55 protein-coding genes and 1 riboswitch (1 of these 56 cut by a window edge) are annotated in these 55,123 nt (G+C 71.2%); of the genes, 34 read left to right on the top strand and 21 right to left on the bottom strand.

The annotated features are described in order from the left end of the window. Positions 1–350 carry the 3' portion of a hypothetical protein gene (locus tag AB0D31_RS23460; RefSeq protein WP_362726355.1) on the top strand. 229 nt of this gene lie to the left of the window's left edge, so the window shows 350 of its 579 coding nt (coding positions 230–579); its start codon lies beyond the left edge, outside the window; it ends in the stop codon at positions 348–350. 195 nt (positions 351–545) lie between these two features. After that, positions 546–1,127, top strand: coding sequence for a phospholipase domain-containing protein (locus AB0D31_RS23455; RefSeq protein ID WP_362726352.1), 582 nt, complete (start codon positions 546–548; stop codon positions 1,125–1,127). A gap of 44 nt (positions 1,128–1,171) precedes the next feature. Here AB0D31_RS23455 and AB0D31_RS23450 read toward each other — a convergent pair whose 3' ends face one another. The 5 genes from AB0D31_RS23450 to AB0D31_RS23430 form a co-directional block, all read right to left on the bottom strand. After that, positions 1,172–1,645, bottom strand: coding sequence for a DUF3574 domain-containing protein (locus AB0D31_RS23450; RefSeq protein WP_362726349.1), 474 nt, complete (start codon positions 1,643–1,645; stop codon positions 1,172–1,174). 55 nt (positions 1,646–1,700) lie between these two features. After that, on the bottom strand, positions 1,701–2,663 hold the full coding sequence (locus tag AB0D31_RS23445) for a DNA-binding protein (protein WP_362726346.1): 963 nt from the start codon (positions 2,661–2,663) through the stop codon (positions 1,701–1,703). Further along, on the bottom strand, positions 2,660–3,874 hold the full coding sequence (locus AB0D31_RS23440; RefSeq protein ID WP_362726343.1) for an MAB_1171c family putative transporter: 1,215 nt from the start codon (positions 3,872–3,874) through the stop codon (positions 2,660–2,662). The genes AB0D31_RS23445 and AB0D31_RS23440 overlap by 4 nt, the downstream gene beginning before the upstream one ends. Beyond that, positions 3,871–4,341 carry a hypothetical protein gene (locus tag AB0D31_RS23435; RefSeq protein ID WP_362726340.1) on the bottom strand — a complete coding sequence of 157 codons (471 nt, stop codon included), beginning with the start codon at positions 4,339–4,341 and terminating at the stop codon, positions 3,871–3,873. Before AB0D31_RS23435 ends, AB0D31_RS23440 begins: the two co-directional genes overlap by 4 nt. A 260-nt stretch (positions 4,342–4,601) precedes the next feature. Then, positions 4,602–5,024 (bottom strand): secondary thiamine-phosphate synthase enzyme YjbQ, encoded by a 423-nt coding sequence (locus tag AB0D31_RS23430; protein WP_362726337.1) that lies wholly within the window; start codon positions 5,022–5,024, stop codon positions 4,602–4,604. 638 nt (positions 5,025–5,662) lie between these two features. On the opposite strand from AB0D31_RS23430, the gene AB0D31_RS23425 reads away from it, so the two are divergent. Genes AB0D31_RS23425 through AB0D31_RS23405 form a run of 5 tightly spaced genes read left to right on the top strand, consistent with a single transcriptional unit; the run spans position 5,663 to position 10,813 of the window. Next, on the top strand, positions 5,663–6,616 hold the full coding sequence (locus AB0D31_RS23425; RefSeq protein ID WP_362726334.1) for an ABC transporter permease: 954 nt from the start codon (positions 5,663–5,665) through the stop codon (positions 6,614–6,616). After that, positions 6,589–7,410: an ABC transporter ATP-binding protein gene (locus AB0D31_RS23420; protein ID WP_362726331.1), complete on the top strand. Its 822-nt coding sequence runs from the start codon at positions 6,589–6,591 to the stop codon at positions 7,408–7,410. The genes AB0D31_RS23425 and AB0D31_RS23420 overlap by 28 nt, the downstream gene beginning before the upstream one ends. A gap of 21 nt (positions 7,411–7,431) precedes the next feature. Beyond that, complete coding sequence (locus tag AB0D31_RS23415) at positions 7,432–8,463, top strand: ABC transporter substrate-binding protein (protein WP_362726328.1); 1,032 nt, start codon at positions 7,432–7,434, stop codon at positions 8,461–8,463. Beyond that, positions 8,463–9,671: an LLM class flavin-dependent oxidoreductase gene (locus tag AB0D31_RS23410; RefSeq protein ID WP_362726326.1), complete on the top strand. Its 1,209-nt coding sequence runs from the start codon at positions 8,463–8,465 to the stop codon at positions 9,669–9,671. The genes AB0D31_RS23415 and AB0D31_RS23410 overlap by 1 nt, the downstream gene beginning before the upstream one ends. 59 nt (positions 9,672–9,730) lie before the next feature. After that, positions 9,731–10,813 carry an NAD(P)-binding domain-containing protein gene (locus tag AB0D31_RS23405; protein ID WP_362726323.1) on the top strand — a complete coding sequence of 361 codons (1,083 nt, stop codon included), beginning with the start codon at positions 9,731–9,733 and terminating at the stop codon, positions 10,811–10,813. Positions 10,814–10,963: 150 nt separating this feature from the next. On the opposite strand, the gene mltG is transcribed toward AB0D31_RS23405, so the two are convergent. Further along, on the bottom strand, positions 10,964–11,794 hold the full coding sequence (mltG, locus tag AB0D31_RS23400; RefSeq protein ID WP_362726321.1) for an endolytic transglycosylase MltG: 831 nt from the start codon (positions 11,792–11,794) through the stop codon (positions 10,964–10,966). Between the two features lie 420 nt (positions 11,795–12,214). Then, positions 12,215–14,026, bottom strand: a complete 1,812-nt coding sequence (locus tag AB0D31_RS23395; protein ID WP_362726319.1) for an ABC transporter ATP-binding protein — start codon at positions 14,024–14,026, stop codon at positions 12,215–12,217. Positions 14,027–14,188: 162 nt separating this feature from the next. Between AB0D31_RS23395 and AB0D31_RS23390 the strand changes: the two genes are divergently transcribed. Beyond that, on the top strand, positions 14,189–14,647 hold the full coding sequence (locus AB0D31_RS23390; protein WP_362726317.1) for a MarR family transcriptional regulator: 459 nt from the start codon (positions 14,189–14,191) through the stop codon (positions 14,645–14,647). Between the two features lie 340 nt (positions 14,648–14,987). Continuing rightward, on the top strand, positions 14,988–16,385 hold the full coding sequence (locus AB0D31_RS23385) for a Gfo/Idh/MocA family oxidoreductase (protein WP_362726314.1): 1,398 nt from the start codon (positions 14,988–14,990) through the stop codon (positions 16,383–16,385). Between the two features lie 148 nt (positions 16,386–16,533). On the opposite strand, the gene AB0D31_RS23380 is transcribed toward AB0D31_RS23385, so the two are convergent. After that, on the bottom strand, positions 16,534–18,156 hold the full coding sequence (locus AB0D31_RS23380) for a peptide-N4-asparagine amidase (RefSeq protein ID WP_362726311.1): 1,623 nt from the start codon (positions 18,154–18,156) through the stop codon (positions 16,534–16,536). Between the two features lie 161 nt (positions 18,157–18,317). Here AB0D31_RS23380 and AB0D31_RS23375 point away from each other — a divergent pair, with 161 nt between their 5' ends. Then, a complete protein-coding gene (locus tag AB0D31_RS23375) occupies positions 18,318–20,255 on the top strand; it encodes an ABC transporter ATP-binding protein (RefSeq protein ID WP_362726309.1) in 1,938 nt (645 codons plus the stop codon). A 5-nt stretch (positions 20,256–20,260) separates the two neighbouring features. Next, a complete protein-coding gene (locus tag AB0D31_RS23370; protein WP_362726386.1) occupies positions 20,261–22,042 on the top strand; it encodes an ABC transporter ATP-binding protein in 1,782 nt (593 codons plus the stop codon). Between the two features lie 273 nt (positions 22,043–22,315). Here the strand turns inward: AB0D31_RS23370 and AB0D31_RS23365 are convergent, their stop codons facing one another. Continuing rightward, a complete protein-coding gene (locus AB0D31_RS23365) occupies positions 22,316–23,107 on the bottom strand; it encodes a metal-dependent hydrolase (RefSeq protein ID WP_362726306.1) in 792 nt (263 codons plus the stop codon). 143 nt (positions 23,108–23,250) lie between these two features. Here AB0D31_RS23365 and AB0D31_RS23360 point away from each other — a divergent pair, with 143 nt between their 5' ends. The 3 genes from AB0D31_RS23360 to AB0D31_RS23350 are packed head-to-tail and all read left to right on the top strand — an operon-like array spanning position 23,251 to position 27,231. After that, on the top strand, positions 23,251–25,764 hold the full coding sequence (locus AB0D31_RS23360) for a DUF3516 domain-containing protein (protein ID WP_362726303.1): 2,514 nt from the start codon (positions 23,251–23,253) through the stop codon (positions 25,762–25,764). 44 nt (positions 25,765–25,808) lie between these two features. Next, positions 25,809–26,693 carry an acyl-CoA thioesterase II gene (locus tag AB0D31_RS23355; protein ID WP_362726300.1) on the top strand — a complete coding sequence of 295 codons (885 nt, stop codon included), beginning with the start codon at positions 25,809–25,811 and terminating at the stop codon, positions 26,691–26,693. Positions 26,694–26,742: 49 nt separating this feature from the next. Then, positions 26,743–27,231, top strand: coding sequence for a glutathione peroxidase (locus tag AB0D31_RS23350; RefSeq protein WP_362726298.1), 489 nt, complete (start codon positions 26,743–26,745; stop codon positions 27,229–27,231). 110 nt (positions 27,232–27,341) lie between these two features. On the opposite strand, the gene AB0D31_RS23345 is transcribed toward AB0D31_RS23350, so the two are convergent. Then, complete coding sequence (locus AB0D31_RS23345; protein ID WP_362726296.1) at positions 27,342–28,571, bottom strand: acyl-CoA dehydrogenase family protein; 1,230 nt, start codon at positions 28,569–28,571, stop codon at positions 27,342–27,344. Between the two features lie 176 nt (positions 28,572–28,747). Here AB0D31_RS23345 and AB0D31_RS23340 point away from each other — a divergent pair, with 176 nt between their 5' ends. Next, entirely contained in the window at positions 28,748–29,401 is a 654-nt protein-coding gene (locus AB0D31_RS23340) for a TetR family transcriptional regulator (RefSeq protein WP_362726293.1), read from the top strand. A gap of 52 nt (positions 29,402–29,453) precedes the next feature. Here the strand turns inward: AB0D31_RS23340 and def are convergent, their stop codons facing one another. Continuing rightward, positions 29,454–29,990: a peptide deformylase gene (gene def / locus AB0D31_RS23335; protein WP_362726290.1), complete on the bottom strand. Its 537-nt coding sequence runs from the start codon at positions 29,988–29,990 to the stop codon at positions 29,454–29,456. A 117-nt stretch (positions 29,991–30,107) separates the two neighbouring features. Between def and AB0D31_RS23330 the strand changes: the two genes are divergently transcribed. The 8 genes from AB0D31_RS23330 (at position 30,108) to AB0D31_RS23295 (ending at position 37,041) form a co-directional block, all read left to right on the top strand. Then, the gene (locus AB0D31_RS23330) at positions 30,108–31,355 is read left to right on the top strand and encodes a MurT ligase domain-containing protein (protein WP_362726287.1); all 1,248 of its coding nucleotides are present in this window, start codon (positions 30,108–30,110) and stop codon (positions 31,353–31,355) included. Positions 31,356–31,380: 25 nt separating this feature from the next. After that, positions 31,381–32,109 (top strand): glutamine amidotransferase, encoded by a 729-nt coding sequence (locus AB0D31_RS23325; protein WP_267054444.1) that lies wholly within the window; start codon positions 31,381–31,383, stop codon positions 32,107–32,109. Positions 32,110–32,264: 155 nt separating this feature from the next. After that, positions 32,265–33,290 carry a 6-phosphofructokinase gene (locus AB0D31_RS23320; RefSeq protein ID WP_362726284.1) on the top strand — a complete coding sequence of 342 codons (1,026 nt, stop codon included), beginning with the start codon at positions 32,265–32,267 and terminating at the stop codon, positions 33,288–33,290. 169 nt (positions 33,291–33,459) lie between these two features. Beyond that, positions 33,460–34,419 carry a cytochrome c oxidase assembly protein gene (locus tag AB0D31_RS23315; RefSeq protein ID WP_362726281.1) on the top strand — a complete coding sequence of 320 codons (960 nt, stop codon included), beginning with the start codon at positions 33,460–33,462 and terminating at the stop codon, positions 34,417–34,419. Between the two features lie 64 nt (positions 34,420–34,483). Continuing rightward, complete coding sequence (locus AB0D31_RS23310) at positions 34,484–34,645, top strand: hypothetical protein (protein WP_162952649.1); 162 nt, start codon at positions 34,484–34,486, stop codon at positions 34,643–34,645. Between the two features lie 87 nt (positions 34,646–34,732). Next, positions 34,733–35,065, top strand: a complete 333-nt coding sequence (locus tag AB0D31_RS23305; RefSeq protein WP_362726279.1) for a hypothetical protein — start codon at positions 34,733–34,735, stop codon at positions 35,063–35,065. 125 nt (positions 35,066–35,190) lie between these two features. Continuing rightward, complete coding sequence (locus AB0D31_RS23300; protein WP_362726276.1) at positions 35,191–35,892, top strand: lysophospholipid acyltransferase family protein; 702 nt, start codon at positions 35,191–35,193, stop codon at positions 35,890–35,892. Between the two features lie 123 nt (positions 35,893–36,015). Then, on the top strand, positions 36,016–37,041 hold the full coding sequence (locus AB0D31_RS23295; RefSeq protein WP_362726273.1) for an NAD-dependent epimerase/dehydratase family protein: 1,026 nt from the start codon (positions 36,016–36,018) through the stop codon (positions 37,039–37,041). Between the two features lie 145 nt (positions 37,042–37,186). On the opposite strand, the gene AB0D31_RS23290 is transcribed toward AB0D31_RS23295, so the two are convergent. From AB0D31_RS23290 to AB0D31_RS23255, 8 genes are all read right to left on the bottom strand, one after another. Beyond that, entirely contained in the window at positions 37,187–38,713 is a 1,527-nt protein-coding gene (locus AB0D31_RS23290; protein WP_362726383.1) for an alpha/beta hydrolase, read from the bottom strand. A gap of 205 nt (positions 38,714–38,918) precedes the next feature. Then, positions 38,919–39,689, bottom strand: coding sequence for an urease accessory protein UreD (locus AB0D31_RS23285; RefSeq protein ID WP_362726271.1), 771 nt, complete (start codon positions 39,687–39,689; stop codon positions 38,919–38,921). After that, a complete protein-coding gene (gene ureG, locus AB0D31_RS23280; protein WP_362726268.1) occupies positions 39,677–40,354 on the bottom strand; it encodes an urease accessory protein UreG in 678 nt (225 codons plus the stop codon). The genes AB0D31_RS23285 and ureG overlap by 13 nt, the downstream gene beginning before the upstream one ends. Before the next feature lie 449 nt (positions 40,355–40,803). Continuing rightward, on the bottom strand, positions 40,804–41,478 hold the full coding sequence (locus AB0D31_RS23275) for an urease accessory UreF family protein (RefSeq protein ID WP_362726266.1): 675 nt from the start codon (positions 41,476–41,478) through the stop codon (positions 40,804–40,806). Positions 41,479–41,492: 14 nt separating this feature from the next. After that, positions 41,493–43,214 (bottom strand): urease subunit alpha, encoded by a 1,722-nt coding sequence (locus AB0D31_RS23270; protein ID WP_362726264.1) that lies wholly within the window; start codon positions 43,212–43,214, stop codon positions 41,493–41,495. Then, the gene (locus tag AB0D31_RS23265; protein ID WP_362726262.1) at positions 43,207–43,518 is read right to left on the bottom strand and encodes an urease subunit beta; all 312 of its coding nucleotides are present in this window, start codon (positions 43,516–43,518) and stop codon (positions 43,207–43,209) included. Before AB0D31_RS23265 ends, AB0D31_RS23270 begins: the two co-directional genes overlap by 8 nt. 13 nt (positions 43,519–43,531) lie before the next feature. Beyond that, a complete protein-coding gene (locus AB0D31_RS23260; RefSeq protein WP_362726259.1) occupies positions 43,532–43,834 on the bottom strand; it encodes an urease subunit gamma in 303 nt (100 codons plus the stop codon). A 477-nt stretch (positions 43,835–44,311) separates the two neighbouring features. Beyond that, positions 44,312–44,596 carry a type II toxin-antitoxin system Phd/YefM family antitoxin gene (locus tag AB0D31_RS23255; RefSeq protein ID WP_362726256.1) on the bottom strand — a complete coding sequence of 95 codons (285 nt, stop codon included), beginning with the start codon at positions 44,594–44,596 and terminating at the stop codon, positions 44,312–44,314. A gap of 255 nt (positions 44,597–44,851) precedes the next feature. Between AB0D31_RS23255 and AB0D31_RS23250 the strand changes: the two genes are divergently transcribed. The 3 genes from AB0D31_RS23250 (at position 44,852) to AB0D31_RS23240 (ending at position 46,793) form a co-directional block, all read left to right on the top strand. After that, positions 44,852–45,481 (top strand): ATP-dependent Clp protease proteolytic subunit, encoded by a 630-nt coding sequence (locus AB0D31_RS23250; RefSeq protein WP_362726253.1) that lies wholly within the window; start codon positions 44,852–44,854, stop codon positions 45,479–45,481. Positions 45,482–45,487: 6 nt separating this feature from the next. After that, positions 45,488–45,796, top strand: a complete 309-nt coding sequence (locus AB0D31_RS23245) for a hypothetical protein (RefSeq protein WP_362726250.1) — start codon at positions 45,488–45,490, stop codon at positions 45,794–45,796. 338 nt (positions 45,797–46,134) lie between these two features. Next, a riboswitch (cyclic di-AMP (ydaO/yuaA leader) is annotated at positions 46,135–46,318 on the top strand. Between the two features lie 4 nt (positions 46,319–46,322). Next, positions 46,323–46,793, top strand: coding sequence for a C40 family peptidase (locus AB0D31_RS23240; RefSeq protein ID WP_362726247.1), 471 nt, complete (start codon positions 46,323–46,325; stop codon positions 46,791–46,793). Positions 46,794–46,862: 69 nt separating this feature from the next. On the opposite strand, the gene AB0D31_RS23235 is transcribed toward AB0D31_RS23240, so the two are convergent. Continuing rightward, the gene (locus tag AB0D31_RS23235) at positions 46,863–47,306 is read right to left on the bottom strand and encodes an ATP-binding protein (RefSeq protein WP_362726244.1); all 444 of its coding nucleotides are present in this window, start codon (positions 47,304–47,306) and stop codon (positions 46,863–46,865) included. A 234-nt stretch (positions 47,307–47,540) separates the two neighbouring features. Between AB0D31_RS23235 and AB0D31_RS23230 the strand changes: the two genes are divergently transcribed. Both AB0D31_RS23230 and AB0D31_RS23225 read left to right on the top strand, forming a co-directional pair. Then, on the top strand, positions 47,541–48,395 hold the full coding sequence (locus AB0D31_RS23230; RefSeq protein WP_362726241.1) for a helix-turn-helix transcriptional regulator: 855 nt from the start codon (positions 47,541–47,543) through the stop codon (positions 48,393–48,395). A gap of 32 nt (positions 48,396–48,427) precedes the next feature. Next, on the top strand, positions 48,428–48,649 hold the full coding sequence (locus tag AB0D31_RS23225) for a DUF397 domain-containing protein (RefSeq protein WP_362726239.1): 222 nt from the start codon (positions 48,428–48,430) through the stop codon (positions 48,647–48,649). 106 nt (positions 48,650–48,755) lie between these two features. On the opposite strand, the gene AB0D31_RS23220 is transcribed toward AB0D31_RS23225, so the two are convergent. Next, entirely contained in the window at positions 48,756–49,898 is a 1,143-nt protein-coding gene (locus AB0D31_RS23220) for an 8-amino-7-oxononanoate synthase (RefSeq protein WP_362726237.1), read from the bottom strand. 144 nt (positions 49,899–50,042) lie between these two features. On the opposite strand from AB0D31_RS23220, the gene bioB reads away from it, so the two are divergent. From bioB to AB0D31_RS23190, 6 genes are all read left to right on the top strand, one after another. Next, complete coding sequence (gene bioB, locus AB0D31_RS23215; RefSeq protein ID WP_362726234.1) at positions 50,043–51,335, top strand: biotin synthase BioB; 1,293 nt, start codon at positions 50,043–50,045, stop codon at positions 51,333–51,335. Continuing rightward, complete coding sequence (locus AB0D31_RS23210; protein ID WP_362726231.1) at positions 51,328–52,617, top strand: adenosylmethionine--8-amino-7-oxononanoate transaminase; 1,290 nt, start codon at positions 51,328–51,330, stop codon at positions 52,615–52,617. Before bioB ends, AB0D31_RS23210 begins: the two co-directional genes overlap by 8 nt. A 1-nt stretch (position 52,618) precedes the next feature. Then, positions 52,619–53,311 carry a dethiobiotin synthase gene (bioD, locus tag AB0D31_RS23205; protein WP_362726228.1) on the top strand — a complete coding sequence of 231 codons (693 nt, stop codon included), beginning with the start codon at positions 52,619–52,621 and terminating at the stop codon, positions 53,309–53,311. Then, on the top strand, positions 53,311–53,673 hold the full coding sequence (locus AB0D31_RS23200; RefSeq protein WP_362726225.1) for a VOC family protein: 363 nt from the start codon (positions 53,311–53,313) through the stop codon (positions 53,671–53,673). Before bioD ends, AB0D31_RS23200 begins: the two co-directional genes overlap by 1 nt. A gap of 155 nt (positions 53,674–53,828) precedes the next feature. Next, complete coding sequence (locus AB0D31_RS23195) at positions 53,829–54,509, top strand: class I SAM-dependent methyltransferase (RefSeq protein ID WP_362726223.1); 681 nt, start codon at positions 53,829–53,831, stop codon at positions 54,507–54,509. Positions 54,510–54,748: 239 nt separating this feature from the next. Beyond that, positions 54,749–55,123, top strand: a 375-nt coding sequence (locus tag AB0D31_RS23190) for a GNAT family N-acetyltransferase (RefSeq protein ID WP_362726220.1), incomplete at its 3' end; no start/stop codon positions are given.

Below are 55,123 nucleotides of genomic sequence, written 5' to 3'. Positions count from 1 at the left end.
TGGAGTTCAGCCGCGACGCCTACGGCTATTCGTGGCTGGTCTCGCGCCGGGGACCGGACGACCTGACCTCGCTCGTGGGCGATCTGCACGCCGTGAACAGCGCGCTCGAAGGGGCGGGCTTCGGCCCCCAACTCCTGTGCTCCCTCGTCGGGTTCGAGGACGGCGAGGGACACACGTGCGCGCTGGTGTACCTCTACAAGCGGGGTTCGTTCTACCCGTTCGCGCCGCTCACCGCGGACCGGCGGGACAACGCGCTCGAACTGCGGATCAGGGCGGTCCTCGCGGACGATCTGCGCATCGAGGAGGACCTTTCGCGCTGGTTCCCGGTGTGGGGCGCGCCGGGGCTGTGACACTGGTTCCCGGACTGGGGGGCACCGGGTCCGGTGAGACTGGTTTTCGGTCCGGGGCGCCCCGGGCCCTGTGAGGCCCGTATCCCGAGCGTCCCCAACGGGCTTGCCCTCAGGCCGTGTTGAACGTGACGCGCCCTTCGCGCGTACTGAGGCGTGTCCCCGCCGCCGCCCCTCCCTCAGCCCGAAGGGCCCCTCGTGAGGCACGTATCGCAGTACGGCACGGCCCGCCGGGCCCTCGGGCTCGCGGCCGTGAGCACCCTCCTGTGTACTGGCGCGGCGCTGCCCGCCCGGGGGCCCGCGCCCTCGGTCGCCGCGGTGGACGACTGCGCTGGCGGCGGTGTGGACGTCACCGCGGGCAACGCGGGCGACGCGCCGTTCCGTTTCCGGCTTGCGGGGGTCGCGGTCACCGTCGAGCCGGGCGGGGCGAGGACCATCACGGTGCCGGTCGGGCCGGGCCAGAGCTACCGCTTCACCGTCCTCGGCCCGGACGGCTTCCGCGAGGACGTCGCCGGTGTCCTGCGGTGCGGGGCGCCCACGCCGTCGGCCACCCCGGCCGGGGACCCGGCGGCCAATGCCGGGACGGCGGCCGCCACGGTTCCGCCGGCCGGCGCCGGGACGGCGGCCGCCACGCCCCGCGCCGTGGCCGTGGCCACCGGCGCGGGCGAGCGGCGGCAGGTGATCGCCGGGGTCACCGACCTCGACGGGCTGATCATGGGAGCGGTTCTGGTGCTGCTCGGCTCGATGGTCTTCGTCATCCGCCGGCTCACGCTCCCGTAGACCGTACGGCTACGCGGTCGCAGGCGGCGCAGGAGCCGGGCGGGTCAGAAGTCGGCCTCGGCCTTGACGTCGGCGCGGCCCACGGATTCCAGGCCGTACATCGAGCAGTACAGGTTGCGGATGTACTCGATGTCGGGGTCGTGGGTGCGGGCCTCCTGCGCGGGATAGAGCACCGTCAGCTCGTAGGAGTTCTCACGGTTGATGCTGCCCGTCTTGTCGCGCCACTGCCCGCGGCCCGCCTGTATGGTCAGCCCGGCCGGGAAGCGCGGCGTGATCACGTCGGCGACGAACTTCATGAACTCGTCGTCGGTGATGGGCGGTTGGCCGTTGTGGCGGCCCGTACCGAAGTAGAGGTGGGTCGATACGTACGGGCTGCCGTGCGTGGTGGTCTGCGCCTCGGTCGCCGACGTCATGGCGGTGCCGTAGGCGACATCGGAGACGGGGCCTCCGGTGGCGAAGAGGAGAACGACCGCCACGAAAGCGGCGGCCGCGGGCGTGGACACCCGGATGTGCAGCATGTTGTCCCTGTCTGTCGGCTTGGGTGGTGGTGGTGCTCGCGGAGCGCGGCGGGCCCTAGCGGGAAGGCTGGTCCTTGCCCTCGTGATGAGGGGGGACGGACTCCAGCAGGAAGGCCGCCGCGTCCCGCAGGTTCACGGGCGCCGCCGCGCTGTCGCGCAGATGGGCGGCGGTACGGGCGAGAGACTGGGTCGTCCGTACGGAGCCGATGCCCGGGGCGCGCGGGGCGAGGTCGGCGATGAGCCGTTCGGCATCGCTCCACGCGCCGGCCCCGGTCAGGGCGGCGAGGAGTTCCGCGGTGAAGAGGTGGCGGTAGGAGGGGCCAGGGGTGGTGGCGGCCTCGTACAGCAGGGGGATGGCGCGGTCCCAGTCGTGCAGTCTGGCCAGAACCCAGCCGTGGTGGCCGGTGAGTTCGGGTTGGTCGATCCACCAGGCCCAGGGCGGGTCGAGGTGCGAGGCGCCGTCGAGGAACCGGCTGCAGGCGCGGGACATGAGCGCGCCGGCGTCCCGGTGGCCGCCCAGGAGCGCGATCGCGTGGGCGCGTCGGATCAGGACGAGCGTGGCGACCAGGTTGGGCAGCGGCCGGGGTCCGGCCACCTTGGCCACGCTGTTCAGTGCGGCCACCGGGCGGCCCCGGTGGGTGTGGAGCATGCCGTGGTTGAGCAGGACCAGGCGGGCGATCGCGCGGTCGCCGCAGCGTTCGGCGAGGGCGAGGGCCCGCAGGTTCATACGGTGTGCCCGGTGGTCGAGGCCCGCGTCGAAAAGGATCCAGCCGATCACTTCGCACAGTTCGGCGAGCGCGGCGAGCAGGTCGCCGTCCGCGCCGCGCACCGTGGCCGGGTCGGCCGACAACTGCGGTAGGGCAGCCAGGAGTTGACGTACGACCGGGACGGCAGCGGTCGCGCCGTGTGCCGCGTCGAGTGTCACCAGCCGGCCGGCCGCCTCCAGCGCTGCGGCGGCCGAAAGACCGTGCTCCGGGTCGTCGCATACCGCGACGGGTGGGTGGGAGGTCCGGGTCATGACGCGATTCTGGCGGGGGCGCGTACGGCGCGGCCCTGGGTGAGGGCGGTGAACGAGGACGCCACCTGGGTCAACCACTCCACCTCGTCGCGGAAGTCGTCGTACGGCGGCCGGGCGGGGATGTCCGCGGCGTCGGCCTGTTCGTCCCGTTCCTCCGCCGGCCGGTTCAGGACGGCCCGCACCTGGAGCGCCTCCCCCAGCGGCGAGGTGGGGTCCTCGGGGAGTCCGAGCGAGCGGGCCACCCGCGAGAAGTCGGCGAGCGAGAGCGAGGTGCGCAGCATCAGCTGTCCGTCGCGTATCTCGATGACCCGCCGGTAGAGGCTGTAGTGCGGGTCTCGCGGCGGGACCAGGTCGCGCGCCCAGGAGCGGGGCGGGTCGAGCGCGATGTCCGGGGACGCCTGGTAGAGCGCCCACCACAGGGGCCGCAGCCGGAGGTAGGAGCGGTAGCTGCCCAGCCAGCCGGCGGCGCGGGTGAGATGGATGCCCCACGACGGGATGGTCCAGCCGGTGATCTGGAGCAGCGCGCCGATGGTGCCGCACGACCACTGGATGGGGTCGAGGGCGGAGGCGTCGTAGTGCAGCCGGGTGCCGGCGATCTGGATGCTGCGGGTGACGCAGTACACCAGGATCAGGCTCGCGCCGACGGTGACCGTGCGCATGCCGACCTTGAGCCACTGCCGGTTGGCCATCTTGGTGAAGCGCAGCGAGAGCCGGACCGTCTCGAACTGCCCGATCCCGCAGATGACCAGGTAGAACGACATGTACAGCGCGTACCGGCCGTCCTGGATGCTGAGCAGGATGGTGGAGGTGGCCGTCTTGGCGCTGGCGACGGGGCTGACCGCGAGGGAGGCCGCCACCAGGACGCACAGCGCGGCGCCGAAGAACAGCACCCGTCGCTTCGCCCGGCCGCGGGCCTCTTCGGGCGGCGACGACCAGTACACGAGGACGACCTGCTGGGCGGCGGTGAGGACGACGACGGCGACCTGGACGATGAGCGACGTGATGTTGGGCAGCCCGAACAGGGCGGAGATGTGCACCCGCAGCGCGTCGAGATCGACCAGGAAGCTGACGCCCGAGCAGAGGAAGTAGACGCAGAGCGCCCACAGGGCGACATCGTGCTTTCTGCGCAGCAGATCCGGCAGCCGGTAGCCGAAGGCGGCGATGCCGCCGAGCGCGCAGACCCAGGTGAGGACCGTGTTGACGGCGTTCATGACGCGTCCGGGTGGCCGACGCCGTTCTCGATGCGGGCGACGATCTCCGCGGCCTCGTCGGGAACGCCCCAGGCGGGTTCGAGCCAGCGCTTGGTGGCACGGGCCAGGATCAGTGAGGCCATCGTCTCGGCCTCCTGCTCCTCGTCGTCGCTGTAGCGGGACCGCATCAACATGCTCTGCACCACCGCCGGTTCGACGTCCGTGAACAGGCGGCTGGTATCGCTGTGGTCGAATTCCACGGAACCGCGGTGGGCGAAGGCGATATGGGACAACTCATGGGCGATGATGTGTTCTTTGTGTGACGGGGAGGCGGCCTTCTCGTAAGCGATGATGTCGAAGTCATCGAGTTTCAGCCAGAGGCCGAAGAGATGACGTTCCGGGAAGGGCATCGGAATCAGATGGATCGGCCGCCGGTTCTGCGTGCTGAGATAGCGGTGCAGTTCATCAATGCCGCACCCGTGCTCCATGCCCCACTCCGCGAGCCGCGCCTCACAGTTTTGACGAACCTTTTTGAGACGGCGCCTGAGCCGACGGTCCTCCGGCGACGGTAACGCAGAGCCAGACACCTTCATCCTTAGCCTTCCACGCCTTCCACGCTGGAGAAGCAGGCCGTTGCAATGCCGATTTCAGCGGCTCGGGGGATTCAGGCCGCGCACCCCCGGGCGCACAACGCGGCCATGATGCCACACCCTCAACTCACCGGCTGTTGAAGCTGCATTCGCCCGGCTCAGCCGAGAAAACTGAGCCGTACCTGGCGGTTGGGATTGTCCTTGTTCGTGTCCACGAGGCACACGGACTGCCAGGTGCCGAGGGCGAGCCGGCCGTCGACGACGGGCAGCGTGGCGTGCGGGGCGACGAGCGCGGGCAGGACGTGGTCGCGGCCGTGGCCCGGGCTGCCGTGCCGGTGCTGCCAGCGGTCGTCGGCAGGGAGGAGGGTGTGCAGCGCGGCGAGTAGATCGTCGTCGCTGCCCGCACCGGTCTCCATGATGGCGATGCCGGCGGTGGCGTGCGGCACGAAGAGGTTCAACAGGCCGTCGCGGCCGGCCGCGTGCCGGCGCAGGAACTCCTCGCAGTCCCCGGTCAGATCGGTGACCTTCTCCCGTGAGCCGGTCGTGATGTTCAGGACATGGGTGGTGAAAGCGTCGGACATGGATCCCATCTTCCCGGCCGCGTGCGCGGTACGCGCTCTGCCGCACCGAAGCCTTCGCCCGATGGGCAAGATGAGGCGTCCGAGGGGCGAGACATCGTTGACCTCGCACGGAACGGGTCGCTACGTTCACGCCATGTCACGTTCAGCTCTGCTCACCACGCGCGGTCACATCGACCTGCTGCGGGTGGCGTCCGCCGCCTGTTGTCGCGGCTGCTGACAGTCCGGTTGTCGGGGCTGTCGACGGTCCGGTTGTCGCGGCTGCTGACGGTCCGGCGCGTCCCGTCCGGCTGTTGAGGTCTTCCCCCTCCTCGGCCCTTCGCGACCGCTGACCTTTCCTACAGCGCCCTTCACGGCCGGCCGGACCCCTCTCCCGGCGCCTTTACGCGGATCCCTTCGCTGAGCTTTCCCGGCCTGCTCGACCTGCCCCTGCCCGGGCTCTTCCCGTGCCTGCCCCTCGCCCACCGGCGTCCGTCGGTGTGGGGTGGCGGGGCGTGAGGTCGTGCTCCGCGCCAGTTCCTCGCTCCCCCCGCCCCGTGAGGGCGTGCCTTCGCGACCGTCCACGTCGGTGCGCGCCGACCTGGCCTGCCCGGGGCCGCCCTCCCCACTCTCCTTCCACCCCTTGGACCCACGGAGTCCCCATGACCGTCGACCATGCCCCGCCGGACGCAGCCGCCCCACCCGAACGGGCCACCCCGCCCCAACGGGCCACCCCGGCCGAAGGGGCCTCCCCGCCCGAAAGGGCCATCCCGCACGATGGGGTCGCGACTCGGTCCCCCGGCCCCGTTCTCGAACCCGTCGTTCCCGTAACCACTCGTCGTGGCGGGCTGCGCTCCGTGCCGCGCTGGGTGCGCCGCACCGTGGGACCGCTCACCTTGCTCGTCCTGTGGCAAGTCCTCAGCGCCACCGGGGTGTTGAGCCCCGACACCCTCGCCTCGCCCGGCACGGTGGCCCGCGCCGGAGCCGGTCTGATCGGCGACGGCACACTGCCGTCGGCGATGAGCATCTCACTCCAGCGCGTGGCATTGGGGCTGCTCATCGGCGGCGCCGCCGGCATCGCCCTGGCCCTGCTCTCCGGGCTCTCACGGCTCGGCGAGGACCTGATCGATGCCACCGTACAGATGCTGCGCACCGTGCCCTGGGTGGGTCTGATCCCGCTATTCATCATCTGGCTCGGCATCGGCGAAGCCCCCAAGGTCGCCCTCATCGCGCTCGGTGTGGCCTTCCATCTCTATCTGAACGTGTACGCCGGCATTCGGGGCGTGGACGCCCAACTCGTCGAGGCGGGACAGGCGTTGGGACTCGGCCGCTGGGGTCTGGTGCGCCATGTGGTGCTGCCTGGCGCCCTGCCCGGCGCGATGACCGGGCTGCGGTACTCCCTCGCCACGGCCTGGCTCGCCCTGGTCTTCGGCGAGTCGGTCAACGCGGACGACGGCATCGGCTTCCTGATGAACCAGGCCCGCGAGTTCTTCCGCACGGACGTGATCGTCGTGTGCCTGGTCGTGTACGCCTTCCTCGGCCTGCTCGCCGACGTGGCCGTCCGCACTCTCGAAAGGCTGCTCCTGCAATGGCGACCGACCTTCACGGGCCAGTGACCATGACCCCGGCCACCGCCGACACCGCACCGGACGCGGTACGCGGCGCCGCACCGGACGCCGTACGGGTCGAGAAACTCACCCGCGCGTTCGGCGGGCGCCCCGTCATCGACGGGCTCGATCTCACCCTGCGAGCCGGTGAGTTCACCGCACTGCTCGGGCGCAGCGGCTGCGGCAAGTCGACGCTGCTGCGTGTGCTCGCCGGGCTCGACCGGGAGATCGAGGGCACGGTGCTGGTCCCCCGGCGGCGGGCCGTGGCCTTCCAGGCGCCGCGTCTCATGCCGTGGAAGCGGGTGTGGCGCAACGTCCTGCTCGGACTGCCCGGCAAGCCCCAACGGGCGCTCGCAGAGGCAGCGTTGGAGGAAGTGGGTCTCGCTCACCGGTCCGACGCCTGGCCCAAGACGCTCTCCGGTGGGGAAGCCCAGCGCGCCTCGCTCGCCCGGGCGCTGGTGCGCGAGCCCGACCTGCTGCTGCTCGACGAACCGTTCGGCGCGCTGGACGCGCTGACGCGCATCAAGGCACAGCAGCTGGTGGCCGAGTTGTGGCAGCGGCGCGGCTGCGCGGTCCTCCTGGTGACACACGACGTGGACGAGGCCCTGTTGCTCGCCGACCGGGTCCTGGTCATGCGGGACGGAGCCATCGCCCACGACACAGCGGTCGGTCTCGACCGGCCCCGCTCAGTCGGCTCCCCCGGATTCGCCGCACTGCGCTCCCGCCTCCTCGGCGAACTGGGTGTGCGACAGCCCGCCTTCACCGCCGGCTCCCCCGACCGGCCTTCAGACCCTCCCCAGTGATCCAGAAAGAAGCACGTACTGATGCGACGCCACGCCCTGCCCGTTCTTTTGCTGCCGCTCGCCCTTCTCATCGCGGCCTGCGGCGGGAATCCCGCGGCCGACTCCAAGACCGGGCCCGGCTCTGGGGCCGGCTCCCTCACGCTCAACGTCGGTGACCAGAAAGGCGGTTCGCAGTCCCTCCTGAAGGCGGCCGGCGAACTCGACCACCTCGACTACAAAATCAAGTGGTCCACGTTCACCTCGGGGCCGCCGCTGCTCGAAGCGGTGAACGCCAAAGCCGTCGACATCGGCGCAGTCGGCAACACGCCCCCCGTCTTCGCCGCCGGAGCCAACTCCAAGATCAAGGTCGTGGCGGCGAGCCACGGCTCCTCCGCGGGCGAGACCATCCTCGTCCCCCAGGACTCCCCGCTGAAGGCGCCCTCGGACCTCAAGGGCAAGTCGATCGCGGTGGCCCAGGGCAGCTCCGCGCACTACCAGTTGCTGGCCACCCTGAAGAAGGCCGGACTCGGCATCGGCGACGTCACGCTCAACTATCTCCAGCCGGCCGACGCGCTGGCCGCCTTCAACCGGGGCAAGGTCGACGCCTGGGCCGTGTGGGACCCGTACACCTCGCAGGTACTCGGCGCCAAGAAGGGTCGGGTCCTGGCGACGGGGACGGGCCTGACCAACGGCCTCGGGTTCCAGGTCGCCTCGCCCGCCTCGCTCGGCGACCCGGCGAAGGCGAAGGCCATCGGCGACTACCTCACCCGGCTGAACCGCGCCCAGGACTGGGTCTTCAAGCACCCCGAGGAATGGGCCAAGGTCTGGTCGAAGGAGACCGGGCTCCCCTACTCCGTGGCGCTCGACTCGGTGCGGCGCAGCAACGGGACCCGGGTCGCGGTGGCCTTGGACGACGCCGCGGTCTCCTCCGAACAGCAGATCGCCGACACCTTCGCCGATCTGAAGCTGATCCCGCGCCGCTTCGCCTTCAAGGACTACGTCGACACCCGCTTCAACGGCACGCTCCCGCCGTCCACCACCGCGCCCCGCTCGTACGGAAAGGCCTCCTCCTGATGACCGTTCACCTGCACTGGTTCCTGCCGACCGGCGGTGACGGCCGCACCCTGGTCGACCGACACGCCTACACCGACGGCGGCCTCAAGCGCTCGCGGCTCTCCCCGGTGACCGGGGTGCGCGCGCCCGACATCGAGTATCTGGCCCAAATCGCCAAGGCCGCCGAGCAGTTGGGCTTCGAGGCCGTGCTGACCCCCACGGGCACGTGGTGTGAGGACGCGTGGCTGACGACGGCCGCGCTCGCCCAGCACACCGAGCGGCTGAAGTTCCTCGTCGCCTTCCGGCCCGGCGTGATCTCCCCCGTGCTCGCCGCGCAGATGGCCGCCACCTATCAGCGGATCACACGCGGGCGGCTGCTGCTCAACGTGGTGACGGGAGGCGACTCCACCGAGCAGCGCCGCTTCGGCGACCACCTCGACCACGACCGGCGCTATGCGCGGACCTCGGAGTTCCTCTCGGTCGTCCGCGGTGTGTGGCGCGGGCAGCCGTACGACTTCGACGGCGAGCACTACCAGGTGGAGGGCGGTCTGACCGCGCTGCCGCCGGACCCGCTGCCGGAGATCTTCTTCGGCGGGTCCTCGCCGGCGGCCGGCCCGGTGGCCGCCGACCACGCGGATGTCTATCTGACCTGGGGCGAGCCGCCCGCGCAGGTGAAGCAGAAGATCGACTGGATCCGGGGGCTCGCCGAGGAGCGCGGCCGCACGGTGCGGTTCGGCATCCGGCTGCACACCATTTCGCGGGACTCCTCGCGCGAGGCGTGGGCGACGGCCGACCGGCTGCTCGGCGATCTCGACGCCGAGACGATCGCCGCGGCCCAGCAGGCGCTCGGCGCGAGCGAGTCGGTGGGCCAGCAGCGGATGCTCGCCCTGCACGGCGGCTCGCGGGACTCGCTCGAAATCTCGCCGAACCTGTGGGCGGGCGTGGGTCTGGTGCGCGGCGGGGCCGGTACGGCCCTTGTCGGCAGCCATGGCGAGGTGGCCGACCGGATCGAGGAGTACCACGAGCTCGGCATCGAGCACTTCGTGCTCTCGGGATACCCGCACCTGGAGGAGGCGTACTGGTTCGGCGAGGGCGTGACGCCGCTCCTCGCAGGGCGCGGGCTCCTGTCGACGATCCCCGCCTCGCCGCTGCTCGGCGTGCCCGCGGCCAACGGGCGCCCGGCCTCCGCGCCGGGCGGAGCCCCGCTCCTTGTGGGCGGCGGTCGCTGAGGGGGGTGGTCGGGGGCCGCCCCGGGAAGATCTCCGCACCCCGCACGGTTGGTAGAACCGTGAACGATATCGGGGTGCGCGAGGTGGACGTGGTGGTCATAGGCGCCGGCCAGGCGGGCCTGTCCGGCGCCTACCACCTGCGGCGGGCCGGCCTGGAGCCCGATCGCGATTTTGCGGTCCTCGATCACGCGCCGCGACCGGGCGGGGCGTGGCAGTTCCGCTGGCCGTCCCTCACCTACGGCAAGGTGCACGGCATGCACGCCCTGCCCGGCAGGGAGCTGACCGGCGCGGCCGCGGACCGCCCGTCGTCCGAGGTGATCGGGGCGTATTTCGCGGCGTACGAGGATGCCTTCGACCTGCGGGTTCACCGGCCCGTGGACGTGCACGCCGTGCGGGAGGGCGACGGCGGCCGACTGATCGTCGAGACCTCGCGGGGCCGCTACGCGAAGCGTGCGCTGATCAACGCGACCGGGACCTGGGACCGGCCTTTCTGGCCGCGCTATCCGGGTCAAAGCACGTTCCGGGGACGGCAGTTGCATACCGCGACCTATCCGGGACCCGAGGTCTTCGCCGGACAGCGGGTGATCGTGGTGGGCGGCGGAGCCTCGGGCACCCAGCACCTGATGGAGATCGCCGAGGTCGCGGCGGAGACGACCTGGGTGACGCGCCGGCCGCCGGTCTTCCGCGAGGGCCCCTTCGACGAGGAGGCCGGGCGGGAGGCCGTGGCGAGGGTGGCGGAGCGGGTACGGCTCGGGCTGCCCCCGCGGAGCGTGGTGTCGGTGACCGGGCTGCCGTTGAACGACGCCGTGCGTGCGGCGCGGGCCAACGGCGTCCTCGACCGGTTGCCGATGTTCGACCGGCTCACCGAGCACGGGGCCGCCTGGGACGACGGACGCGACGTCGAGGCCGATGTCATTCTGTGGGCCACCGGTTTCCGTCCGGTCATCGGCCATCTCGCTCCACTGCGGCTGCGCGAGCCGGGCGGTGGCATCCGCCTGGAAGGAACGCGGGCGGTCAGGGACGAGCGGGTCCATCTGATCGGTTACGGTCCCTCGGCGTCGACGATCGGCGCCAACCGGGCCGGCCGGGCGGCGGTACGGGAGATCGCGCGACTCCTGAAGCGCGTGCCGGCCGGGGTGTGACCGGTCGGGGTGCGATCGGTCGCGGCGCGATCGGCCGGCGCGTGCTCGACCGGGGTGTGATCAACCGGCGCGCGGTGGAGCTGCTCGTGGTCGACCGGCGCGCGATCGTTTGCGGTGCGATCGGTCGGTGCGCGATCGGCCGGGGTGTGATCAACCGGCGCTGCCCCGCTTCTTCTGGTTCTCGTTGAACTCCCTTACGTTGAGCAGCTGTTGGGCATAGCTGTCGGTGAAGCGGGTGTCGCCGGGGGCCACCGTCACGAAGTACAGCCAGTTGCCGGGGGTGGGGCGGATCGCGGCGTCCACGGCCTGTTGCCCGGGGTTGCCGATGGGGGTGGGTGGCAGCCCCTTGTGTACATAGGTGTTGTACGGGCTCTCCATCGTGGTATCGCCCATGGTGGTGGCCAGGGTCGAGCGGTTGAGCGCGTAGTTGAGCGTCGAGTCCATCTGGAGCGGCATACCCCGCTCCAGGCGGTTGCGGATGACGCGGGCGACCTTGCCCATGTCGGCCGCCGAGTCGGCCTCGGCCTGCACGATCCCTGCGACGGTCACCACTTGATACACCGTCAGGCCACTGCCTCTGGCGCCTTCCGCGATCCGGTCCTGCCCGAAGCGCCGGTTGGCGGTGTCGACCATGTAGCCGAGCAGGCCACCCGGGGTCGTGTCGTCCGTGACCGGATAGGTCGCCGGGAACAAATACCCCTCGGGGTTGCCCTTCGCCTCGGCCGGCAGTTTGAGCTGCGCCGAGGCCGCGGCCTTCTTGGCGGTGCCGGGTGGCAGATCGAGGCGCTTGTCGACGGCCGCGTACACCTGGCTCGCCCGCCACCCCTCCGGGACGACGAGGCTCCTGGCTGGAGCGCCCGGCTTCCGCAGCACCAGAACGAGCACCACGGTGACCACCACGACCAGCAGGGCGATCAGGAGCAGGAGCAGGCGGCCGCGACGGGTCAGCCGGGGAGGTCGGCCGTACGGGGTGTCACTCATGACGGCACGCTACCCCCGAACTTCTGACATATCAGACATTCGGGGGGCGCCGCCACGCGCCGCGGTCGGCACGTGGGAACACGCGAACAGGGGATCGGGTGTTCGCTGGTACGCGTGATCGTCACGCCATTCGTTGCTCAACTCCCGTGTGGCGACGGATGCTTGAGGGGCGCAAGCGGCGGGCTGCAGACCGGGTTTGCGCAGTCCCATGACGGCATCGCCCCGATGCCTCCGTACCAGCAGAAAGCACGATCATGAACCTCATCACCGACCTGCTCGCCGGCGTCTTCCACTTCCTCGGCTGGCTCGTCTGACGGTCGTCACGCCCGGCGCCGCCGTTCCCCGTCCCACGGGAGCGGCGGCGTCGCCGTGTCCGTGACCACCGCGCGCAGCGTCGCCGCGTCCGGGATCCGTTCGGGCTCAGCTACGGACGGGGGCGGGTTCGGCGTCTCTGCGCACCAGTGCCGCGTACCTGCCGTCACGCTCGACGAGTTGCTCATGGGTGCCGCGCTCGGCGATGACACCCGCATCGAGGACGACGATCTGGTCCGCATCGCGCACGGTGGAGAGGCGGTGGGCGATGGTGATGGTGGTGCGACCTTCGGAGAGCGCGTCGATGGCCTGTTGCACCGCGTGTTCGGTCCGGGTGTCGAGCGCGCTGGTCGCCTCGTCGAGGATGAGGACGGGCGGGTCGCGCAGGATCGTCCGGGCGATGGCGAGGCGCTGCTTCTCCCCTCCGGAGAACCGGTAGCCGCGCTCGCCGACGAGGGTGTCGTAGCCGTCGGGCAGCGACACGATGTGATCGTGGATCTGCGCCGCGCGGGCCGCGGCCTCCAGTTCGTCGTCGGTGGCGTCGGGCTTGGCGAAGCGGAGGTTCTCCGCGACCGAGGCGTGGAAGAGGTACGTCTCCTGGGAGACCACGCCGACCGCTCGGGCCAGGCTGTCGAAGTCCAGGTCACGCACGTCGACGCCGTCCAGGGTGACGCGGCCGCCAGTGACGTCGTACAGGCGCGGCACGAGGTAGCTGAGCGTGGACTTGCCGGAGCCGGTGGGGCCGACCACGGCGAGGCTGCCACCGGCGGGCACGGTCAGGTCGATGCCCGAGAGCGTGGGGCGTTCCTGCTTCTCGTCGTAGCGGAAGTCGACACCCTCGAAGCGGACCGTGCCGCGCGCGGTGGCCAGGCGGACCGGCTCGTCGGGTTCGGTGATGTCCACGGGCAGGTCGAGGTATTCGAAGATGCGCTGGAAGAGGGCGAGCGAGGTCTGTATCTGCACGCCGGTGGCGAGCAGGCTCACGGCGGGCCGGAACAGGCCCTGCTGAAGCGAGACGAAGGCGACGAGGGTGCCGATGGAGATCGAGGGACCGCCGCTCTGGAGGGCGAGGCCGGCCGCCCAGTAGATGACGGCGGGCATGGCGGCCATGACGATGCCGATGGTGGACATGCGCCAGCGCCCGGCCATGTTGGAACGCACTTCGAGGTCGACAAGGCGCTCGGATTCGGCGGCGAAGTTCTTGGTCAGCGAGTCGGCGCGGCCCATGGTGCGGCCGAGCAGGATGCCACTGACCGAGAGCGATTCGGTGACTTCGGCGGCCATCGCGGCCATCTGTTTCTGGCGCTGGGTGGTGATCTTCTTGCGCTCGCGGCCGACCCTGCGGCTGATCCACACGAAGACCGGGAGCAGCAGGAGCGAGACGCAGGTCAGCCGCCAGTCGAGGGCGAGCATGGCGACGACGGAGGCGATGACGGCCGTCAGGTTGGAGACCAGGGAGGTGGCGGTGGAGGTCACCGTCGCCTGCATGCCGCCGATGTCGTTGGCGATACGGGACTGCACCTCGCCGGTGCGGGTCCTGGTGAAGAAGGCGAGCGGCATCCGCTGGAGCTGGGCGTAGACCGCGGTGCGCAGGTCGTGCATGACGCGCTGGCCGACGGTGGTGCTGATCAGTGTCTGGAGCACACCGAAGACGCTGGTGAGGACCGCGGTGCCGATCATGCCGAGGGCGAGCAGGCTCAGCAGGCCGGTGCGGTTGTGCGGGATCGCCACGTCGAGGATCTCGCGCAGCAGGAACGGCGAGGCGACCGAGACGAGCGAGGACGCGGCGACGAGCAGTCCGACGACGGCGAGTCTGCCGCGGTAGGGGCGGAAGAGGGCGAGGATGCGGCGGATCTGGGCCGGCTCCTGGGGCTCGGTGCCGCGGGGCGGGGGTGTCCAGGTGGATTGTTCGGGGCGCATGGGCTCCTTCGACAGGGGTGAGACGACAGCAGGGGCGATAGAACAGGGGTGGGGCGACGGAGGGGAGGCCGTCCGACCGGCAGGCGGAACGGTGACGATTTCGAGAGCCTAGCTCATTGTTACCTATACTCACAATGAACCAGGTCCTGTTATTGTTCCCGTATGCAGCCACACATTTCCCGGGCCCCCGACGCCGACGGTCTGCTGGCCGAGCAGTTGCTGCGGCTCACCCGCCGACTGCACCGGATTCAGAAGCACCACCTGGAGCCGGTCGGCATCACGCCCGCCCAGTCCCGGCTGCTGCGCACGGTGGCGCACTGGACCGAGCCGCCCCGCATGGCCGATCTCGCGGCCCGTCTCGAAGTGGTGCCCCGCGCCGTGACCACCCTGGTCGACGCGCTGGAGGAGAGCGGCGATGTGCGCCGGGTGCCGGATCCGAGCAACCGCCGCGTGATCCGCATCGAGCTCACGGACGCGGGCCGCGCCACGCTGCGCGCGTTGCGCGGCGCGCGCAGGGGCGCAGCCGAGGAGATCCTCGCCCCCTTGACCGCCGACCAGCGCGAGGTGCTCGGCGGGCTGCTGACGACTCTGGTGGACGGATCCCCGGAGCGCGGCTGCTGAGCGACCCGAAGGGGCCCTGGTCATGCCGCTCCCGGTGCCCGCTCCGCGAGCCCTGCGCCGGGGAGGGCGGCGGGCCCCGTCCCCGCGAACGGGTGACGCGTCCCGGCGTTGAGTCTCCGCGCCGCAGCTGAGCGCCTCGGCCGGCCCGCGCGATGCACGGGTGGCCGACACGCCCCGCCCGCCGTCGCGGGGAAGCCCCGCCGGAGGTCCACGGACCGGTATCAAGAGTCCAGCCGACGCCCCAGCGCACGACCTGCCCCGGCCTCCGAGGCCGGTGAGGGCTGCGCGGGCGCCGGCCCATGGACAGCCGGGGACATCCGGTCGATCACCAGGAGGCTCGATGAACGACGTAGCACGGGAGCACCACGACGTCCGCCGCCGCTCCGTCCTGTGGTCCGCGGGGGCCGCGGGCGCCGCCGTCGGGCTCGGGGCGTCGGTCGGTCCGGCCGCGGCGGCGGAACGGTCACCTGCGCGGGAACGCCCACGTCAGGGCGCCACCATGATCGGCGTGCCCTTCCAGCGGCGTTCGACCGTACGGGTCGCGATGGTGGGCCTCGGCAACCGTGGTGCCGCGATGCTCGACCTGTATCTGGCCGTGCCGGGCGTCGCCGTGGTGGCGCTGTGCGACCCGGTGAAGGCGAAGGCCGAGCGGGCCGCCGCCAAGGTGGCCGCGGCCGGGCAGCCCGCGCCCGCCGTGTATGTGCACGGCGACCACGACTACGAGCAGCTCCTCAAGCGTGGCGACATCGACTTCGCGCATGTGGCGACCCCGTGGGACTCCCACTTCGAGATCGCCAGGTCGGCGCTCCTGAACGGGGTCCACGTCGGGGTGGAGTGCCCGGTGGCGCTCCAACTGGACCAGCTGTGGGACCTGGTGGACCTCTCCGAGCGGACCCGCAGGCACTGCATGCAGCTGGAGAACTGCTGTTACGGGCGCAACGAGATGCGGGTCCTGCGCATGGCGCACGCCGGGAAGTTCGGCGACCTGCTGCACGGGGCGGGTGCGTACAACCACGATCTGCGCGCGATGATGTTCGACCCCGGCTACTACGAAGGTCCCTGGCGCCGGCTGTGGCACACCCGGCTCCGCGGCGACCTCTACCCCAACCACGGCTTCGGTCCCGTCGCCAACTACATGGACCTCAACCGTGGCGACCGGGCGGTGAGCATCGTCAGCGTCGGCTCGCCCTCGCTGGGCCTCAAGCAGTACCGGGCCGCCAACGTGCCTGCCGGTGACGCGAGTTGGAAGGAGACCTACATCGGGAGCGACCGCACGATCAGCCTCGTTCAGACCGCGAAGGGCCGGGTGATCCGCCTGGAACACGATGTGTCGACACCCCACCCCTACAGCCGGATCAACAGCCTCGCCGGCACCAAGGGGCTCTTCGAGGACTACCCCGAGCGGATCTACATCGAGCCGGACCACCGGAATGACGCGTGGGGCGACTTCTCGCGGTATGCCGAGTGGGACCACTGGTTGTGGAAGGAGCACGCCAACCCGCCGGGCACACATGGCGGGATGGACTACATGCTGGTGTACCGCCTGATGCAGTGCATGCGCCTGGGACTCGTCCCGGACTTCGACGTGTACGACGCGGCGACGTGGACATCGCCGGTCCCTCTGAGCCATCTGTCGATCAAGCAGCGGGGCATGCCCCAGGAAATCCCCGACTTCACCCGCGGCGAGTGGGACAGGGCCCGCCCCGGTATGGACTCCGAGAAGCCGACGGAGACGTGAGCGCCCGACACGCGGGGCGCGTTCAGGTCACAGACCCCGCCGCGTGAGTCCCACCCGCACAGAAGCCATACGGCGAGCGTAGGCGGCGGGACGGAGGCCGGGCACCTGATATGTCTCCAAGTGCCCGGCCGGGACCAGTAGTTGGGGATCAGCAGTGTCGGACGTCCTCGGTCAGGGTGCCCTGGGCCGTCTTGAGGCTGCGGTCGTAGCAGCCGTCCGAGCCGTACAGACGGTAGCGCTCGGCGGAGGTGCCGGTCGCGTGGCGTTGTTCTCGCGGGACGTTCATCGTCCAGGAGGCGTCACCCCGGTAGGTGTCGTCGAGGTGCGAGAAGGCGGTCGGGCGTGTGCCGCGCAGGGTGAGGGCGTCCGCGCGGTCGCCGAGGGTGATGGCGGTGCGCAGCCGGCCGTCCGCGGCGATGGTCGTCGTGCCGTCCATCGTGTACGTACGGTCGTTCCGTGCGGTCACGGCCGGGCCGCGGCCCCGGGTCGTCACGCTTTCGTCGTCGTGCCAATTCCCCTTCAGCGCATCGGTGTTCTCGTCCCCGGTCCACCGGTGCACCGAGTCGCTCGACACCGAGCGGGTCACGGTGGTGGTGACGCGGCCGTGCGAGGTGTCGAGGTATCCGGCCGTGGTGAGACGGTGGCTGCCGGCGGCGTCGAGGCGCAGTTCGGGTGAACCGGGCTTGTACGTCGTGGAGTTGACCGGCGCGGTCTCGTCGTGGCGGGTCAGGGCTCCGGTGACGGCGTTACGCCCGTGGTCCTGCCAGATGAGCAGGTTGGCCGGCGTCGACCAGCCGCCCTGTCCGGCGGGCACGCCGGCTACGGACACCTCCACCCGGTGCGGGCGGCCGTCGTTGAGCAGGGCCGCGTACGGCGTCAGGTCGTAGGTGACCGGTTGCACGTCGAAGGCGCGGGGCGCGGGCACGACGTACCAGAGGAAGGGGTTGGACCAGCCTCCCGTCCATACCGTGGGGAACGGGGCTGCTATGCCCGCGAGTTGGCCGTCCACCGTGATCTGCACCTCGCGGTTGGGTCCGGCCGGTGCCTTGCAGGAGTAGGTCGCGGGGTCGGGGACCGCGAGGTACCAGAACTCCTCGCAGCCGCCGCCCGAGCCGGTGGCGTACACCTCGGCGAGGACGCGTTCGGAGGTGCGCCCCGTGGTGACCTGCGGGGTGTTCAGCGGGAGCACCCGGTCGGGTGCCGCGGCGGGCGCGTTCCTGGCGTCGGCGGCGTAGAACGTGAGGGTCACCTTGACGTCGATGACGCCGGTGTAGGTGTCGTCGACGGTGTTGCCGATGAGCATCTCGACGGGCTGCGCGGAGCGGAGGGTGGCGCTGTAACGCGTGACGTCCTTCTCGACGTTCCAGGCGATGCCGTCCAGCGACGGCTCGGGGGTGGAGGTGCGCAACACCTCCACACCGCCCACGTGGAGATAGCCGAGACGGTCGTACTGACGCCCTTTGACCTTGCCGTCGAGGCGCAGCACCACCTTGCTCCACCGGTCGCCGCAGCCCTTCGGCGGGACGTAACTCCCCTGGTAGGGCGTGTAGTCGCGGAACTGGGTCGCGGCAAGGGTGACCTGGCACGACTTGGTGTGGGGCCTCGCCACCGGTGGCGCCGCCGTCAGCGGGTCGTGCCAGTCGGTGCCGAACTCGGTCGGCGGGGTGGCGGCGGGCGGGGTGGCGGCGATCGCCGCCGGCCCCGTGCCGAGCATCGCGGCGGCGGCCAGGGTGAGGCCGCCGAGCATGGACATGATCCTTCGTCGTCTCATGGACGAGGAGTGAAGCGCGAGCACGCCCGTGACGCCAGACCCGGCGGGTGGAACGTGGCGCGTTCTGAGCTCCAACGCGGAAAAATCGATTGAAAACCCCACCATGAAAGGGCGAACCTTGCACGGCTCACGCCACTCGACGCAAGGAAGCCCGGGACGTCATGCAAATTCGCGATCTTCCCTATACGGATCCGGGTGAGCCGGATGTCCGCTCGGGCCCGCGTTTCCTCTACTGGCTGGGCCGCAACCAGCTCGCCGGCCAGCTCAAGGCGCTCGGCTGGGGCTTGCTCCACCAGTGCGGCATCGCAGGCCTTCCGCTGACCGTCGGCCTCGCCGTACAGGCGGCCGTCGACCGCTCGGGCAACCGGCTCGCGATGGCCGCGGCCCTCAACGTGCTGCTCGGCGTCGCCATCGCGCTCGGCGAAGTGATGCTCCACCGCACGGCCGTCACCAACTGGATCACGGCCGCGGCCCGGGTGCAGCAGCTCCTGGCCCGCAAGGCGGCCGACCTCGGCTCGGTGCTCACGCGCCGGGTCGCGGCGGGCGAGGTGGTGGCGGTATCGACGGGCGACGTCGAGAAGATCGGATGGTTCGTCGAGGCGCTGTCGCGGTTCGTCGCGGCGGCCGCCGCACTGGTGATCATCTGCGTCGGTCTCGTCGTCTATCAGCCCGCGCTCGGGAGCGTCGTCGCGATCGGCGTGCCGATCCTCGCCCTGGCCGTCCTGCCGTTGCTGCCGCGCGCGACGCAGCGCGCGGATGTCCAGCGCGAAAAGGCGGGCCGGGCCACGGAGTTGGCGTCCGATACGGTCGCCGGTCTGCGGGTGCTGCGCGGTATCGGCGGTGAGGAGCTGTTCCTGGGCCGCTACCGGGAGGCGTCGCAGGAGGTCCGCAGGGCCGCGGTGCGCAGCGCCCGCATGTGGTCGCTGATCTCCGCCGTCCAGGTGCTACTGCCGGGACTGCTGCTCATCACGGTCGTCCTGTACGGCGCGCGGCTCGCCCTCGACGGACGGATCGCCGTGGGTGAACTGGTCACCGTCTACAGCGCGGTGACGCTGATGCTGTACCCCTTGCAGCACTTCGAGGAGATCGCCATGGCGTACTCCTTCTCGCGGCCCTCCGCGAAGCGGGCGGCGCGGGTGCTCGCACTCCAGCGGGTCACCGACCCGGCCGGGACGGACACGGGGGTGCCGTCCGGGCCGCGTGCCGAGCCGCTCTCGGACGCCCCTCTGACAGAACCGCCCACGGGTGACCTCTACGACCCCGCGAGCGGACTGCTGGCGCCCGAGGGCCGGTTGACGGCCGTGGTGTGCGGTGACCCCGACGCGGCGGGGCGCCTCGCGGACCGGCTCGGCGGCCACGCCCCGGAGTCCGACGGGCTGCCCTCGGTGCTGCTCGGCGGGGTGGCCCTCGACGGGCTCGCCCTGGCGTGTGCCCGCACGGCCGTCCTCGTCCAGGACAAGGACCCGGTGCTGCTCTCGGGCACACTGCGCGCCCTGCTCGACGTGCCGTCGTCCGGGCAGGTCGAGGCGGCGGCCGCACTGCGGGCCGCGCACTGCGACGACGTACTCGACGCGCTCGCGCAGGCATCGGTGGACGGCGGGGGCGACCCGATGGCCACCCGGATCACCGAGCGGGGCCGCTCGCTCTCCGGCGGCCAGCGCCAACGCCTCGCCCTCGCACGCTCGTTGGTGGCCGACCCCGAGGTGCTCGTGCTCGACGAGCCGACGTCCGCGGTGGACTCGCACACCGAGGCGCGCGTCGCGGACGGTGTCAAGCGGTTGCGCGCCGGGCGGACGACGGTCGTGTTCACGTCGTCGCCCCTGCTGCTCGACGTGGCCGAGCGGGTGGTGTTCGTACACGAGGGCGAGGTCGCGTCGGTGGGCGTGCACCGCGAACTGGTGCGCACCGACGCCCGGTACCGCGCGGTGGTCACCCGCGAGACGGACGAGACGCATGAGACCCACGAGACGGACATGACAACGGATAGGACAAGGGATAGGACAAACGAGACGGCCAAGCCGGACGAGAGGTGCCAGACGGACGAGGGCGAGACGAAGGCAGTGTCCCGGGCGATGGAGAAAGTGGAGGAATCGGCATGATCGGCGTGATCGGCGTGGCAGCACCGGAGTACGACCCCGCGGCCCCGGAGACGGCCACCACCCTGCCGGTGGGCACCCCGGCCACGGTCCGTGCATACGTACGTGAACTCCTGCGGCGCCACCGCAAGGCGTTCGCGATCCTGATCGGGACCAACGCGGTCGCCGTGATCGCGTCGATGGTCGGCCCGTACCTCCTCGGCGGTGTCGTCGAGGATCTGTCGACGGGTGTCGGCGACCTCCATCTCGGGCGTGTGGCGGCCCTGTTCGCGGCGGCGCTCGCCGTCCAGACGGTGTTCGTCCGCACGGTGCGCCTGCGCGGCGGAATGCTCGGCGAGGAGATGCTGGCCGACCTGCGCGAGGACTTCCTCGTGCGGTCGGTGGGGCTGCCGCCGGGCGTCCTGGAGCGCGCGGGCACGGGTGATCTGCTGTCCCGGATCACCACCGACATCGACCGCCTGGCCAACGCGATGCGCGAGGCCGTGCCGCAACTGGCCATCGGCGTGGTGTGGGCGGCGCTGCTGCTCGGCGCCCTCGGTGTCACGGCCCCGCCGCTCGCCCTCGCGGTCCTGATCGCGCTGCCGGTGCTGGTGGTGGGCTGCCGCTGGTACTTCCGTCGGGCGCCCGCCGCCTACCGCTCGGAGGCCGCCGGGTATGCGGCGGTCGCCTCCGCCCTGACGGAGACGGTGGACGCGGGCCGCACGGTCGAGGCGCACCGCCTGGGCGCGCGCCGCATCGCGCTCTCGGACCAGCGGGTGGCCGAGTGGACCGCGTGGGAGCGATACACCCTGTTCCTGCGCTCGGTGCTGTTCCCCGTGGTCAGCGTCACCCATATGACGATCATGGTGTCGGTGCTGACGATCGGCGGGGTCTTCGTCCTCAAGGACTGGATCACGGTCGGGCAGCTCACCACGGGCGCGCTGCTCGCCCAGATGCTGGTCGAGCCGATCGGGCTCATCCTGCGCTGGTACGACGAGCTCCAGGTGGCGCAGGTGTCGCTCGGGCGGCTCGTCGGCGTACGGGACATCGAGCCGGCCGCGGGCGACGCGGAGGTGCGTCCGCAGGGGCGACACGTCGAGGCGGACGACGTGCGCTTCGGCTACCGCGAGGGGGTGGACGTCCTGCACGAGGTCTCCCTCTCGGTCGCCCCGGGCACCCGGGTCGCTCTTGTCGGCCCGTCCGGGGCGGGCAAGTCGACGCTCGGCCGGCTCCTTGCCGGGATCTACGCGCCGCGCGCGGGCCGGGTCACGCTCGGCGCGGCTGAGCTGTCGCGGATGCCGGCGGAGCGGGTGCGCCGGCATGTGGCGCTGGTCAACCAGGAGCACCACGTCTTCGTGGGCTCGCTGCGCGACAACCTGCTGCTCGCGCGTACGGGCGCCGAGGACGCCGAGCTGTGGGCGGCGCTGGGGGCGGTCGACGCGGACGGCTGGGCGCGGGCCCTCGACTCCGGCCTCGCCACGGAGGTCGGCTCGGGCGGTCTGGCGCTCACCCCGGCGCAGGCCCAGCAGATCGCGCTGGCCCGGCTGGTCCTGGCCGACCCGCACACGCTGGTCCTGGACGAGGCGACGTCCTTGCTCGACCCGCGCGCGGCCCGCCATCTGGAACGTTCCCTGGCCCGCGTCCTGGACGGCCGCACGGTGGTGGCGATCGCGCACCGGCTGCACACCGCGCACGACGCGGATGTCATCGCGGTCGTGGAACGCGGACGCATCACGGAGCTGGGGAGTCATGAGGAGTTGGTGGCGGCGGACGGGGCGTACGCGGCACTGTGGCGGTCCTGGCACGGATAGCCTGCGGCGCGAGGGAGGGCACGCGGCGGGGCTTGGCCGAGCCCCGGGTGCCCTCGGCCACTCGGCCCACCGCGGACCGTGCGGGGTCGCTCGCGCAGTTCCCCGCGCCCCCAGGTAGGTGCCCCCTACCCGGCACCGCGGGGCAGGGCCCCGGATGCCCCTGCCATCGGTTCACCGCGGACCGTGCGGGGTCGCTCGCGCAGTTCCCCGCGCCCCCAGGTGGGTGGCCCTGCCCGGCAGCGTGGCGCAGGCCCCCGGGGGTTTCGGGCGGGGCTAGATGAAGTTCAGGGCTCCCGCCGCACCCACCCCGCCCAGAATCATGAACACCGGCATCAACACCTTCAGCTCCACCCAGCTCCCCGCACGGAACCTCATCCCCTTCGGCGGCCCCAGCGGAGCCCACCGCTTGCGGCCCAGCGGGATGGGCCACAGGATCGGGCAGCCCGAGACCGTCAGGGCGTCGCCGATGTCGTGCACCAGCGCGCCCAGGATGATCGGCAGGCCCAGCCACAGGTACTCCTGGCCGGGACCGGCGAACAGCCAGTCCGAGCCGTTGCCGGGCTTGTCGAGGACACCGGCGAGGATCCACGCGCTGGTCCCGCCCAGCAGCCACACCAGCACATCGCTCGAGACGCGGGCGGCCCGCCACAGCAGACCCTCCACCGCGAGGACCAGATGTACGAAGAGGATGCCGAGGACCGCCCAGCGCCCGCCGAACACCGCCGCCGCCGACGCACCCGCCCCGATCAGGACGGCCCACAGCCAGGTGTGGGTCAACGTACGGTGACCGCCGTTGCGGCGCGGGTCACCGGGGCCCCGGGTCGCCTTGTAGACGGCGTGCGAGAGGTCGTCGACGATGCCGCACAGCGCCTTGGACACCGGACCGAACGCGCGCGAGATCGTCGCCGACTTGTGGTCGAGGTCGGGCGCGAGCGCCGCGCCCGCCGTGATCAGGGCACCCACGGCGAGCACCGGCCACGGCATGGGATGCCCGGCGGCGGCAGCGGCGGCGCCCACTCCGAGCCAGGCCGCGGCCCCCGACAGTGAGTGCGCTGGTCCCATCATGGCCGTGCCCCGCCCCATTCCTCTTGCTCGTACGCACAGTTGACGGCCCGTCCGCAGACGGGCCGCACGGGCAGCCTACCTGCGATGATCTTCGCTTCGGCGGCCGGTTCCCGCTTACGGTCCGGGCCAGGCAAGATGGGGGCGTGACCCTTATCGATCAGCTGCCGCCGAGTGCCGACCCCGATGCCCTTTTCGAGGCCTTCTCCACCTGGGCCGAGGAACAGGGCATCAACCTGTACCCGGCCCAGGAGGAGGCGCTGATCGAGGTCGTGTCCGGGGCCAACGTGATCCTTTCCACGCCCACCGGTTCGGGAAAGAGCCTGGTGGCGGCCGGTGCGCACTTCGCGGCGCTCGCCAGGGACGAGGTCACCTTCTACACCGCGCCGATCAAGGCGCTGGTCTCGGAGAAGTTCTTCGACCTGTGCAAGCTCTTCGGCACCGAGAACGTGGGCATGCTGACCGGTGACGCCTCCGTCAACGCGGACGCCCCCGTCATCTGCTGCACCGCCGAGGTCCTCGCCTCGATCGCGCTGCGCGACGGCAAGCACGCCGACATCGGCCAGGTCGTCATGGACGAGTTCCACTTCTATGCCGAGGGCGACCGCGGCTGGGCCTGGCAGATCCCGATCCTGGAGCTTCCGCAGGCCCAGTTCGTCCTGATGTCGGCCACCCTCGGCGACGTCGCGATGTTCGAGAAGGACCTCACCCGCCGCACCGGCCGCCAGACGGCGGTGGTCCGCTCGGCGACCCGGCCCGTGCCGCTCTCGTACGAGTATGTGACGACGCCGATCACCGAGACGCTGACCGAGCTGCTCGAAACCAAGCAGGCGCCGGTCTACATCGTGCACTTCACGCAGGCGCAGGCGGTCGAGCGCGCGCAGTCGCTGATGTCGATCAACATGTGTACGCGCGAGGAGAAGGACAAGATCGCCGACCTGATCGGCAACTTCCGCTTCACCACCAAGTTCGGCCAGAACCTGTCGCGTTACGTCCGGCACGGCATCGGCGTGCACCACGCGGGGATGCTGCCCAAGTACCGCCGCCTGGTCGAGAAGCTGGCGCAGGCGGGTCTGCTGAAGGTCATCTGCGGTACGGACACCCTCGGCGTCGGCGTCAACGTCCCCATCCGTACGGTGCTGTTCACCGCGCTCACCAAGTACGACGGCACCCGCGTACGCACCCTGCGGGCCCGCGAGTTCCACCAGATCGCGGGGCGCGCGGGCCGGGCCGGCTTCGACACGGCGGGCTATGTCGTCGCGCAGGCCCCCGAGCACGTCATCGAGAACGAGAAGGCGCTCGCCAAGGCGGGCGACGACCCGAAGAAGCGCCGCAAGGTGGTCCGCAAGAAGGCCCCCGAGGGGTTCGTGGGCTGGTCGGACACCACCTTCGAGAAGCTGATCGGCTCCGAGCCGGAGCCCCTGACCTCCCGCTTCCGGGTCACCAACATCATGCTGCTCTCGGTGATCGCCCGGCCGGGCGACGCATTCAAGGCCATGCGCCACCTCCTGGAGGACAACCACGAGCCGCGCAAGGCGCAGTTGCGGCACATCCGCCGGGCCATCGCGATCTACCGCTCGCTGCTCGACGGCGGCGTGGTGGAGCAGCTGGCGACGCCGGACGCGGAGGGCCGTACGATCCGGCTCACCGTCGACCTGCAGCAGGACTTCGCCCTGAACCAGCCCCTCTCCACGTTCGCGCTCGCCGCCTTCGACCTCCTGGACCCCGAGTCGCCGTCGTACGCGCTCGACATGGTCTCGGTCGTCGAGTCGACGCTCGACGACCCGCGCCAGATCCTCGCGGCGATGCAGAACAAGGCGCGCGGCGAGGCCGTCGGGCAGATGAAGGCGGACGGCGTCGAGTACGAGGAGCGCATGGAGCGGCTCCAGGACATCTCGTACCCGAAGCCGCTGGAAGAGCTGCTGTGGCACGCGTACAACGTCTACAAGACGTCGCACCCGTGGGTCGGCGACCACCCGGTCTCGCCGAAGTCCATCATCCGTGACATGTACGAACGGGCGCTCACCTTCACGGAGTTCACCTCCTGGTACGAGCTGGCGCGCACCGAGGGCATCGTGCTGCGCTATCTGGCGAGCGCGTACAAGGCGCTCGACCACACCATTCCCGACGACCTGAAGACCGAGGACTTGGAGGACCTGATCGCCTGGCTGGGCGAGATGGTGCGCCAGGTGGACTCCTCGCTCCTGGACGAGTGGGAGCAGCTCGCCAACCCCGAGGTGCAGACCGCCGAGGAGGCGCAGGAGAAGGCCGACGAGGTCAAGCCGGTCACGGCAAACTCCCGCGCCTTCCGGGTGCTCGTACGCAACGCGATGTTCCGCCGGGTGGAGCTGGCGGCCCTGGACAACCTCACCGCGCTCGGCGAGCTGGACGCCGAGGCCGGCTGGGACGCCGACGCGTGGGGCGAGGCGATGGACAGGTACTGGGACGAGTACGACGATCTCGGCACCGGCCCCGACGCGCGCGGCCCCAAGCTGCTCTCGATCGAGGAGGACGCGGCGCACGGCCTGTGGCGCGTCCGTCAGGCGTTCGCCGACCCGAACGGCGACCATGGCTGGGGCATCAGCGCCGAGGTCGATCTGGCGGCCTCCGACGAAGAGGGCCGCGCGGTGCTGCGCGTCACCGACGTGGGCGAGCTCTGACCCCCACTCCCCCGCTATCCCTGTTCCGAGAGGACCGCGACGACATGACCAATCCGGCGGAGAGACTCGTCGATCTGCTCGACCTGGAGCGGATCGAGGTCGACATCTTCCGTGGCCGCAGCCCCGAGGAGTCCCTCCAGCGGGTCTTCGGCGGCCAGGTCGCGGGCCAGGCGCTGGTCGCGGCCGGCCGCACCACGGACGGCGAGCGCCCGGTGCATTCGCTGCACGCGTACTTCCTGCGGCCGGGCCGCCCCGGTGTGCCGATCGTCTACCAGGTGGAGCGGGTCCGCGACGGGCGGTCCTTCACCACGCGCCGGGTCACGGCGGTCCAGCAGGGCCGCACGATCTTCAACCTGACCGCGTCGTTCCACCGGCCCGAGCCGGGCAGCATCGAGCACCAGCTCCCGCCGCGCCTGGAATTCCCCGAGCCGGAGTCGCTGCCCTCGGTCACCGAGGAGATCCGTGAGCACCTGGGTGCGCTGCCGGAGGCGCTCGAGCGGATGGCGCGCCGTCAGCCGTTCGACATCCGGTACGTGGACCGGCTGCGCTGGACGCCCGAGGAGATCAAGGGTGCCGATCCGCGCAGCGCGGTGTGGATGCGGGCGGTGGGCCCGCTCGGCGACGACCCGCTGGTGCACACCTGCGCGCTGACGTACGCGAGCGACATGACGCTCCTGGACGCGGTGCGCATCCCCGTCGAGCCGCTGTGGGGGCCGCGCGGCTTCGACATGGCCTCGCTCGACCACGCGATGTGGTTCCACCGCCCGTTCCGCGCCGACGAGTGGTTCCTGTACGACCAGGAGTCCCCGGTCTCGACGGGCGGCCGGGGTCTGGCCCGCGGCCGGATCTACAACCGCGCGGGCGAACTCCTGGTGTCGGTGGTCCAGGAAGGCCTCTTCCGCCCCCTCACCCCCACCGCCGCCAACTGATCAACGCACCTCGACCGATCAACTCGCCTTTTTCCAGAAGGAGTTACCGATGAGCCTGTACGACATCCCGCTGCGCACCCTGTCCGGCGAGGCGGCCTCGCTGGCCGACTTCAAGGGCCGGGCCGTGCTCGTGGTGAACGTGGCGTCCAAGTGCGGCCTCACCCCGCAGTACGCGGGTCTTGAGCGGCTCCAGGAGCAGTACGGCGAGCGCGGCCTGACCGTGCTCGGCGTGCCGTGCAACCAGTTCGGCGGCCAGGAGCCCGGTACCGCCGAGGAGATCGGCACGTTCTGCTCGGCGACGTACGGTGTGACCTTCCCGCTCCTGGAGAAGACCGACGTCAACGGCGAGAGCCGGCACCCGCTGTACGCGGAGTTGACGAAGACGGCGGACGCCGACGGCGAGGCCGGCGACATCCAGTGGAACTTCGAGAAGTTCCTGCTCTCCCCGCAGGGCGAGGTGGCCGCCCGCATCCGCCCGCGCACGGAGCCGGAGGCCCCCGAGGTCGTCGCCCTCATCGAGACCAACCTGCCCGCCTGACCCCGGCCCCACGACGCGAAGGCGCCCCGCCCTTGTTCGAGGGTGGGGCGCCTTCGCGTACCCGTCGGCCGGCGGTTCGGCATGCTGAGAGGGTGCGGGCGTGCCGTCGGCTAGCGGATGGGCATGCCAGAGAGGGTGCGGGCGATGACGAGCCGCTGAATCTCGCTGGTGCCCTCAAAAATGGTGTAAATAGCGGCATCCCGGTGCATACGCTCCACCGGGTACTCGCGCGTGTAGCCGTTGCCGCCGAGGATCTGGATCGCCTGCGCGGTGACCTTCTTGGCTGTCTCACTGGCGTACAGCTTGGACATCGAGCCCTCGGCCGACTCGAACTTCTTGCCCGTGGTCGCCATCCAGGACGCGCGCCACACCAGGAGGCGGGCCGCGTCGATCTGGGTGCGCATGTCGGCGAGCTGGAAGGCGATGCCCTGGTTGTCGATGATGGGGCGGCCGAACTGCTCGCGGGTCTTGGCGTATTCGAGCGCGTAGTCGTACGCGGCCCGAGCCGTGCCCACCGCCATCGCGCCGACGGCCGGGCGGGAGGCCTCGAAGGTGGCCATCGCGGCGTTCTTCACGCGCTCCGTGCCGCCGGCCTTCGCCTTCTCGCGGGAGCGGGCGAGGCGCTCGTCGAGCTTCTCCTTGCCGCCGAGCAGGCAGCTGCCAGGGACGCGTACGTCTTCGAGGACGACCTCGGCGGTGTGCGAGGCGCGAATGCCGTGCTTCTTGAACTTCTGGCCCTGGCTGAGGCCCGGGGTGTTCGGCGGCACGATGAAGGAGGCGTGGCCCTTGGAGCCGAGCTCGGGGTCGACGACCGCGACGACGACGTGGACGCCCGCGATGCCGCCGTTGGTCGCCCAGGTCTTGGTGCCGTTCAGGGTCCACTCGTCCTTGGCCTCGTCGTACACGGCGCGGGTGCGCATCGAGGCGACGTCGGATCCGGCGTCCGGCTCGGAGGAGCAGAAGGCGGCGACCTTGACGTCGGTCACATCGCCGTACATCTGGGGAATCCAGGTGCCGATCTGCTCCTCGGTGCCGTTGGCGAGGACGCCGACGGCGGCGAGGCCGGTACCGACGATGGAGAGCGCGATGCCCGCATCGCCCCAGAAGAGCTCCTCCATGGCGACCGGGATGCCGAGACCGGTCGGGTCGAAGAACTGCTGCGCGTAGAAGTCGAGGGAGTAGATTCCGACCTTGGCGGCTTCCTGGATGACGGGCCAGGGGGTCTCCTCGCGCTCGTCCCACTCGGCGGCGGCGGGCCGGATCACATCCTTGGCGAATCCGTGCAGCCAGTCCCGGACCTGCTTCTGGTCGTCGCTGAGATCCATCGTGAACTCGGCCATGTCCCCTCCACCACTTCAAGCGTTACTTGCGGTAACCGCAGTCTGTTACCGACGGGTAGCCGCTGTCAACCGGCCTCCGGCCCCGCAGCGTCCCCCACGGGCGGAGTGTTACGTTGCGGCAAGGCTCCCGAGAGGGGGCCGACGGAGCAGGCAGTACGGGCGGGGAGACGAACCCAATGGAGACCACGCAGCAGGCCGAGCAGCAGCGCACGGCGGCCGAGCGCCGGCGGCGCGAACTCCTGGAGGCGGCGGACCGGGTCGTGCTCCGGGACGGCCCCAAGGCCTCGATGAACGCGATCGCGGCGGAGGCGGGCATCACCAAGCCCATCCTCTACCGGCACTTCGGCGACAAGGGCGGGCTCTACCGCGCGCTCGCCAAGCGCCACACCGACGCGCTGCTCGCCGCGCTGCGGTCCGCGCTCGACGCGCCCGCGGGGCGGCGCGAGCGGGTCGAGGCGACCCTCGACACCTATCTCGCGGCGATCGAGGCGCGGCCGCAGGTGTACCGGTTCCTCATGCACCCGGCGGAGGACGCGCCGGCGCCCGAGTCCGAGCAGGGTTTCGACGTGGGCCGCCACTCGGCGCCGCTCCTCCGTCGCATGGGCGAGGACCTGGGCGTGGTCATAGCCGAGCGGATCGATCTCGGGCCGGGCAGTGAGGTGCTCGCGCGGGTGTGGGGGCATGGGATTGTCGGCATGATGCATGCGGCGGGTGACTGGTGGCTGGGCGAACGGCCGTGCTCCCGGCCGGAGTTGGTCCGTGCGCTCGCGGATCTCCTGTGGGGCCGCCTCGCCGCGGCGGGCGACCGGGCCGGCGGCCCCGGCTTCTGACCCCGCCCAGCACCACCCGGGTACGACGGGGTCTGGGGGCGGAGCCCAGGGGTCAGCTCCAAGGGGCCTTGCGGATCGCGCGCTGCAAGCGGGACCGGTGCCGGCCCGTCACCCGGTCGGCGTACACCGTACCGTCGAGGTGATCGCACTCGTGCTGAAGGCACCGCGCGAAGAACCCCGTCCCCTCGACCCGCACCGGCGCCCCCGCAAGGTCCACCCCCTCCACCACCGCCCGGTCGAAGCGCGAGGTCGGCGCCTCAAGACCCGGCAGCGAGAGGCACCCCTCCGGGCCCCGCACCTCCACCCCGTCCGCCTCGACCAGACGAGGATTGACGACGTACCCGAGATGCCGCACATCCTCGTCGTCCGGGCAGTCGTACACGAACACCCGCTGTCCGACGCCGATCTGGTTCGCCGCCAGGCCAACACCGTCGGCCGCGTACATCGTCGCGAACATATCCTCGACGAGACGGTGCAGCGCGGGGCCGAACTCCGTGACGGGTTCGCAGGGCGCGTGGAGCAACCCGTCACCGAGGAGACTCATCTCTCGTACGGAGCCGGAACTGCCGGGAATGGGACGGTGGCGCATGGGCGCAAGAGTACGTTCCTCGGGGCACGGGCCATTTCGGATGGTGGCGCGGTTCGGGGCGCTGACCGGATCTCGATAGGCTGACACCTGACCCAGGCGCAAGGAGGATCAAGGACGATGTCAGGACACGTTGGAGGTGCCGGGCCCCTGTCACCGCGAGCCAAGCTGGCGGTGACCGCGGGCAAGGCCGCCGCGGCGGTGTCGCGCGCGGCGGGCCGGGGCAGTGGATCGGTGATCGGCGGGCGCGTCGCGCTCAAGCTCGACCCCGATCTGCTCGGGCGGCTCGCCACTCATCTGGACGTCGTCCTGGTGTCGGCGACGAACGGCAAGACGACCACGACCCGGCTGATCGCCGAGGCACTCGGGGCCAGCGGCCCGGTGGTGTCGAACGCGCTCGGCGCCAACATGCCGGCCGGCATCACGTCGGCGCTCGCGGGCGGTTCGGACGCGAAGTACGGCGTGATCGAGGTCGACGAGAAGTATCTGGCGGGCGTGGCCCGCGATGTGACGCCGAAGGCGATCGCGCTGCTCAACCTGTCGCGCGACCAGCTCGACCGCGCCGCCGAGACCCGGATGCTCGCCGAGAAGTGGCGCGAGGGCCTGTCGGGTTCGAAGGCCGTGGTGATCGCCAACGCGGACGACCCGCTGGTCGTGTGGGCGGCGTCCTCCTCGCCCAACGTGGTGTGGGTGGCGGCCGGTCAGGAGTGGAAGGACGACGCCTGGTCGTGCCCCTCCTGCGGTGGTGTGATGCAGCGCCCGGGCGACGACTGGTTCTGCGGCGAGTGCGGTTTCCGCCGCCCGGCGCCCAGTTGGGTGCTCAACGGCGACTACGTCCTCGACCCGCACGGCTCGGCCTGGCCGATCCACCTCCAGCTGCCCGGCCGCGCCAACAAGGCGAACGCAGCCACCTCGGCCGCGGTCGCCGCGGTGTTCGGCGTGCCGCCGCAGGTCGCCCTGGAACGCATGTACCAGGTGCAGGCGGTGGCGGGCCGTTACGACGTGGTCAACTTCGCCGGCCGTGAGCTGCGGCTGCTGCTCGCGAAGAACCCGGCGGGCTGGCTCGAAACGTTTTCCCTCATCGACCCGCCGCCGACCCCGGTGGTCCTCTCCGTCAACGCCCGCGGCGCCGACGGCACGGACACGTCCTGGCTGTGGGACGTCGACTACACCCGGCTCGCCGGCCACCCGATCTTCGTGATCGGCGACCGCAAGCTGGACCTGGCGGTACGCCTTGAGGTCGCCAACCTGGACTTCCGGGTGTGCGAGAGCCTGGAGGAGTGCACGCAGCTGGCGCCGCCCGGACGGATCGAGCTGATCGCCAACTACACCGCGTTCCAGGACGTACGCCGCGTCGTCGGCAACTGACCCCAGCAAGGAGCAAGCAAGCGACATGGCAGACAACAGCCTGCGCCTCGTGTGGGTCTACCCCGACCTGCTCAGCACCTACGGCGACCAGGGCAACGCCCTGGTCGTGGAGCGCCGGGCGCGCCAGCGGGGCCTGGACGTGCACCGGCTCGACGTGCGCAGCGACCAGCCGATCCCGACCTCCGGTGACATCTACCTCATCGGCGGCGGCGAGGACCGGCCGCAGCGGCTCGCGGCCGAGCGGCTGCGCCGCGACGGCGGCCTGGAGCGCGCCGCGTCCAACGGCGCGATCATCTTCTCGGTCTGCGCCGGCTACCAGATCCTCGGCCACGAGTTCATCAACGATGTCGGCGAGCGCCAGCAGGGCCTCGGTCTGATCGACGTGATCTCGACGCGCGGCGAGGGCGAGCGGTGTGTCGGCGATGTGCTCGGCGACATCGACGAGCGCCTCGGCCTGCCCCAGCTGACCGGTTTCGAGAACCACCAGGGCATCACCCACCTCGGCCCCACGGCCCGCCCGTTCGCGCGGGTACGCCTGGGCAAGGGCAACGGCACGGGCGACGGTACCGAGGGCGCGTACAACGACACCGTGTTCGGGACGTACATGCACGGTCCGGTGCTCGCGCGCAATCCGCAGATCGCGGACATGCTCCTGAAGCTGGCCCTCGATGTGAACGCGCTGCCGCCGACCGACGACCGGTGGTACGAGGCGCTGCGCGCCGAGCGCATCGCCTCGGCGACCCAGCCCGCGTAACGCGCCTCCGGCCGCGACGGACTTCGTACTTTCGTACGACGTCCATCAGTCGGACCTCCGATTCGGCCCCGTCACCCTGCGCCGGTAGGGTGACGGGGATCCAACCGGACGACGTGGTCCGGTCGTCGGCCCACGTTGCAAAGGTTCTCCGGGCAATGCGAATTGGTGTGCTCACCTCCGGCGGCGACTGCCCCGGCCTGAACGCCGTCATCCGATCCGTCGTGCACCGCGCGGTGGTCGACCACGGCGACGAGGTCATCGGCTTCCACGACGGCTGGAAGGGCCTGCTCGAAGCCGACTACCGCAAGCTCGACCTCGACGCGGTCGGCGGCATCCTCGCTCGTGGCGGCACCATCCTCGGCTCCTCCCGCGTGCAGCCCGCGCATCTGCGCGACGGCGTCGAGCGCGCCCGGGGCCATGTCGCCGAGCTGGGCCTCGACGCGATCATCCCGATCGGCGGCGAGGGCACTCTGAAGGCGGCGACCCTGCTCTCCGACGCGGGACTTCCCATCGTCGGCGTGCCGAAGACCATCGACAACGACATCGCCTCGACCGACGTCACCTTCGGCTTCGACACCGCCGTGGGTGTGGCGACCGAGGCGCTCGACCGTCTGAAGACGACCGCCGAGTCGCACCAGCGCGTCCTGATCGTGGAGGTCATGGGCCGCCACACCGGCTGGATCGCCCTGCACTCGGGCATGGCCGCGGGCGCGCACGCCATCGTGGTGCCCGAGCGCCCCTTCGACATCGACGAGCTGACCGAGCTGGTCGGCAAACGCTTCTCGGCGGGCAAGAAGTTCGCGATCGTCGTCGTCGCCGAGGGCGCCAAGCCGCGCGAGGGCTCGATGCAGTTCGACGTGGGCGGCACCGACGTCTACGGCCACGAGCGCTTCGCCGGCGTCGCCCGCCAGCTCTCCATCGAGCTGGAGCAGCGCCTGAACAAGGAGGCCAGGCCGGTCATCCTGGGCCACGTCCAGCGCGGCGGCACGCCCACCGCGTACGACCGGGTGCTCGCCACCCGCTTCGGCTGGCACGCCGTGGAGGCGGCTCACCGCGGTGAGTTCGGGATGCTGACCGCGCTGCGCGGCACCGACATCGTCATGGTCCCGCTCGCCGAGGCGACGGCCACCCTGAAGACCGTCCCGGCCGAGCGGTACGCCGAAGCGGAGTGCGTCCTCTAGGACACCTCACGGGCGCGCCGCTCCGGTCGCTTCGGTCCCTCCGGTCGCTTCGGTGCCTCCGGTCGCTTCCGGAATGTTTTGTACGCAATGAACCGCCCCCGGCCGCATCACCGGCCGGGGGCGGTTCTAGTCTGGTGCGGGACAACCGGTACGAATCAGGAGTCAGCGGATGGATCACAGCGGGCACGGCATGGACATGAACATGGACCTGCCGCCGTTCACGCTGGCGCGGGGCCTGGAATGGTCGGCCGACTCCTTCTTCCTCGTCGGCTGTCTGCTCGGCCTCGCCCTGTACGCGTGGGGCGTGGTCCGGCTCAGGCGGCGCGGTGACAGCTGGCCGGTCAGCCGCATGATCTTCTGGACCGTGGGCGTCCTGACCATCGCGCTGGTCATGTGCACCAAGCTCAACGACTACGGCATGGTCATGTTTAGCGTGCACATGGTGCAGCACATGGTGATCAGCATGCTCTCGCCGATCCTGCTACTGCTGGGCGCGCCGGTCACCCTGGCACTGCGCGCGCTGCCGGTCTCCGCGACGCGTGGCCGCAAGGGGCCGCGCGAGCTGCTCCTGATGCTGCTGCAGAGCCGGTACATGAAGATCATCACGCATCCGGCGTTCACCATCCCGCTCTTCATCGCCAGCCTCTACGGGCTCTACTTCACGCCGATCTTCGACTTCCTCATGGAGTCGAAGACGGGGCACATCGCGATGATGGTCCACTTCCTCGCCGTCGGCCTGGTCTTCTTCTGGCCGATCATGGGCATCGACCCGGGACCGCACCGCCCCGGCTATGTGATGCGGATGCTGGAGCTGTTCGCGGGGATGCCCTTCCACGCCTTCTTCGGCATCGCCCTGATGATGGCGAGCGAGCCGATGATCGGCACGTACAGGAACCCGCCGTCCTCGCTCGGCATCGACGCGCTCACCGACCAGCAGGCCGCCGGCGGCATTGCCTGGGCGTTCAGCGAGATCCCCTCCGTGCTCGTCCTGATCGCGCTCGTCTTCCAGTGGTACGCCACCGAGAAGCGCCAGGCGCGCCGCACCGACCGGGCCGCCGAGCGCGACGGCGACAAGGAACTGAACGCCTACAACGCCTATCTCGCCTCCCTGAACACGCGCGGGCGGTAGCGCCGGGACCCCTCGCGGGGTGACCATGGCCTTCACGGCACCTGCCGGGAGGAAGGGGACCGCGATGCCCCGTTCGACGAAGTCGATGATGGTGCTCACCCTGGTCATGCTGGTGGTGATCACGGCGTATACGGTGGCGCTCGGCAGCAGCGGCTGGCTGTGGTTCGGCTGGGTGGTGCTCGGGCTCACCGCGATCGGCACGGCCGCGGTGTCACGCAGCACGTGAGGGGTGCGCGAGCAGCGCCCGGGCAGGACCCGAGCCGTACGTGAGCGGCATTTCTCCGGCCGCGCCGTTCCGTACGAGAGGTTCGCAGTGAGGCATCCCCTGACCATCGCGGTGGCGCAGCCGAGGTGTACGGCGTACGACGTGAGCGGCAACGCGTTGGCGCACGCGCAGGCCGTCCGGGCGGCGGACGTGGCCGGTGTGCTCCACGCCGATCACGAGGCGGAGCTCCACGCGGAGCGCGCCCGCGGGGTCGCCGCCGACCACGGTGTATGGGCCGCGACAGCCAACTTCGCGGGCCCCACCGGCGGTGGCTTCGACCGTACGTCGGGCGGTTCGGGCATCTGGTCGGCCGACGGCCGTGAGCTGGCGCGGGCGGACGCGGCCCCCGACTCGATCGCGCGGGCGCGATTCACCGGCTGAGCCCCGGGCCACCACCCGGCGGCCGCTCCCGCCGGGCGACACCCCCGTGATCGGTCGGCGGTGGTTACAGCGGCCGGGGCCTGCGCCTACACTGGCCACCCTTCGGCATGGTGAGGAGCTCGCGGGTGCTCTATTACATCCTCAAGTACGCAGTCCTGGGGCCCCTGTTGAGGGTGTTGTTCCGGCCGCGCCTTGAGGGGCTTGAGCACGTCCCCGAGGACGGCGCGGCCATCGTCGCGGGGAACCATCTCTCGTTCTCCGACCACTTCCTGATGCCGGTGATGCTGAAGCGGCGCATCACCTTCCTCGCCAAGCAGGAGTACTTCACGGGGCCCGGCATCAAGGGCCGGCTCACGGCGGCGTTCTTCCGTGCCGTCGGACAGATCCCGGTGGACCGGTCGGGCAAGGAGGCCGGGCAGGCGGCGATCCGCGAGGGGCTCGGGGTGCTCACCAAGGGCGAGTTGCTCGGCATCTATCCCGAGGGGACGCGCTCCCCCGACGGCAAGCTCTACAAGGGCAAGGTCGGCGTCGCGGTGATGGCGATCAGGGCCGGGGTCCCGGTGATCCCGTGCGCCATGGTGGGCACCTTCGAGATCCAGCCACCCGGCCAGGCCCTGCCGAAGATCAAGCGCGTGTCGATCCGCTTCGGCGAGCCGCTCGACTTCTCCCGGTACGAGGGCATGGAGGGCGAGAAGGCCGTCCTTCGGGCGGTCACCGACGAAATCATGTACAAGGTCATGGAGTTGTCAGGCCAGGAGTACGTGGACCGCTACGCGGCCGATGTGAAGGCCGAGGAGTCGCGGCGGTTCCGCGGCATCATGGGCTGAGCCGGGCTTGGACTGAGCGAGCACGAGCCGACACCCGAGTTCCCCTGATGGCTGCGCCCTGGGCGGATCCGCGCAGGGTGAAACGCTCTGGCCGCGGTGATCGGCGGGCCGTACCTTCGCGGCATGAGCAAAGGAACAGCACTCGTCATGGGAGCCACCGGACAGATCGGCCGGGTCGCGGTGCGCGCACTCGCCGAGGACGGCTGGGAGGTGCGCGCCGCGTCACGGGGCGGAGGTGAGGACCCCACGTGGCCCGACGCGGTCCGCCGCGTGCGGCTGGACCGGGAGGACGACGCGGCAGTGGCCGCGGCCGTCGGGGACGGCGTGGATGTGCTGGTCGACATGGTGGCGTACGGCAAGGAGCACGCGCGGCAGCTGATCGGGCTCGGTGACCGGGTCGGTTCGGCGGTGGTGATCTCCAGCGGCGCGGTGTACGAGGACGACCGGGGCCGCAGCTTCGACACGGCGGCGGGCCCGGCCGGACCGCCGTGCTATCCGGTGCCGATCTCCGAATCGCTCGCCACGGTGGCGCCGGGCGACGCCACGTACAGCGCCAGGAAGATACGCCTGGAGCGGGAGCTGCTGGATTCCGAGCTGCCCTCGACGCTGCTGCGCGCGGGCGCGATCCACGGCGTGCACTGCCGCAGCCCCCGCGAACTGCACTTCGTGAAGCGGGCGTTGGACGGCCGGCCGGCGCGGATCCTGGCGTTCGACGGGCGCAGCCGTTTCCATCCCGCGCACGCGGCCAACATCGCCGAGCTCATCCGGCTCGCGGCGCTGAAGCCGGCCTCGCGGGTGCTCAACGCGGCGGACCCCGAGGCGCCGACGGTCACGGAGATCAGCACGGCCATCGACGAGGTCCTGGGGGTGCGCAGCGAGATCGTGCCGGTGGAGGGCGAGACGGAGAGCGGCGTCGGGCTGACTCCCTGGAGTGGCCCGCACCCCATCGTGTACGACATGTCGGCCGCCGAGCGGGAGTTGGGCTATCGGCCGGTGACCGGGTATGCGGAGTCGCTGCCGCGGACCGTCGAGTGGATCGCGGGTCAGCTGGAAGGGCGCGACTGGCGCGAGGCGTTCCCCGCGATGACGAAGTACGGCGACCTGTTCGACTACGCGGCCGAGGACGCCTGGCTGGCCGCGCGCGGCTGACCGCGACGGCGGCTCGGGCGGCCGCCGCGCACGGCGCGCCCCGCGCGACGGCCGGGTGGAGCGGCAGCGCGAAGGGCGGCCGGAGCGTTCCGGCCGCCCTTCGCGATCAACTACCTTTTACGACACCGGAGTTACGGCACCGGAGTTACGGCACGGGAGTCGCGTGCGGGGTGCATGTGAAGTCCGCGCGGTCGGTCTTGCCGGTGAGCAGGTAGTCGTCCACGCGCGAGTTGATGCACGGGTTGACGAGACCGGTCACACCGTGGGAACCGGCGCCCTTCTCGATGACGAGGCGCGAGTTCTTGAAGGCCTTGTGCAGTTCGACGGCGCCATGGAACGGGGTGGCGGCGTCGTTGGTGGACTGCACGATCAGGACCTGTGGGAGCCCCTTGCCGGTCTTGACCTTGACCGGGTGGTTCTGCTGCTTGGTGGGCCAGGTGGCGCACGGCAGGTTCATCCAGGCGTTGGACCAGGTCAGGAATGGGTAGTCCTTGTTCAAGCGGGTGTTGTCACGGTCCCACTTGTGCCAGCTGGTCGGCCACTTGGCGTCCGCGCACTCGATGGCGGTGTAGACGGCGTTGCCGTTCTCGGAGGCGATGTTGCCTGCGATGTCCGTCATGTCGGAGGCGGCGGCCGCGACGACCGGCTTGCTGTCACCCGCCGCGTAGGCGCTGAGCGCCTTGGCGACCGGCACCCAGTACGAGTCGTAGTACGGGGCCTTCTGGAAGAAGCCGAGCAGCTCGGCCGGGCCGACCTTGCCGTCGAGGGGGCTCTTCTTGGCGTCGGCGCGCAGCTTCAGCCACTGCGCCTCGACCTGGGCCCGGGTGGTGCCGAGGTGGAAGGTGGCGTCGTACTTGGCGACCCAGTCCTCCCACTCGTTCCAGCGGGCCTGGAAGGCGACGTCCTGCTCCAGGTTGGCCTGGTACCAGATGTTGTCCTGGTCCGGGTTGACCACGCTGTCCACGATCATGCGGCGGACGTGCGAGGGGAACAGGGTGCCGTAGACCGCGCCCAGGTAGGTGCCGTAGGAGACGCCCAGGTAGTTGAGCTTCTTCTCACCGAGCGCGGCGCGGATGACGTCCAGGTCGCGGGCGGTGTTCGGGGTGGTCATGTACGGCAGCATCCAGCCGCTGCGCTCGGCGCAGCCGTCCGCGTACTCGGCGGCGAGCTTGCGCTGGACGCGCTTGTCGGCCTCGGTGTCCGGGACCGGGTCGGCCTTGGGGCCCTTGGCGTACTCCTGCGGGTCGACGCAGGAGATCGGCGTCGAGTGCCCGACGCCACGCGGGTCGAAGCCCACGAAGTCGTACGCCTTGGAGGTGTTGGTCCACAGCGGGTTCTTCTTGGCCACCCGGGTCGGGAAGGCCATGCCGGAGCCGCCGGGGCCGCCGGGGTTGTAGATCAGGGCGCCCTGGCGCTCGGCCTTGGTGCCGGTGTTCCCGATGCGGTCGACGGCGAGCTTGATCTGCTTGCCGTTGGGCCGCGCGTAGTCGAGCGGGACGCTGACGTAGCCGCACTGGACGGGCTTGGCGATGGCCCAGTCGGCGGGGCAGTCGGTCCAGCTGATGCCCTGCTCGGCCGCACGGTCGGCCGCGACCTGTACGCCACGCGCCTCGGACCAACCGTGGTCGCGGTTGTCGGCGTTGGCGACCGGGGCCGCTATCGCGCCCACCATCAGCGTGCCCGCGATCAGTGTGCCGGCCGAGCCGAGCACTGCGGTGCGTCTCAAGTGGTACCTCCCCCTGCTGAAGTGCGCTGTTCAGCTCAGCGCTGCGTTCGGGCCTGTCGGGGGATCCTTTCGTCTGTGAGCCCCCTGTGCACAACCCGAGCAGGCGTTTCTTTACCGAACCGATAGCCGGATCGGAGGTTCCGCTGAGCGGTCACCGGGAGGGCAGGAGGTGTGTGCGCAGTACGTCGTCGAGGGCCCGGCGCACCAGGCGGGCGTCCGGGGCGAGCGCCGTGACGAGGAAGCCGGGGCCGGCGAGCGGGGTGAGCACCACGTCCTCGCCGAGCAGCCGGGCCTCGGCGGGCCGGTCGGTGAACTCCGGTCCCACCACCAGGAGTTGACCCGCCGCGCGGTGACCGCCAAGGACCGCTCCCCCGTCCCAGCCGCCCGGCGCGCCGGGCCCGAAGGCCAGCTCCTGGTCGAGGAGGGGCCGGCCGGCGCGGTGCACGGTGAGCCGGGTGGTGAGCGTGCCGGGGGGTTCGCCGTGCCGGCCGAGCACCTGCTCCTCGCGGAAGATGAGGCGGGCGCCGGGCGCGAGATCGATCCGGGTGCGCATCCTGAGGTCGCTGCCGCGTACGGAGATGAGCTGTTCGGGGAGCCAGCGCAACTCACCCCCGTCGGCCACGGTGAGCCGTACGCCGTAGTGGGCCCGCTCACCGCCCCGGCCGGGCAGCGCGATGGTGGCGGCCGCCGAGTCGACGTCGAGCCGTGTCCCGCACCGTACTTCGGCTTCCAGCGCGAGCCGGTCGCCACCGAGCGGGGCGCTCATCGCGCCGACGACGGTGACCCGGTGGTACGGGCCCCGGGCGCGGGTGCGGCGCAGGGCGAGCGGACCCGCGCCTTCGAGGACGGGCAGCCCTTCGGGGGTGGCGACGATGCGGGCGGTGGCGCGCAGCCCTGCCGCGCCGAGGGTCACGCCTGCCATGCCGCGAGCTTCTCGCCGACCCACGCGGCGACGTCGGCGACGCCGGTCTCGGACCTCAACGACTGGAAGACGACGGGGAGTTCAGCTCGCTGCTCCTTGGCGTCCCGGGCCATGCGGTCGAGGTCGGAGCCGACGTACGGGGCGAGGTCGGTCTTGTTGATCACAAGGAGATCGGCGGTGGTGACGCCCGGGCCGCCCTTGCGCGGGATGTCGTCGCCACCGGCCACGTCGATGACGAAGATCTGGGCGTCGACGAGCCCCTTGGAGAAGGTGGCGGTGAGGTTGTCGCCACCGGACTCTACGAGGATGAGATCGAGCGGCCCGACGGCGTCCTCCAGGTCCTCGACGGCTTCGAGGTTGGCGGAGATGTCGTCGCGGATCGCGGTGTGCGGGCAGGCGCCGGTCTCCACGGCCTGGATCCGCTCGGGCGGCAGCACGGCGTTGCGCAGCAGGAAGGCGGCGTCCTCGCGGGTGTAGATGTCGTTGGTGACGACGGCGATGGAGAGCTGGTCGCGCAGGGCGCGGCAGAGCGCGGCGACCGTCGCGGTCTTCCCGGACCCGACGGGCCCGCCCAGCCCGACCCGCAGCGCACGCCGCGACCCGTCGGAACGGCGGGCGTCGGCGCTGACGGCGCCGGAACCTTCGTGGGAGTGGCCGAGGTGCATGGGGTCTCCTGGGTGAGTGACAAAGAGTGGGCAACGGAGAGTCGAATCAACGCCCTTGCCTGGCAGAGGCGTTGGTGGTTGTTACGGGGGCCCGGCCCACCCCGCCCGTTCGGGCGCCAGGGCGGACCCGGGCAACCTCAGCCCGTCCGACGAGCAGCGGGCAACCCTCGGGATCAGCAGACCCCAGGGCAACCGCAGCCCGTCCGACGAGCTGCGGACAACCCTCGGGATCAGCAGACCCCGGGGCAACCTCAGCCCGTCCGGCGAGCTGCGGGCAGCCCTCGGGATCAGCAGACCCCGGGGCAACCTCAGCCCGTCCGGCGTTTGAGGACGAGCGCCCTTCAGGCGCGACCGGGGGTCTGGGGGCGGGAGCCCCCAGGTCGGGAGCGGGGGCCGAGCCCGCAAGACGGGGGACGGGGGGCGGAGCCCCCGGACGGAGGGAGCCACTCCTACGACGCGAACAGCCGCACGGGCCAAGCCGCATGCACCTCCGCCATGACATCGAGCAGCGGAGCCGACGCCGCGGGCAGCGCGTCGAACCCCTCCACCACCGCCTCCGCCGCGGCGACGGCCGCCCGCCGGGCCACGTCGTCCAGCTCGGGCGCGAGCCGGGCGAGGACGGCCGTGGCGTCGAACGGGTCGAGGCTCAGCAGCCGTACCGCCGCCGTGGCCGGCCCGCTGACCATTTCGTACGCCACGCAGTGCGCCGCGTCCTCGGGTCCGAGTCCCGCCGCTCGCGCGGCGAGACCGAGCACGATCGGCTGGTGCGCGCCGCGCGGACGCGCCGCGGCAAGGGCGTCGAGTTCGCCGCTCGGCCAGGTCGCGCGGGCCGCCCGCATCATCTGGCGGCCCAGCTTGCGGGCGGTGGTGCGCAGGGCGGGTGACGGGGTGCGGGCGTCGGCGGCCTCGTCGAGGGCGAGGGGGTCGAGGCCGGCCGCGGCCGCCGCGGCGAGCGCGGCGGAGGTGAGGCCCGCGGTGTGCAGCCGGCCCCGGCAGAATCCCGCGAGGTCGGCCGGGGTGCGGATGCGTCCCGCTTTGACGGCCGCTTCGGCCCCGCCCGAGTGGGCGTGGCCGCCGGCGGGGAAGCGGCCGTCAGCGAGGACGAGCAGGGCAGCGCGACTCATGTGATGCCAGCCCGTCAGAAGAGGAAGTACCGCTGAGCCATGGGCAGTTCGGCGGCGGGGGCGGGCTCCACCACGTCCCCGTCGATGGTCACGGTGAACGTGTCCGGATCGACGGTGACATCGGGCAGCGCGTCGTTTTCGCGCATGTCCGCCTTGCCGACCCGCCGGGTGTTCTTGATCGCCACGAACTCCTTGCCGAGGCCGAGCCGTTCGGGAAGTCCGTCCTCGATGGCGGCCGAGGAGACGAAGTTGAGGGAGTTGGCGGCGGGCGCCCGGCCCTGCGCGCCGAACATGGGCCGGGGCAGGATCGGCTGGGGGGTGGGGATCGACGCGTTGGCGTCGCCCATCTGCGCGTACGCGATCTGGCCGCCCTTGATGACGAGCTGCGGCTTGACGCCGAAGAAGGCGGGCTCCCACAGGACGAGGTCGGCGAGCTTGCCGGTCTCCACGGACCCGATCTCGTGGTCGAGGCCCTGGGCGACGGCCGGGTTGATCGTGTACTTGGCGACATAGCGACGGACGCGGTGGTTGTCGGCCCGCCCGTCGCCCGCGAGCGCGCCGCGCCGCACCTTCATGACGTGCGCGGTCTGCCAGGTCCGCAGCACGACCTCGCCGATCCGGCCCATCGCCTGCGCGTCGGAGGAGATGATCGAGATGGCGCCCATGTCGTGCAGGAAGTCCTCGGCCGCGATGGTGGAGGGACGGATGCGGGACTCGGCGAAGGCCAGGTCCTCCGGCACGGCGGGGTTGAGGTGGTGACAGACCATCAGCATGTCGAGGTGTTCCTCGATGGTGTTGACGGTGTGCGGGCGGGTCGGATTGGTGGAGCTGGGCAGCACGTTGGGCTGCGAGACGACGGTGATGATGTCGGGGGCGTGACCGCCGCCCGCGCCCTCGGTGTGGTACGAGTGGATGGAGCGGCCGGCGATGGCGGCGAGGGTGTCGGCGACGAAGCCCGCCTCGTTCAACGTATCGGTGTGGATGGCGAGTTGGGCGCCGGTCTCCTCACAGACGCTCAGGCAGGCGTCGATGACGGCGGGCGTGGCGCCCCAGTCCTCGTGGATCTTGAACCCCAGCGCGCCGCCGCGCAGCTGTGAGTGCATGGCCTCACGGGACATCGTGTTGCCCTTGCCGAGCAGCCCGATGTTGACGGGCGCGTTCTCCAGGGCGGCGAACATACGGGCCAGGTGCCAGGGTCCCGGCGTGACGGTGGTGGCCTTGGAGCCCTCGGCGGGTCCGGTGCCGCCGCCGACCAGGGTGGTGATGCCGGTGGAGAGCGCCTGGTCGATGAGGGTGGGCGAGATGAAGTGGACATGGGTGTCGACGGCGCCCGCGGTGAGGATCTTTCCGTTGCCGGCGATGATCTCGGTTTCGGGCCCGATCACGAGGTCGGGGTGGACGCCGTTCATCGTGTCGGGGTTTCCGGCCTTGCCGATGCCGGTGATCCGGCCGTCGCGGATGCCGATGTCGGCCTTGATGATGCCCCAGTGGTCGATGATCACGGCGCCCGTGACAACGGTGTCGGGGGCGCCTTCGGCGCGGGTGGTCCGCGCCTGCCCCATGGACTCGCGGATCACCTTGCCGCCGCCGAACACCGCCTCGTCGCCGGAGCGTCCGGGCCCGCCCGAGCGGTCCTCCTCGATCTCGACGAGGAGGTCGGTGTCGGCGAGCCGGACGCGGTCGCCGGTGGTGGGGCCGAACAGGTCGGCGTAGACGGCTCGGTCGAGGTCAGTCATCAAGGGCGCCTTCGGTCTCTGCACGCAGGCCCGGCACGATGCGCCGTCCGGCCAGCGGGACTAGTTCCACATCGACGGGGATACCGGGCTCGAACCGGACGGCGGTGCCGGCGGCGATGTGCAGTCGCTTGCCCCGGGCAACCGTACGGTCGAAATCGAGGCCGGGATTTGCCTCGGCGAAGTGGTAGTGGGAGCCGACCTGGACGGGTCGGTCGGCGGCGTTCACGACGGTCAGCCGGACGGTCTCACGGCCCTCGTTGAGAACGATGGGGGTGTCATCGAAGAGGATCTCTCCGGGAATCACGGCGCTCCCCCCGTCAGACGATCGGTTCGTGGACGGTGACGAGCTTGGTGCCGTCGGGGAAGGTCGCCTCGACCTGGACGTCGTGGATCATCTCCGGGATGCCCGGCATCACATCGTTCCGGGAGAGCAACTTCCGTCCGGACGCCATGAGTTCGGCGACCGTGCGGCCGTCCCGGGCCCCTTCGAGGATGTGCGAGGTGATGAGGGCGACGGACTCGGGGTGGTTGAGCTTCACCCCGCGGGCTCTGCGCTTCTCCGCCACGTCGGCGGCTACATGGATGAGCAGACGTTCCTGCTCGTGCGGCGTCAGTTGCACGCTTCCCACCTCACAGTCGTGCCTACCGTCCACGGACAGCCGTGCACGGACCCAGCGGCGTCGAGGCGGAGACCGGTCGGAACGGGGGGCTCTTCCACTCGGACGCAGCGGAACCGTATCCGACTGCAACAACTTGTTGAACGCCATCTCCGGGCCCCTTGGCCAGGCATTGCACGTTAGGGCGGAAGTTTTTCCAGCACGTTAACTGACGCTTTAAGAACACATGATCATCGAAGCGGAACGACACGCCCCACCGAAGGGTGCAGGGGGCACCTTTCCGTGCGGACCTAAGAGCACGGGCCCGGGCGGACCGAAGTGCGCCGGGCTCGGGCGGACCTGAGAGCGCGGCTCGGGCGGACCGAAGTGCGCCGGGCTCGGCCGGCGCGGAGAGCGCGGGGTTCGGCCGGCGCGGAGAGCGCGGGGTTCGGCCGGCGCTCGGACCACCCGCCATGGGAGGCGGCTCTGCGGCCCCGCGGGTCAGTCGCCGAGGTGCGGGCCGCGGTGTTCGGCGGCGATCCCGAAGCGGCGGTGCTCGGCGGGGGCCACCGGCGTCATGTGGTGCACGGAGGAGAGCGAGCTCGCCACCTGCTCCTCCGCCTGCTGCCGGTCGGCCTCCAGCTTCTCCAGGTCGGCGGCGGACACCAGGGCAACCAGCGGCTTGCCGTGGCGCGTCACCACGACCCGCTCCCCGCCGTACACCACGCGGTTGATCAGCTCCGCGAGCTCTGCGCGGGCTTGCGTCACCGGAATCTCGTAGGCCATGCACCCAGCTTAGACTCCGCCCCCCATACGGCACCGGGCTCTGCGGGACGGCTTGTATCCGCAGGTCACAGCGGGCCGAACGCTTCGGGCGGCGACCGCACCCGTTTCCCGGGCCCGGCTTCACCGCTCGCTGTCAGCGAAAACCGGGGCTTGTCCCTTGCTTCTGCCTCCGGACGGGCAGAAGCTCAGAGCAATCCGTACGTCCTGTACATTTTTTACGGACGCCTTCGGGTCCGCCGAGAAGAGGTACGCGTGATGAACCACCGCCCTACCGCCCGCTATGTCCTGCCCCAGTTCCAGGAGCGCACGTCCGTCGGCGTCCGCACGCTCGATCCGTACTCCAAGCTCTTCGAGGAGCGGATCGTCTTCCTGGGTACCCCGGTCGACGACGCCTCGGCCAACGATGTGATGGCCCAGTTCATGCACCTGGAGTACACCGATCCGGACCGGGACATCTCGCTCTACATCAACTCGCCCGGCGGCTCGCTCACCGCGATGACCGCGATCCACGACGCGATGCAGTTCGTCACCTGCGACGTGCAGACGTTCTGCTTGGGCCAGGTGAGCGCCGTGGCCGCGGTGCTGCTCGCGGCCGGTACGCCGGGCAAGCGCATGGTGCAGCCGGCGTCCCGGGTGCTGCTGCGCCAGCCGGCCCTGGAGGAGCCGCTGCGCGGCCAGCCCTCCGACCTGGAGATCCAGGCTGTCGAAGTGCTGCGCGGCCGGGCGGTTCTGACGGATCTTCTGGCCGGCTATACGGGGCGGACCGCCGAGCAGGTGGCATCCGACATCGAGCGGGACCTGGTGCTCGACGCGGAGGCCGCCGTGGCGTACGGAATCGCCGACCACGTGCTTGTCAGCCGCAAGGCCTCCTCGCAAGGGAGGTGAACCGCGGTGCTGCCGCCCGAACTTCCGCCACTGCCCGCGCTCACGCGCGCCGAGGGCGCGTTCATCGACTCCTATCTCGAAGTGGTCGACCTGCTCGGCCGCATCAACCCGGCCCATGGCCACGACACCTACGGCGCGCTGCGCGCGGCCCAGGCTCTGGTGGGCCGGGCCGCAGCGCTCAGGGACGCGCTCACGCTGATGCATGGGCGCGGGGAGGAGCGGGTGGACGCAGGCACGCTGACGCGGGCGCTGCGCGTGCTGGACGGCGAGCGCCGGGCGGGGCGGCTCACGCTGCCGCCACCGAGGGCGGGTTGAGAACACCGAACGGAGCAAGGGGCGTCCGACGCGCTCAACGAGCAGGCGAAACGGACCAGAAGGAGTACCCCCGATCGGCCCACCCGCACCTCCTTTCCCCGGCCCTCAGGAGTTGCTCACGGCGTCTGCCAACTATGCGGAATCGATCCTTCCGTTGCTGGTACGAGGCTCGTCAGCCCCTTTCGCGGAGGTGTCGAAGCGCGCTTGTCCACCCAAACGGTTCATTGGTGAGCAGCCTCACACAACGCCGTTTCGGGTCGGAAATACGACAGTCGGTGCGTGAAGATCCCTGAGACGACAAGCCCCCGCCACCGCGGCGGGGCGGTCCGGGCGGACGCCGAGTCCTGCCGCCGTTCCGGACGTCTGGTCGACAGGAGTGGACCGGCAGGAGTGGAGGACCCGAGTACTTCGGGAGAGCCGGGCAGCCGGCCCTCCCTCGGGGTGAAGCCGTGCGAGCGGCCGGGCGTCTTCGCCAGTCCGAACCCGACAGGTCATCCTTCGCAGGCGGTTTGACGAAGGGTTGCGCATGACCGCGCAGACATACGTACCGTCCCTGGCCGTCCGGCTGGGCACCGTCTGTGCCCTCACCCTCGCTGTGAGCGCCACGACGCTGGCACCGGGTACCGCGCCCGAGGCGAACGCCGCCGCGGTGGCCGCGAGGGCGCTCCACGTGGCCGCGTCGAAGAAGGGATCGCCCTACCAGTACGGCGCGTCGGGTCCGTCCCGCTTCGACTGCTCGGGGCTCACGCTGTACTCGTTCAAGCAGGCGGGCCGCAGGCTGCCCCGCTCGGCGCAGCAGCAGTACAACACCTCCCGGCATGTGGCGGCTTCCTCGCGCAAGGCCGGCGACCTGGTGTTCTTCCACTCCGGAGGCAGCGTGTACCACGTGGGCATCTACGCCGGGGAGGGCAGGATCTGGCACTCACCCAAGACCGGCACGGTGGTGCGCCTCGAGCGGATCTGGAGTCACAGCGTCTGGTACGGGCGCGTGGGCTGACCTGGCGAGGGCCGGCTCCGGGCAGCACTTCCCCGCGTGGCGCCCCCGGCCATGATCCGCCAGACACCCCTAGCCGCTCTGTGCCGCCGCCGTCCCCGCCCGCCACGGCAGGGCGATCCAGACCGTCTTGCCGCCGTCGGCCGTGGGCACGACCGACAGCTTGCCGCCGGACTCGGCGGCGAGCCAGCGGATGATGACCATGCCCCGGCCGTTGTCCTGCTGAACGGCGGCGGGCAATCGTTTCGGCCAGCGCGGGTGACTGTCGGTGACCCCCACCCTCAGCACCTCCTCGCGTTCGAGTCGGAGCTCCACCGTGAAGGTGGGCGACTGACCGAGGGTGTGCTGCACGGCGTTGGTGGCGAGCTCCGAGACGATGAGCCGCACCGTGTCGACGGCTTCGGCGTCGGGCGGCAGGCCCCAGTCGGCGAGGACCCCGGCGACGTGGCGCCGCGCGTCGGAGACCGAGGCGGGATCGCTCGGCAGCGTGACGGTTGCTTCGAGATGGTCTGCCATGGCGACGCTGTCCCTTTCCCACCCGGGCCGGCTGAGGTCTCGTAGCGGATGAGCGCTCGCGCAGACGATGTCGGCCTCGGACTGTGCTTCGCGCCAGAGTGCCACTCATCGTGCCGGTCTCGGGTGCGATCCACCAAGATATGCATATATCTGTCGCTCGAAGCGGTGAACTCTGCCACGACAGACCGGATTTGGGCTCACACTTACCCATCGCCGGAGGCGAAGGAGGCGACCATGGGGCACGGACCGGTGGTGCGCAGACGCAAGCTCGGTGAGGAGTTGCGCCGGTTACGCGACCGGGTGGGGCTCACCAGCGGGGAGGCGGCCGCTCTGGTCGGCTGGCACCAGTCGAAGGTGAGCCGGATCGAGACCGGTCGCAGCGGGGTGAAGCCGGCGGACGTGGCCCGGCTGCTCGATGCCTACGAGGTCCCTGACCCTCAACTTCGCGCCATGTTGGGTGCGTTGGCGGATTCGGCGGAGAGCGGCGGGGTGGCATGGGCGCGCGCGTACAGCGGGCTGCTGCCGCCCCAGTACCGCGACTTCATCAGCCTGGAGGCGCAGGCACGTTCGGCCCGCACCCTGGAGACGTCGGTGGTGCCCGGCCTGCTCCAGACACCGGCGTACGCGCGGGCGATGACGCGGGCCGCGCTCGCGGAACTCCCACCGGCGAAGGTCGACTCCCTGGTGGAGGTGCGGATCGCCCGTCAGGAGGTGCTGCGCGCCGATCCCCCGCTGGTGCTCGGCGCGGTCATCGACGAGGCGGTGGTGCGCCGGCGGGTGGGCGGCCGTGCGGCCATGCGCGAGCAGTTGCGGCATCTGCTCGATGTGGCCGCGCTCGACCACGTCCGGTTGCAGGTCATCCCGTTCCACCACGGCGGATATGTGGGGTTGACCGGCCCCTTTCTTATTTTTTCGTTTCCGGCCATTTCCGATCTGGACGTGGTGGTTATCGACCACTTGACGAGTAGCCTCTACCTCGAACGGAGAGAAGACCTTGAGGCGTACAGTGCCGCGTTCCAGACCGTCCAGGCACTCGCGCTTTCCTCCGAGGACTCGTTGGATCTCATCGCCAGGGCGGCCCGGGAGTAACCGGGCCGGTTCGTGGCGAGTGGGGAGGCAAGATGTCCGCGCATCCCGCGCACGTTCCTTCCAGTACATCCCTCACCCATGCCTCGTGGCGGCGCAGCAGCCGTAGCGTGGGCATGAACAACTGTGTCGAGACGGCTCGGCTCAAGGGCGAGCTGCTTGCCGTGCGTGACTCCCAACGGATCGACGGGCCCGCGCTGCTCTTCGGCGACCTGGCCTGGCGACGCTTCATCTCACTGATGGACGAGGCGAGTTGACGACACGTCACCTCACGTCGTAGGCCACCTCACGACGTACGCCCCATCACGTCGAACCTCACCTCACGTCGTGCGCCCCATCCCGTCATGCGGCACATCCCGTATGTCACGTCGTGGGCGCGGTCCTCAGGATCGCGTCCACCGCCGTGCCGATCTGCCGAGACGTCAGGTCGGCCCGTGCGGTGAGCCGGATCCGTGAGATGCCGTCCGGCACCGACGGCGGGCGGAAACAGCCGACCACCAGGCCTGCTTCACGGCAGTCGGCCGCCCAGGCCACCGCCGCCTCCGGAGACGGGGCCCGCACGGAGACCACCGCGGCGTCGGGGCGTACCGCTGTGTGCCCCGCGGCGGTGAGCCTGCCGTGCAGTTCGGCGGCGACGGCGCGGGCCCGGGCCGCGAGCTCGGGCTCAGCGCGCAGCAGCCGCAGTGCGGCGAGTGCGCCGCCGGCCGCCGCGGGCGCGAGCCCGGTGTCGAAGATGAAGGTGCGCGCCGCGTTCACCAGGTGCCGCAGGACCCGGGCGGGCCCGAGGACGGCGCCGCCCTGGCTGCCGAGCGACTTCGACAACGTCACGGTGGCGACGACGTCGTCCGCGCCCGCGAGCCCGGCCGCGTGCAGAGCGCCGCGGCCGCCGGCGCCGAGCACCCCGAGCCCATGGGCGTCGTCCACTACGAGCGCAGCCCCGAACTCCCGGCAGTGCACAGCCAGTTGAGCCAGCGGCGCGGCGTCGCCGTCGACCGAGAACACCGAGTCCGACACCGCGAGGGCGGGGCCGCCGTGGGCGTCGAGAGCCTTGCGGACAGCTTCGGGGTCGGCGTGTGGCACGACCTCCGTACGGGCCCGGGCGAGCCGGCAGCCGTCGACGATGGAGGCGTGGTTGGCGGCGTCGGAGACGATCAGGGAGCCGTGCGGGCCGAGCGCGGTCAGGGCCGCCAGGTTCGCCGCGTATCCGGAGGAGAAGACGAGCGCGGCCTCGAAGCCGCAGAAGTCGGCGAGCTCGCGCTCCAGCTCCGTGTGGAGCGCGGTGGTGCCCGTCACCAGGCGGGAGCCGGTGGCGCCGGCGCCCCAGCGGTGCGCGGCGTCGGCCGCTGCGGCCGTGACCGCCGGGTGCCGGGTGAGCCCGAGGTAGTCGTTGCCCGCCAGGTCGAGGAGGTCCTGGTCGGCGTCGCGCGGCCGGAGCGTGCGGACCAGACCGGCGCGCTCGCGGCGCTCCGATTCCCTGTCGATCCAGTCGAACGGCGCTCGCAACATGGTGGAGTCCCTTTTGTAGGCTGCCGACAGACCCTAGCCGGTGCCATGACTGGTCATGGTGTGGCGATACACACACCTCAAACGGGCTGTGTTGTGGGATCCCTACCTTGGCCAGGGGCGGTGCCGTGCGCGAAGATCGGCGCCATGGACCTGCTGAACACGCTGGTGGACAAGGGGTTGCGGCGCGAACTGCCGACCCGCGAAGAGGCACTCGCCGTACTGGCGACCTCCGACGACGAACTGCTCGATGTGGTGGCCGCGGCCGGCAAGGTGCGCCGCCAGTGGTTCGGCCGCCGGGTGAAGCTGAACTATCTGGTCAACCTGAAGTCGGGCCTGTGCCCCGAGGACTGTTCGTACTGCTCCCAGCGGCTCGGCTCCAAGGCCGACATCCTCAAATACACCTGGCTCAAGCCCGACGAGGCCTCGAAGGCCGCGGCCGCCGGTGTGGCGGGCGGCGCGAAGCGGGTCTGCCTGGTGGCGAGCGGCCGCGGCCCCACCGACCGCGACATCACCCGCGTCTCGGAGACCATCGAGACGATCAAGGAGCAGAACGAGGGGGTCGAGGTCTGCGCCTGCCTCGGACTGCTCTCCGACGGCCAGGCCGAGCGGCTGCGCGCGGCGGGCGCGGACGCGTACAACCACAACCTGAACACGTCCGAGGCGACGTACGGGGACATCACCTCCACGCACACCTACCAGGACCGCGTGGACACCGTGACCAAGGCGCACGACGCGGGCCTTTCCGCCTGCTCGGGCCTGATCGCGGGCATGGGCGAGTCCGACGAGGACTTGGTGGACGTGGTCTTCTCGCTGCGCGAGCTCGACCCGGACTCGGTGCCGGTGAACTTCCTGATCCCCTTCGAGGGCACCCCGCTCGGCAAGGAGTGGAACCTCACCCCGCAGCGCTGTCTGCGCATTCTCGCCATGACCCGGTTCGTGTGCCCGGATGTCGAGGTGCGGCTCGCGGGCGGCCGCGAGGTGCATCTGCGCTCGATGCAGCCGCTCGCCCTGCACCTGGTCAACTCGATCTTCCTGGGCGACTACCTCACCAGTGAGGGCCAGGCGGGGCAGGCCGACCTCGACATGATCGCCGACGCCGGGTTCGAGGTGGAGGGCGCGGGCACCACGACCCTTCCCCAGCACCGCGCCGACGCGCTCGCCGCCGCGGGCTGCGGCACGTCCGCCTCCGCGTCGGGCTGCGGCACGTCGGCCGCCGGCTGCGGCTCGCACGAGGGCGGCGCCTGTGGTTCCCACGAGGGCGGCGGCTGCGGGCCCTGCGGGGGCCACGGCGCTCCCGAGCCGGCCGAGCAGGCTCCCGCCGACCAGGCGCGTACGGACCAGGTGCGTACGGACCAGACGCGTACGGATCAGGCGCGTACGGACCTGGTGGCCGTGCGCCGCCGCGGCGCGGGGACGGATCTCGCGCCCAATGCCTGACCTCTCCCCCGCGCACCTGCTCGATCTCGACCGCCGGCACGTCTGGCATCCCTACGGTCCGATGCCGGGTCGCCAGGAGCAGCTCCTGGTGGAGTCGGCGTCGGGTGTACGGCTGCGCCTGGCCGAACCGGCGTACGGGCACAGCGAGTTGATCGACGGCATGGCGTCGTGGTGGTCGGCCGTGCACGGCTACAACCACCCGGTGCTCAACGAGGCGGCCCGTGCCCAGCTCGACCGGATGAGCCACGTCATGTTCGGCGGGCTCACCCACGAGCCCGCGGTGCGGCTCGCCGCCCGGCTCGTCGAGATCACGCCGGGCCCGCTCCAGCACGTCTTCCTCAGCGACTCCGGCTCGGTCTCGGTCGAGGTCGCCGTGAAGATGTGCCTTCAGTACTGGCGCTCGGTGGGGCAGCCCCGCAAGCAGCGGCTCATGACCTGGCGTGGCGGCTACCACGGTGACACCTGGCAGCCCATGTCGGTGTGCGACCCCGAGGGCGGGATGCACGAGCTGTGGCAGGGCCTGCTGCCCCGGCAGCTGTTCGTGGGGGCCCCGCCCGCGGAGTTCGACGAGTCGTACGCCCGTGAGCTGCGCGAGACGATCGCGCTCCACGCCGACGAGCTCGCCGCGGTCATCGTGGAGCCGGTGGTGCAGGGCGCGGGCGGCATGCGCTTCCACTCGCCGCAGTATCTGCGGGTGCTGCGCGAGGCGTGCGACGAGCACGGCGTGCTGCTCGTCCTCGACGAGATCGCGTCCGGTTTCGGCCGCACCGGGGAACTGTTCGCGGCTGATCACGCGGTGGTCTCGCCGGATGTGATGTGCGTCGGCAAGGCGCTGACCGGCGGTTATCTCTCGATGGCGGCGACGCTCTGCACCAGCCGGGTCGCCGACGGCATCTCGTCGGGCGAGGTCCCGGTACTCGCCCACGGCCCGACGTTCATGGGCAATCCGCTGGCCGCGTCGGTGGCGCTCGCCTCGATCGACCTGCTGCTCGGCCAGGACTGGCGCGGCGAGGTGAAGCGGATCGAGGCAGGGCTGCGCGACGGTCTCGGCGCGGCCCGCCCGATCGAGGGCGTACGCGATGTTCGGGTGCTCGGCGCCATCGGCGTGGTCCAGCTGGATCACGACGTGGACATGAGGGCCGCGACGGCGGCCGCCGTGCGCGAGGGCGTGTGGCTGCGGCCGTTCCGCGACTTGATCTACACGATGCCACCCTATGTGACGGGCGACGACGATCTGGCGCGTATCTGCCGTGCTGTGTGCGCGGCGGCGCGGGAGGGCTGAGATGACGATTCTGGTCGTGAGCGGTACGGGGACCGAGATCGGCAAGACCATCACCACGGCGGCGATCGCGGCCGTTGCGCTCGCCGGCGGCCGGTCGGTGGCGGTGCTCAAGCCCGCTCAGACGGGGGTCGCGCCCGGCGAGCCCGGTGACGTGGCCGAGGTGCGGCGCTTGGCGGGCGAGGCGGTGACGGGGGCCGAACTGGCCCGGTTCCCCGAGCCGTTGGCACCCGCCACGGCGGCCCGGCGGGCAGACATGGCGCCGGTCGGCCCCGCCGAGGTGGCCGAGGCTGCGGCGAAGCTGGCCACCGAGCACGATCTGGTCCTGGTCGAGGGCGCGGGCGGGCTCCTGGTCCGCTTCGACGAGGCGGGCGGCACCCTCGCGGACGCCGCCCGGATCCTCGGCGCGCCCGTGGTGGTGGTGGCGCCCGCCGGACTGGGCACACTCAACTCGACGGCCCTGACCGGCGAGGCCCTGCGGGCCCGCGGCATCGAGTTCGCCGGGGTCGTCGTCGGTAGCTGGCCCGCCGAGCCCGATCTCGCCTCGCGATGCAATCTGGTGGACCTGCCGGAGTCCGCCGGTGCACCCTTGCTCGGCACCGTGCCCGAGGGCGCCGGACGGCTGGCGCCCACCGACTTCCGTATCCGGGCGGCCCGTTGGCTCGCCCCGGCACTCGGCGGCGTTTGGAGTATCTGATGGCAGTGTTACGGGCCCGCCTCGGGCAGCTCGTCGTGGATTGCGCCGACCCGGGGCGGCTCGCCCGGTTCTGGGCCGCGCTGCTCGGCGGGCGCCCGGTGGTCCGGGACGCCTCCTGGGCCCATGTCGACCCGCCGGACGCGCCCCGGCTCGCCTTCCAGAAGGTGCCGGAGGTGAAGGCCGCGAAGAACCGGCTGCACCTGGACCTCGCGGTCGAGGACGTGGGCCGGGCGCGGGCGGCGGCCGTGCGACGCGGGGCACGCCCGGTGGGCACGACGGTGACCGACGCGCAGGGGGCCTTCCAGGTGATGCGGGATCCGGAGGGGAACGAGTTCTGCTTCGTGGAGTCCGCGGAGGGGTGACCGGGCGTGATGCGCGTCCGCGAGCGGGTTGGGTGTCCCCCAGACCGTGAGCGGGGCCGGCGCGTCCGTAAGCCGGTATGGGTGTACGCGGACAGGTGAGCCGGCTCGGCGCGGGGACAATGCCGGTAGGGGTCCGCAGGCTCAGGAGGTCCGACATGGCGCCGCGCACCAAGCTCGCCCCGGATGCCGTGCACCATCCGGTGTTCGCCCGCTTCTACGCCCGCTACAGCGAGGCGGTCGACCTGAAGGCCGGGATCGCCCGGCACCGCGCAGAGCTGCTCGACGGGCTGTCGGGGCGCGTCATCGAGATCGGCGCCGGCAACGGGCTCAACTTCGCGCACTATCCCGCGGCCGTGTCCGAAGTGGTGGCACTCGAACCGGAGCGCACGCTAAGGCAGTTGGCGGTCCGGGCGGCGCTCGAGGTCGAGGTCCCGGTGGACGTGGTCCCGGGCGCGGCGGAGGCGCTGCCGGTCAAGAGCGAGGCGTTCGACGCGGCGGTCGCCTCCCTCGTGCTGTGTTCGGTCCGCGACCTGCCGCGCGCGCTCAGCGAGATCCGCCGCGTGCTGCGACCCGGCGGTGAGCTGCGTTTCTTCGAGCACGGCAGGGCGCAGGGCGGGGTGCTCGCCACCGTGCAGCGGGGGCTTGACCGCACGGTGTGGCCGATGCTGTTCGGCGGCTGCCACACGGCGCGCGACCCGTTGGGCGCGATCGAGGCGGCGGGCTTCGAGATGGTCGGCCACCGCCGCCTGAGGGTGCCGGAGCGGGGCATCCCGGCGCCGTCGTCGCCATGCGTGCTCGGGGTGGCACGGCGTCCCGCGCTCGACCGGGACGAATAGCCCGGGGAGCCACGGGCGGGAGGGCAGTTTGCCTCGCACGGCGCCGATCGTGGGACGGCGGGTTCACACGCGGGCCGGTGCCACACCACGGGGGACGGCGGGTTCGCACGCGGGCCGGTGCCACACCACGGGGGACGGCGGGTTCGCACGCGGGCCGGTGCCTCCCACGGGGCCGAGCGTGGCGTCCGGATGGCAAAACACGTGGTCACGGGCGCGGCCCCGATGGTGGGATGGCCGTCATGAACGAACTGCGTATCAGGGCCGCCGGCCCCGATGACCTGGACGCCGTACTCGCCTTCTGGAAGACCGCCGCCGAGGGCACCAGCGTCAGCGACGACCGTGCGGGCGTCGAGCGTCTCGTCGCCCGCGATCCCGAGGCGATGATCCTCGCCGAGGACGGTGGTGACCTGGTCGGCACGGTGATCGCGGGGTTCGACGGCTGGCGCTGCCATCCGTACCGCTTCGCCGTCCACCCGGACCACCGCCGAAGGGGCATCGGCGGGGCGCTGCTGTCCGCGGCCGAGGACCGTTTCGCCGCGCTCGGCGGGCGCCGGGCCGACGCCATGGTGCTGGTCCGCAACGAGCTCGCGCGGCATGCCTGGGCGGCCGCGGGG

The organism is Streptomyces sp. NPDC048361 (assembly GCF_040651795.1).
Classification (GTDB): Bacteria; Actinomycetota; Actinomycetes; order Streptomycetales; family Streptomycetaceae; genus Streptomyces.
The sequence above is the reverse complement of the archived record's forward strand: the minus strand, read 5'-3'. Positions and strand labels throughout refer to the sequence as shown.

Excerpts from the sequence above, each read along its gene's own strand:
- AB0D31_RS23450 (WP_362726349.1), bottom strand. The coding sequence starts at position 1,645 with ATGCTGCACATCCGGGTGTCCACGCCCGCGGCCGCCGCTTTCGTGGCG.
- AB0D31_RS23445 (WP_362726346.1), bottom strand. The coding sequence starts at position 2,663 with ATGACCCGGACCTCCCACCCACCCGTCGCGGTATGCGACGACCCGGAG.
- AB0D31_RS23440 (WP_362726343.1), bottom strand. The coding sequence starts at position 3,874 with ATGAACGCCGTCAACACGGTCCTCACCTGGGTCTGCGCGCTCGGCGGC.
- AB0D31_RS23435 (WP_362726340.1), bottom strand. The coding sequence starts at position 4,341 with ATGGAGCACGGGTGCGGCATTGATGAACTGCACCGCTATCTCAGCACG.
- AB0D31_RS23430 (WP_362726337.1), bottom strand. The coding sequence starts at position 5,024 with ATGTCCGACGCTTTCACCACCCATGTCCTGAACATCACGACCGGCTCA.
- AB0D31_RS23425 (WP_362726334.1), top strand. The coding sequence starts at position 5,663 with ATGACCGTCGACCATGCCCCGCCGGACGCAGCCGCCCCACCCGAACGG.
- AB0D31_RS23420 (WP_362726331.1), top strand. The coding sequence starts at position 6,589 with ATGGCGACCGACCTTCACGGGCCAGTGACCATGACCCCGGCCACCGCC.
- AB0D31_RS23415 (WP_362726328.1), top strand. The coding sequence starts at position 7,432 with ATGCGACGCCACGCCCTGCCCGTTCTTTTGCTGCCGCTCGCCCTTCTC.
- AB0D31_RS23410 (WP_362726326.1), top strand. The coding sequence starts at position 8,463 with ATGACCGTTCACCTGCACTGGTTCCTGCCGACCGGCGGTGACGGCCGC.
- mltG (WP_362726321.1), bottom strand. The coding sequence starts at position 11,794 with ATGAGTGACACCCCGTACGGCCGACCTCCCCGGCTGACCCGTCGCGGC.
- AB0D31_RS23395 (WP_362726319.1), bottom strand. The coding sequence starts at position 14,026 with ATGCGCCCCGAACAATCCACCTGGACACCCCCGCCCCGCGGCACCGAG.
- AB0D31_RS23390 (WP_362726317.1), top strand. The coding sequence starts at position 14,189 with ATGCAGCCACACATTTCCCGGGCCCCCGACGCCGACGGTCTGCTGGCC.
- AB0D31_RS23385 (WP_362726314.1), top strand. The coding sequence starts at position 14,988 with ATGAACGACGTAGCACGGGAGCACCACGACGTCCGCCGCCGCTCCGTC.
- AB0D31_RS23380 (WP_362726311.1), bottom strand. The coding sequence starts at position 18,156 with ATGAGACGACGAAGGATCATGTCCATGCTCGGCGGCCTCACCCTGGCC.
- AB0D31_RS23375 (WP_362726309.1), top strand. The coding sequence starts at position 18,318 with ATGCAAATTCGCGATCTTCCCTATACGGATCCGGGTGAGCCGGATGTC.
- AB0D31_RS23365 (WP_362726306.1), bottom strand. The coding sequence starts at position 23,107 with ATGATGGGACCAGCGCACTCACTGTCGGGGGCCGCGGCCTGGCTCGGA.
- AB0D31_RS23355 (WP_362726300.1), top strand. The coding sequence starts at position 25,809 with ATGACCAATCCGGCGGAGAGACTCGTCGATCTGCTCGACCTGGAGCGG.
- AB0D31_RS23350 (WP_362726298.1), top strand. The coding sequence starts at position 26,743 with ATGAGCCTGTACGACATCCCGCTGCGCACCCTGTCCGGCGAGGCGGCC.
- AB0D31_RS23345 (WP_362726296.1), bottom strand. The coding sequence starts at position 28,571 with ATGGCCGAGTTCACGATGGATCTCAGCGACGACCAGAAGCAGGTCCGG.
- AB0D31_RS23340 (WP_362726293.1), top strand. The coding sequence starts at position 28,748 with ATGGAGACCACGCAGCAGGCCGAGCAGCAGCGCACGGCGGCCGAGCGC.
- def (WP_362726290.1), bottom strand. The coding sequence starts at position 29,990 with ATGCGCCACCGTCCCATTCCCGGCAGTTCCGGCTCCGTACGAGAGATG.
- AB0D31_RS23330 (WP_362726287.1), top strand. The coding sequence starts at position 30,108 with ATGTCAGGACACGTTGGAGGTGCCGGGCCCCTGTCACCGCGAGCCAAG.
- AB0D31_RS23325 (WP_267054444.1), top strand. The coding sequence starts at position 31,381 with ATGGCAGACAACAGCCTGCGCCTCGTGTGGGTCTACCCCGACCTGCTC.
- AB0D31_RS23320 (WP_362726284.1), top strand. The coding sequence starts at position 32,265 with ATGCGAATTGGTGTGCTCACCTCCGGCGGCGACTGCCCCGGCCTGAAC.
- AB0D31_RS23315 (WP_362726281.1), top strand. The coding sequence starts at position 33,460 with ATGGATCACAGCGGGCACGGCATGGACATGAACATGGACCTGCCGCCG.
- AB0D31_RS23310 (WP_162952649.1), top strand. The coding sequence starts at position 34,484 with ATGCCCCGTTCGACGAAGTCGATGATGGTGCTCACCCTGGTCATGCTG.
- AB0D31_RS23295 (WP_362726273.1), top strand. The coding sequence starts at position 36,016 with ATGAGCAAAGGAACAGCACTCGTCATGGGAGCCACCGGACAGATCGGC.
- AB0D31_RS23290 (WP_362726383.1), bottom strand. The coding sequence starts at position 38,713 with ATGGTGGGCGCGATAGCGGCCCCGGTCGCCAACGCCGACAACCGCGAC.
- AB0D31_RS23285 (WP_362726271.1), bottom strand. The coding sequence starts at position 39,689 with ATGGCAGGCGTGACCCTCGGCGCGGCAGGGCTGCGCGCCACCGCCCGC.
- ureG (WP_362726268.1), bottom strand. The coding sequence starts at position 40,354 with ATGCACCTCGGCCACTCCCACGAAGGTTCCGGCGCCGTCAGCGCCGAC.
- AB0D31_RS23275 (WP_362726266.1), bottom strand. The coding sequence starts at position 41,478 with ATGAGTCGCGCTGCCCTGCTCGTCCTCGCTGACGGCCGCTTCCCCGCC.
- AB0D31_RS23270 (WP_362726264.1), bottom strand. The coding sequence starts at position 43,214 with ATGACTGACCTCGACCGAGCCGTCTACGCCGACCTGTTCGGCCCCACC.
- AB0D31_RS23255 (WP_362726256.1), bottom strand. The coding sequence starts at position 44,596 with ATGGCCTACGAGATTCCGGTGACGCAAGCCCGCGCAGAGCTCGCGGAG.
- AB0D31_RS23250 (WP_362726253.1), top strand. The coding sequence starts at position 44,852 with ATGAACCACCGCCCTACCGCCCGCTATGTCCTGCCCCAGTTCCAGGAG.
- AB0D31_RS23240 (WP_362726247.1), top strand. The coding sequence starts at position 46,323 with ATGACCGCGCAGACATACGTACCGTCCCTGGCCGTCCGGCTGGGCACC.
- AB0D31_RS23235 (WP_362726244.1), bottom strand. The coding sequence starts at position 47,306 with ATGGCAGACCATCTCGAAGCAACCGTCACGCTGCCGAGCGATCCCGCC.
- AB0D31_RS23230 (WP_362726241.1), top strand. The coding sequence starts at position 47,541 with ATGGGGCACGGACCGGTGGTGCGCAGACGCAAGCTCGGTGAGGAGTTG.
- AB0D31_RS23225 (WP_362726239.1), top strand. The coding sequence starts at position 48,428 with ATGTCCGCGCATCCCGCGCACGTTCCTTCCAGTACATCCCTCACCCAT.
- AB0D31_RS23220 (WP_362726237.1), bottom strand. The coding sequence starts at position 49,898 with ATGTTGCGAGCGCCGTTCGACTGGATCGACAGGGAATCGGAGCGCCGC.
- bioB (WP_362726234.1), top strand. The coding sequence starts at position 50,043 with ATGGACCTGCTGAACACGCTGGTGGACAAGGGGTTGCGGCGCGAACTG.
- AB0D31_RS23210 (WP_362726231.1), top strand. The coding sequence starts at position 51,328 with ATGCCTGACCTCTCCCCCGCGCACCTGCTCGATCTCGACCGCCGGCAC.
- bioD (WP_362726228.1), top strand. The coding sequence starts at position 52,619 with ATGACGATTCTGGTCGTGAGCGGTACGGGGACCGAGATCGGCAAGACC.
- AB0D31_RS23200 (WP_362726225.1), top strand. The coding sequence starts at position 53,311 with ATGGCAGTGTTACGGGCCCGCCTCGGGCAGCTCGTCGTGGATTGCGCC.
- AB0D31_RS23195 (WP_362726223.1), top strand. The coding sequence starts at position 53,829 with ATGGCGCCGCGCACCAAGCTCGCCCCGGATGCCGTGCACCATCCGGTG.